The sequence below is a fragment of the Ramlibacter pallidus genome, assembly GCF_015070875.1.
GTDB classification, from domain to species: domain Bacteria; phylum Pseudomonadota; class Gammaproteobacteria; order Burkholderiales; family Burkholderiaceae_C; genus Ramlibacter; species Ramlibacter pallidus.
Genome location: NZ_JADDIV010000006.1, coordinates 226,389 through 281,629, shown reverse-complemented (window position 1 = coordinate 281,629; position 55,241 = coordinate 226,389). Strand labels below are relative to the sequence as shown.

The 55,241-nt window shown below is 70.0% G+C and carries 55 protein-coding genes, 1 pseudogene and 1 riboswitch (2 of these 57 cut by a window edge); of the genes and pseudogenes, 37 read left to right on the top strand and 19 right to left on the bottom strand.

Going from position 1 to position 55,241, the window contains the following annotated elements:
* Window positions 1-631, bottom strand: the 5' portion of a protein-coding gene (locus tag IM787_RS20850; protein WP_354004457.1) for a hypothetical protein. It extends 38 nt beyond the left edge of the window; the window shows 631 of its 669 coding nt (coding positions 1-631); its start codon is at window positions 629-631; the stop codon falls past the left edge of the window.
* A 57-nt stretch (window positions 632-688) separates the two neighbouring features.
* Between IM787_RS20850 and IM787_RS20845 the strand changes: the two genes are divergently transcribed.
* Genes IM787_RS20845 through IM787_RS20835 form a run of 3 tightly spaced genes read left to right on the top strand, consistent with a single transcriptional unit; the run spans window position 689 to window position 3,922 of the window.
* On the top strand, window positions 689-3,064 hold the full coding sequence (locus IM787_RS20845) for a UvrD-helicase domain-containing protein (RefSeq protein WP_193678647.1): 2,376 nt from the start codon (window positions 689-691) through the stop codon (window positions 3,062-3,064).
* Window positions 3,065-3,078: 14 nt separating this feature from the next.
* Window positions 3,079-3,501 carry a helix-turn-helix domain-containing protein gene (locus IM787_RS20840; protein WP_193678646.1) on the top strand — a complete coding sequence of 141 codons (423 nt, stop codon included), beginning with the start codon at window positions 3,079-3,081 and terminating at the stop codon, window positions 3,499-3,501.
* Between the two features lie 37 nt (window positions 3,502-3,538).
* Window positions 3,539-3,922 (top strand): VOC family protein, encoded by a 384-nt coding sequence (locus IM787_RS20835; RefSeq protein WP_193678758.1) that lies wholly within the window; start codon window positions 3,539-3,541, stop codon window positions 3,920-3,922.
* A 15-nt stretch (window positions 3,923-3,937) separates the two neighbouring features.
* Here the strand turns inward: IM787_RS20835 and IM787_RS20830 are convergent, their stop codons facing one another.
* The 5 genes from IM787_RS20830 to IM787_RS20810 all read right to left on the bottom strand — a co-directional run bounded on the left by IM787_RS20830 (window position 3,938) and on the right by IM787_RS20810 (window position 7,378).
* Window positions 3,938-4,390 carry a hypothetical protein gene (locus IM787_RS20830; RefSeq protein WP_193678645.1) on the bottom strand — a complete coding sequence of 151 codons (453 nt, stop codon included), beginning with the start codon at window positions 4,388-4,390 and terminating at the stop codon, window positions 3,938-3,940.
* Between the two features lie 65 nt (window positions 4,391-4,455).
* Window positions 4,456-5,196 carry a FecR domain-containing protein gene (locus IM787_RS20825; RefSeq protein ID WP_193678644.1) on the bottom strand — a complete coding sequence of 247 codons (741 nt, stop codon included), beginning with the start codon at window positions 5,194-5,196 and terminating at the stop codon, window positions 4,456-4,458.
* Window positions 5,193-5,990, bottom strand: coding sequence for a BPSS1780 family membrane protein (locus IM787_RS20820; RefSeq protein WP_193678643.1), 798 nt, complete (start codon window positions 5,988-5,990; stop codon window positions 5,193-5,195). The genes IM787_RS20825 and IM787_RS20820 overlap by 4 nt, the downstream gene beginning before the upstream one ends.
* Window positions 5,991-6,093: 103 nt before the next feature.
* On the bottom strand, window positions 6,094-7,065 hold the full coding sequence (locus tag IM787_RS20815) for a homoserine kinase (protein ID WP_193678642.1): 972 nt from the start codon (window positions 7,063-7,065) through the stop codon (window positions 6,094-6,096).
* 1 nt (window position 7,066) lies between these two features.
* Window positions 7,067-7,378 (bottom strand): hypothetical protein, encoded by a 312-nt coding sequence (locus IM787_RS20810; protein WP_193678641.1) that lies wholly within the window; start codon window positions 7,376-7,378, stop codon window positions 7,067-7,069.
* A 34-nt stretch (window positions 7,379-7,412) separates the two neighbouring features.
* Here IM787_RS20810 and polA point away from each other — a divergent pair, with 34 nt between their 5' ends.
* Window positions 7,413-10,232, top strand: coding sequence for a DNA polymerase I (gene polA, locus IM787_RS20805; protein ID WP_193678640.1), 2,820 nt, complete (start codon window positions 7,413-7,415; stop codon window positions 10,230-10,232).
* A gap of 450 nt (window positions 10,233-10,682) precedes the next feature.
* On the opposite strand, the gene IM787_RS20800 is transcribed toward polA, so the two are convergent.
* Window positions 10,683-10,880, bottom strand: a complete 198-nt coding sequence (locus IM787_RS20800) for a 4-oxalocrotonate tautomerase (RefSeq protein WP_193678639.1) — start codon at window positions 10,878-10,880, stop codon at window positions 10,683-10,685.
* An 89-nt stretch (window positions 10,881-10,969) separates the two neighbouring features.
* Between IM787_RS20800 and IM787_RS20795 the strand changes: the two genes are divergently transcribed.
* Together IM787_RS20795 and IM787_RS20790 are read left to right on the top strand one after the other, a co-directional pair.
* Window positions 10,970-11,866 carry a dienelactone hydrolase family protein gene (locus IM787_RS20795; RefSeq protein WP_193678638.1) on the top strand — a complete coding sequence of 299 codons (897 nt, stop codon included), beginning with the start codon at window positions 10,970-10,972 and terminating at the stop codon, window positions 11,864-11,866.
* 51 nt (window positions 11,867-11,917) lie between these two features.
* A complete protein-coding gene (locus IM787_RS20790; protein ID WP_193678637.1) occupies window positions 11,918-12,772 on the top strand; it encodes a ZIP family metal transporter in 855 nt (284 codons plus the stop codon).
* A gap of 10 nt (window positions 12,773-12,782) precedes the next feature.
* Here IM787_RS20790 and IM787_RS20785 read toward each other — a convergent pair whose 3' ends face one another.
* Window positions 12,783-13,130 (bottom strand): hypothetical protein, encoded by a 348-nt coding sequence (locus IM787_RS20785; protein WP_193678636.1) that lies wholly within the window; start codon window positions 13,128-13,130, stop codon window positions 12,783-12,785.
* A gap of 262 nt (window positions 13,131-13,392) precedes the next feature.
* On the opposite strand from IM787_RS20785, the gene IM787_RS20780 reads away from it, so the two are divergent.
* From IM787_RS20780 to IM787_RS20770, 3 genes are all read left to right on the top strand, one after another.
* On the top strand, window positions 13,393-15,000 hold the full coding sequence (locus tag IM787_RS20780) for a hypothetical protein (protein ID WP_193678635.1): 1,608 nt from the start codon (window positions 13,393-13,395) through the stop codon (window positions 14,998-15,000).
* Between the two features lie 63 nt (window positions 15,001-15,063).
* On the top strand, window positions 15,064-15,699 hold the full coding sequence (locus IM787_RS20775) for a DUF4142 domain-containing protein (protein ID WP_193678634.1): 636 nt from the start codon (window positions 15,064-15,066) through the stop codon (window positions 15,697-15,699).
* A complete protein-coding gene (locus IM787_RS20770) occupies window positions 15,699-16,307 on the top strand; it encodes a DUF4142 domain-containing protein (RefSeq protein ID WP_193678633.1) in 609 nt (202 codons plus the stop codon). Before IM787_RS20775 ends, IM787_RS20770 begins: the two co-directional genes overlap by 1 nt.
* Here IM787_RS20770 and IM787_RS20765 read toward each other — a convergent pair.
* Window positions 16,292-16,795 (bottom strand): DUF4019 domain-containing protein, encoded by a 504-nt coding sequence (locus tag IM787_RS20765; RefSeq protein WP_193678632.1) that lies wholly within the window; start codon window positions 16,793-16,795, stop codon window positions 16,292-16,294. The two genes, IM787_RS20770 and IM787_RS20765, sit on opposite strands and share 16 nt — an antisense overlap.
* Before the next feature lie 82 nt (window positions 16,796-16,877).
* A complete protein-coding gene (locus IM787_RS20760; protein ID WP_193678631.1) occupies window positions 16,878-17,774 on the bottom strand; it encodes a DUF72 domain-containing protein in 897 nt (298 codons plus the stop codon).
* Window positions 17,775-17,804: 30 nt separating this feature from the next.
* Between IM787_RS20760 and IM787_RS20755 the strand changes: the two genes are divergently transcribed.
* Window positions 17,805-19,877 (top strand): ATP-dependent helicase, encoded by a 2,073-nt coding sequence (locus IM787_RS20755; protein ID WP_193678630.1) that lies wholly within the window; start codon window positions 17,805-17,807, stop codon window positions 19,875-19,877.
* 371 nt (window positions 19,878-20,248) lie between these two features.
* On the opposite strand, the gene IM787_RS20750 is transcribed toward IM787_RS20755, so the two are convergent.
* Window positions 20,249-22,243, bottom strand: a complete 1,995-nt coding sequence (locus IM787_RS20750; protein WP_193678629.1) for a C1 family peptidase — start codon at window positions 22,241-22,243, stop codon at window positions 20,249-20,251.
* Window positions 22,244-22,424: 181 nt separating this feature from the next.
* Between IM787_RS20750 and IM787_RS20745 the strand changes: the two genes are divergently transcribed.
* The 9 genes and pseudogenes from IM787_RS20745 to IM787_RS20705 all read left to right on the top strand — a co-directional run bounded on the left by IM787_RS20745 (window position 22,425) and on the right by IM787_RS20705 (window position 27,181).
* Complete coding sequence (locus tag IM787_RS20745; RefSeq protein WP_193678628.1) at window positions 22,425-23,129, top strand: tyrosine-protein phosphatase; 705 nt, start codon at window positions 22,425-22,427, stop codon at window positions 23,127-23,129.
* 138 nt (window positions 23,130-23,267) lie between these two features.
* Window positions 23,268-23,669 (top strand): hypothetical protein, encoded by a 402-nt coding sequence (locus IM787_RS20740; RefSeq protein WP_193678627.1) that lies wholly within the window; start codon window positions 23,268-23,270, stop codon window positions 23,667-23,669.
* A gap of 22 nt (window positions 23,670-23,691) precedes the next feature.
* Window positions 23,692-24,510 carry an alpha/beta hydrolase gene (locus IM787_RS20735; protein ID WP_193678626.1) on the top strand — a complete coding sequence of 273 codons (819 nt, stop codon included), beginning with the start codon at window positions 23,692-23,694 and terminating at the stop codon, window positions 24,508-24,510.
* 18 nt (window positions 24,511-24,528) lie between these two features.
* A pseudogene (locus IM787_RS21810) lies at window positions 24,529-24,957 on the top strand (alpha/beta hydrolase); the annotation flags it as partial.
* A gap of 16 nt (window positions 24,958-24,973) precedes the next feature.
* Window positions 24,974-25,354 carry an alpha/beta fold hydrolase gene (locus IM787_RS20725; protein ID WP_193678625.1) on the top strand — a complete coding sequence of 127 codons (381 nt, stop codon included), beginning with the start codon at window positions 24,974-24,976 and terminating at the stop codon, window positions 25,352-25,354.
* A gap of 99 nt (window positions 25,355-25,453) precedes the next feature.
* Window positions 25,454-25,627 (top strand): hypothetical protein, encoded by a 174-nt coding sequence (locus IM787_RS20720; RefSeq protein ID WP_193678624.1) that lies wholly within the window; start codon window positions 25,454-25,456, stop codon window positions 25,625-25,627.
* A gap of 26 nt (window positions 25,628-25,653) precedes the next feature.
* On the top strand, window positions 25,654-26,154 hold the full coding sequence (locus IM787_RS20715; protein ID WP_193678623.1) for a hemerythrin domain-containing protein: 501 nt from the start codon (window positions 25,654-25,656) through the stop codon (window positions 26,152-26,154).
* A gap of 155 nt (window positions 26,155-26,309) precedes the next feature.
* Window positions 26,310-26,735, top strand: coding sequence for a hypothetical protein (locus IM787_RS20710; protein WP_193678622.1), 426 nt, complete (start codon window positions 26,310-26,312; stop codon window positions 26,733-26,735).
* A gap of 11 nt (window positions 26,736-26,746) precedes the next feature.
* Window positions 26,747-27,181 (top strand): hypothetical protein, encoded by a 435-nt coding sequence (locus IM787_RS20705; RefSeq protein ID WP_193678621.1) that lies wholly within the window; start codon window positions 26,747-26,749, stop codon window positions 27,179-27,181.
* A gap of 61 nt (window positions 27,182-27,242) precedes the next feature.
* On the opposite strand, the gene IM787_RS20700 is transcribed toward IM787_RS20705, so the two are convergent.
* Genes IM787_RS20700 through IM787_RS20685 form a run of 4 tightly spaced genes read right to left on the bottom strand, consistent with a single transcriptional unit; the run spans window position 27,243 to window position 30,882 of the window.
* Window positions 27,243-28,136 (bottom strand): sulfurtransferase, encoded by an 894-nt coding sequence (locus IM787_RS20700; protein ID WP_193678620.1) that lies wholly within the window; start codon window positions 28,134-28,136, stop codon window positions 27,243-27,245.
* A 38-nt stretch (window positions 28,137-28,174) separates the two neighbouring features.
* Entirely contained in the window at window positions 28,175-29,074 is a 900-nt protein-coding gene (locus IM787_RS20695; protein WP_193678619.1) for a DMT family transporter, read from the bottom strand.
* 2 nt (window positions 29,075-29,076) lie between these two features.
* Window positions 29,077-29,727, bottom strand: coding sequence for a 3-isopropylmalate dehydratase small subunit (gene leuD / locus IM787_RS20690; RefSeq protein ID WP_193678618.1), 651 nt, complete (start codon window positions 29,725-29,727; stop codon window positions 29,077-29,079).
* A 9-nt stretch (window positions 29,728-29,736) separates the two neighbouring features.
* Complete coding sequence (locus IM787_RS20685; RefSeq protein WP_193678617.1) at window positions 29,737-30,882, bottom strand: aromatic ring-hydroxylating oxygenase subunit alpha; 1,146 nt, start codon at window positions 30,880-30,882, stop codon at window positions 29,737-29,739.
* Window positions 30,883-31,021: 139 nt separating this feature from the next.
* On the opposite strand from IM787_RS20685, the gene IM787_RS20680 reads away from it, so the two are divergent.
* The 16 genes from IM787_RS20680 (at window position 31,022) to IM787_RS20605 (ending at window position 49,697) form a co-directional block, all read left to right on the top strand.
* Window positions 31,022-31,249: an exodeoxyribonuclease VII small subunit gene (locus tag IM787_RS20680; RefSeq protein WP_193678616.1), complete on the top strand. Its 228-nt coding sequence runs from the start codon at window positions 31,022-31,024 to the stop codon at window positions 31,247-31,249.
* Entirely contained in the window at window positions 31,246-32,133 is an 888-nt protein-coding gene (locus IM787_RS20675) for a polyprenyl synthetase family protein (RefSeq protein WP_193678615.1), read from the top strand. Before IM787_RS20680 ends, IM787_RS20675 begins: the two co-directional genes overlap by 4 nt.
* Window positions 32,134-32,142: 9 nt before the next feature.
* A complete protein-coding gene (gene dxs, locus IM787_RS20670) occupies window positions 32,143-34,029 on the top strand; it encodes a 1-deoxy-D-xylulose-5-phosphate synthase (protein WP_193678614.1) in 1,887 nt (628 codons plus the stop codon).
* Window positions 34,030-34,219: 190 nt separating this feature from the next.
* Window positions 34,220-35,302, top strand: coding sequence for a TRAP transporter substrate-binding protein (locus tag IM787_RS20665; RefSeq protein ID WP_193678613.1), 1,083 nt, complete (start codon window positions 34,220-34,222; stop codon window positions 35,300-35,302).
* A gap of 69 nt (window positions 35,303-35,371) precedes the next feature.
* Entirely contained in the window at window positions 35,372-36,451 is a 1,080-nt protein-coding gene (locus IM787_RS20660; protein ID WP_193678612.1) for a TRAP transporter substrate-binding protein, read from the top strand.
* A gap of 594 nt (window positions 36,452-37,045) precedes the next feature.
* Window positions 37,046-38,128 carry a TRAP transporter substrate-binding protein gene (locus IM787_RS20655; protein ID WP_193678611.1) on the top strand — a complete coding sequence of 361 codons (1,083 nt, stop codon included), beginning with the start codon at window positions 37,046-37,048 and terminating at the stop codon, window positions 38,126-38,128.
* Between the two features lie 109 nt (window positions 38,129-38,237).
* Window positions 38,238-38,343, top strand: a riboswitch (TPP riboswitch).
* Window positions 38,344-38,404: 61 nt separating this feature from the next.
* Window positions 38,405-39,736 carry a purine-cytosine permease family protein gene (locus IM787_RS20650; protein ID WP_193678610.1) on the top strand — a complete coding sequence of 444 codons (1,332 nt, stop codon included), beginning with the start codon at window positions 38,405-38,407 and terminating at the stop codon, window positions 39,734-39,736.
* A gap of 9 nt (window positions 39,737-39,745) precedes the next feature.
* Window positions 39,746-40,366 (top strand): DedA family protein, encoded by a 621-nt coding sequence (locus IM787_RS20645; RefSeq protein WP_193678609.1) that lies wholly within the window; start codon window positions 39,746-39,748, stop codon window positions 40,364-40,366.
* A 48-nt stretch (window positions 40,367-40,414) separates the two neighbouring features.
* Window positions 40,415-42,097: a cation:proton antiporter domain-containing protein gene (locus tag IM787_RS20640; RefSeq protein WP_193678608.1), complete on the top strand. Its 1,683-nt coding sequence runs from the start codon at window positions 40,415-40,417 to the stop codon at window positions 42,095-42,097.
* A gap of 70 nt (window positions 42,098-42,167) precedes the next feature.
* Window positions 42,168-43,202 (top strand): NAD-dependent epimerase/dehydratase family protein, encoded by a 1,035-nt coding sequence (locus tag IM787_RS20635; protein ID WP_193678607.1) that lies wholly within the window; start codon window positions 42,168-42,170, stop codon window positions 43,200-43,202.
* 1 nt (window position 43,203) lies between these two features.
* Entirely contained in the window at window positions 43,204-44,271 is a 1,068-nt protein-coding gene (locus IM787_RS20630) for a dihydrodipicolinate synthase family protein (RefSeq protein WP_193678606.1), read from the top strand.
* 79 nt (window positions 44,272-44,350) lie between these two features.
* Window positions 44,351-45,358, top strand: a complete 1,008-nt coding sequence (locus IM787_RS20625; protein WP_193678605.1) for a Bug family tripartite tricarboxylate transporter substrate binding protein — start codon at window positions 44,351-44,353, stop codon at window positions 45,356-45,358.
* Between the two features lie 28 nt (window positions 45,359-45,386).
* Complete coding sequence (locus IM787_RS20620) at window positions 45,387-45,914, top strand: tripartite tricarboxylate transporter TctB family protein (protein WP_193678604.1); 528 nt, start codon at window positions 45,387-45,389, stop codon at window positions 45,912-45,914.
* 6 nt (window positions 45,915-45,920) lie between these two features.
* Window positions 45,921-47,426, top strand: coding sequence for a tripartite tricarboxylate transporter permease (locus IM787_RS20615; RefSeq protein ID WP_193678603.1), 1,506 nt, complete (start codon window positions 45,921-45,923; stop codon window positions 47,424-47,426).
* Window positions 47,423-48,274 carry a sugar phosphate isomerase/epimerase family protein gene (locus IM787_RS20610; protein WP_193678602.1) on the top strand — a complete coding sequence of 284 codons (852 nt, stop codon included), beginning with the start codon at window positions 47,423-47,425 and terminating at the stop codon, window positions 48,272-48,274. Before IM787_RS20615 ends, IM787_RS20610 begins: the two co-directional genes overlap by 4 nt.
* Window positions 48,267-49,697: an enolase C-terminal domain-like protein gene (locus IM787_RS20605; protein ID WP_193678601.1), complete on the top strand. Its 1,431-nt coding sequence runs from the start codon at window positions 48,267-48,269 to the stop codon at window positions 49,695-49,697. The genes IM787_RS20610 and IM787_RS20605 overlap by 8 nt, the downstream gene beginning before the upstream one ends.
* Here the strand turns inward: IM787_RS20605 and IM787_RS20600 are convergent.
* A complete protein-coding gene (locus IM787_RS20600; protein WP_193678600.1) occupies window positions 49,682-49,951 on the bottom strand; it encodes a PepSY domain-containing protein in 270 nt (89 codons plus the stop codon). The two genes, IM787_RS20605 and IM787_RS20600, sit on opposite strands and share 16 nt — an antisense overlap.
* A 103-nt stretch (window positions 49,952-50,054) precedes the next feature.
* Window positions 50,055-51,323, bottom strand: a complete 1,269-nt coding sequence (locus IM787_RS20595) for a putative Na+/H+ antiporter (RefSeq protein WP_193678599.1) — start codon at window positions 51,321-51,323, stop codon at window positions 50,055-50,057.
* Between the two features lie 138 nt (window positions 51,324-51,461).
* On the opposite strand from IM787_RS20595, the gene IM787_RS20590 reads away from it, so the two are divergent.
* Window positions 51,462-52,076 (top strand): M15 family metallopeptidase, encoded by a 615-nt coding sequence (locus tag IM787_RS20590; protein WP_193678598.1) that lies wholly within the window; start codon window positions 51,462-51,464, stop codon window positions 52,074-52,076.
* Between the two features lie 42 nt (window positions 52,077-52,118).
* Here the strand turns inward: IM787_RS20590 and IM787_RS20585 are convergent, their stop codons facing one another.
* Together IM787_RS20585 and IM787_RS20580 are read right to left on the bottom strand one after the other, a co-directional pair.
* On the bottom strand, window positions 52,119-53,930 hold the full coding sequence (locus tag IM787_RS20585; protein ID WP_193678757.1) for a TRAP transporter large permease: 1,812 nt from the start codon (window positions 53,928-53,930) through the stop codon (window positions 52,119-52,121).
* Between the two features lie 28 nt (window positions 53,931-53,958).
* Entirely contained in the window at window positions 53,959-54,564 is a 606-nt protein-coding gene (locus IM787_RS20580; protein WP_193678597.1) for a TRAP transporter small permease subunit, read from the bottom strand.
* A gap of 163 nt (window positions 54,565-54,727) precedes the next feature.
* On the opposite strand from IM787_RS20580, the gene IM787_RS20575 reads away from it, so the two are divergent.
* A protein-coding gene (locus tag IM787_RS20575) for an SUMF1/EgtB/PvdO family nonheme iron enzyme (RefSeq protein WP_193678596.1) crosses the window boundary here: on the top strand, window positions 54,728-55,241 show its 5' portion. It continues 734 nt past the right edge of the window; only the first 514 of its 1,248 coding nucleotides appear in the window; the start codon lies at window positions 54,728-54,730; the stop codon falls past the right edge of the window.

The following is a 55,241-nucleotide window of genomic DNA, read 5'->3' as shown; positions in this document are numbered from 1 at the left end:
CGCGTGCATCCTGCAGCACCGCGACCAGCCTCAGCCGTTCGGCCCTGGCGCCGTCGTGGATCTGCATCGCGCGCGTCTCCGCCAGGCGTTTCGGAGCGCGCCCGGCCGGCTTGTCCCAGTCGGGCCGGAACACGTTGCGCACCAGGTTGCGGGCGACCGGGCTGCCTTCGGTGCCGGCCGGCAGGTGCTCCACCAGCAGCAGCCAGGCCTGCCAGGGGGTCGTCCCCGGTGCCTTGAGTTCGATGGAAGCACCGACGTAGTCGTTGAAGGCGGCGCCTTGTGCCAGGCGCAGCGGCAGGCCGAAGCCTTCCCGCCGGCCGCTCACGGCGGCGCTGCCGTCCGGCACGGCGCGGCCCAGCGTCGACAGGCGCTCCACCGCTTCGACGGCGGCGACGGCGGACAACGGTGCGTCCTGGCCCTTGCGTCCCGGCACGACCCAGTCGATCGCCAGCGTGCCGGTGGCTGCCTGCGGCGTGAGCGGGTCGCGCCAGCAGTCCGCGCAGTCCGCGTTGATGAAGCGCTCCAGCAGCACCCCCGGCTGGGCTGCGCCGTCGCTGGTGCACAGCGCACGGCCCGCGGCGGGCAGGAAGGAGAGCAGGGCGGCGAGGAGGAAGGGCAAGCGGGACGGCACGACGCCTGGCATTCTGGCCCCGCCGGCACGCGGGCGGTGGCCTTTTTACAATGGCCCATGTTTCCTCCAGAAGTCGCCGCCGACTCGCCGCTGCTGCAGCACCTCAACCCGGAGCAGCGTGCCGCCGTCACCCTGCCCAACGAACACGCCCTCATCCTGGCCGGAGCCGGATCGGGCAAGACCCGCGTGCTCACGACGCGCATCGCCTGGCTGCTGGCCACGGGGCAGATCGGCCCCGGCAACGTGCTGGCCGTCACCTTCACCAACAAGGCCGCCAAGGAGATGATGACGCGGCTGCAGGCGATGCTGCCGGTGAACGTACGCGGGATGTGGATCGGCACCTTCCATGGCCTGTGCAACCGCTTCCTGCGCGCGCACTACAAGCTGGCGGCGCTGCCCCAGTCCTTCCAGATCCTGGACACGCAGGACCAGCTCTCGGCCATCAAGCGGCTGATGAAGCAGCACAACGTGGACGAGGAGCGCTTCCCCGCCAAGGAAACGCAGTGGTACATCGCGGGCGCCAAGGAGGAAGGACTGCGCCCGAACATGATGGAGACGCGCACTGAGGAAGACCGCCGCAAGGCGGAGATCTACCAGCTGTACGAGGAGCAGTGCCAGCGCGAAGGCGTGGTCGACTTCGCCGAGCTGATGCTGCGCAGCTACGAGGTGCTGCGCGACATCGACCCGATCCGCGAGCACTACCGCCGGCGCTTCCACCACATCCTGATCGACGAGTTCCAGGACACCAACAAGCTGCAGTACGCCTGGATCAAGATGTTCGCCGGCTCCGGCAACTCGGTGTTCGCCGTGGGCGACGACGACCAGAGCATCTACGCCTTTCGCGGCGCGCGCGTGGGCAACATGGCCGACTTCGTGCGCGAGTTCGACGTGCGCCACCAGATCAAGCTGGAGCAGAACTACCGCAGCTTCAGCAACATCCTGGATTCCGCCAACGCGCTGATCGCGCACAACAAGACCCGCCTGGGCAAGAACCTGCGCACCGACCAGGGCCCCGGCGAGCCGGTGCGGGTGTACGAGGCCCCCACCGACATGGCCGAGGCGCAGTGGATGGTGGAGGAGATCCGCCAGCTGGTGCGCGACGGCACGCCGCGCCACGAGGTGGCCGTGCTCTATCGCAGCAACGCGCAGAGCCGGGTGATCGAGACCTCGCTGTTCAACGCCGCGGTGCCTTACCGCGTGTACGGCGGCCTGCGCTTCTTCGAGCGGGCCGAGATCAAGCACGCGTTGTCGTACCTGCGCCTGCTGGAGAACCCGCACGACGACACCAGCTTCCTGCGCGTGGTGAACTTCCCGGCGCGCGGCATCGGCGCCCGCAGCGTGGAGCAACTGCAGGACGCCGCCCGGGCCGCCAGCTGCTCGCTGCACGACGCGGTGCACGCCACCACCGGCAAGGCGGGCGCCAACCTCGCCGCCTTCGTGCAGAAGATCGACGCGATGCGCGCCGAGACCGAGGGCCTCACGCTGCGCGAGATCATCGAGGTGATGCTCCAGCGCAGCGGCCTCGTCGACCACTACAAGGCGGAACGCGACGGCGGCGACCGCATCGAGAACCTGGAGGAACTGGTCAACGCGGCGGAAAGCTTCGTCACGCAGGAAGGCTTCGGCCGCGATGCCGTGGCGCTGCCGGTCGACGAGCTCGGCACGACGCTGCGGCAGTCCCCCGCCAGCCAGGGCCTGGACCCGAGCCTGCCCGAGATCAACGAGCCTTCCCCCGACTACGTCCCGCCCGATGCGGAGACCGGCGAGACCCTGTCGCCGCTGGCCGCCTTCCTCACGCACGCCGCACTGGAATCCGGCGACAACCAGGCGCAGGCCGGGCAGGACGCGGTACAGCTGATGACCGTGCACGCGGCCAAGGGCCTGGAGTTCGACTGCGTCTTCGTCACGGGGCTGGAAGAAGGCCTGTTCCCCAGCGAACGTTCGCTCGCCGACTACGACGGCCTGGAGGAGGAGCGCCGCCTGATGTACGTGGCAATCACGCGCGCGCGCCAGCGCCTGTACCTCAGCTACTCGCAGACGCGGCTGCTGCACGGCCAGACCCGCTACAACGTCAAGAGCCGCTTCTTCGACGAATTGCCGGAGGCCGCGCTCAAGTGGCTGACCCCGAAGAACCAGAACTTCGGGGGCTCGGCGTTCGGCTTCGGCATGGGCTACCCGAGCTCCCGCCCCTCCGGCTACTCCGGCGGCTACGGGAAGGGCGACACTTTCGCGAGTCCGCCGGTGCCGCAGCAGAAGGCCACGCCGGACCACGGCCTGCGTCCCGGCATGCAGGTCTTCCACGCCAAGTTCGGCGAAGGCACGGTGCTCACGCTGGAAGGCTCGGGGATGGACGCGCGCGCGCAGATCAACTTCCCGCGGCACGGCCAGAAGTGGCTGGCGCTGTCCGTGGCGAAGCTGACGCCGGTGCCCTGAGGCGGTCGCCGGACATGATTTCGGCGGACCTCCTGCAGCGGCTGTGCCGGGCGCGCGAGCGGCTGCAGTCCGAACTGGAGCCGCCGGCGCGCATCTCCTCGGTGGCCCGCGATGCAGGGCTGGCGACGCCCCACTTCATCACCCAGTTCAGCGCGGTGTTCGGCGAAACGCCGGTGCAATGCCGCACGCGCGCGCGGCTGGAGCGCGCCTGCGACCTGCTGCGGCGCAGCGACGAACCGGTCAGCCAGGTCGCGCTGGCGCTGGGCTTCGCCAACCTGGGGAGCTTCTCGCGCCTGTTCACGCGGCGATTCGGCGTGCCGCCGCGCACGTGGCGCCGGCAGGCCGCGCCGCCCGGGGTGCCCGCCGGCTGCATCGCGGTCCTGAACGCCGCTTGCCTGGCGCAGCGAAATTCCGGCGAAGTCCCGGCGCGCGAATGAGCGCAGGATGGCGGTTCCACCACCCACCTCCGCCACCATGCGCATCAACCTCACCAGCATCTTCGTCGACGACCAGGACAAGGCCCTCGCCTTCTACACCGGCGTGCTCGGCTTCGTGAAAAGCCGGGAGATCCCGGCCGGGGCGTTCCGCTGGCTCACCGTCCGCTCGCCTGAAGGCGGCGACACGGAGCTGTCGCTGGAACCGAACGAGAACCCGGCGGCGCGGACCTACCAGCAGGCGCTGCTGGCCCAGGGCATCCCGGCCACTGCATTCCAGAGCGACGACCTGGACGCGGACTACCGCCGGTTGCGCACGCATGGCGTGCGGTTCACCACCGATCCGACGGACATGGGGCCGGTGCGCATCGCGGTGTTCGCGGACACCTGCGGCAACCTGATCCAGCTGTACCAGCCGGCGTGAGCCGGCGCCGGCGCGTCAGGCGTACTGCCACTCCGACGGGGCGAGCGACTGCAGGACGCCGAAGGCCGGACCCAGGCAGCCGTTGCGCGCTGCCCATTCGACCTGCTCGCTGAAGCAAGCGCGCTTGGCCGACAAGGAGGCCGACGCCCCGGAGGAACCCACGAGGGGTGGCGCCGGCAGCGGTTCGGTGCCACCGGAGTGCTCCAGCACGCGATAGAACTCCAGCCACCGGGTCGGCTGGGGGCAGACGCGGTGCTCCTTGCGGATCTCCACCATCGCGTCGTACAGGGTGATCTCCAGCGGCGCGAGCTCCAGGCTGTCCAGGTCGAGCTGCCGGCGCGGCGCGGCCGCCACTTCCATGAGCGGCTGCGGCTCGGTCTCGGCGAACAGGTGCTCTTCTCCCGGCGCGATCGGCAGCGAGGCCGGCTCGGTGTCGGGAAAGTCCTTGCGGTCCCTCGGCATGTTCATCGGCCCCTCCCAGGCGTGCTGGGCGCCAGTGTAACGATGCCGTGCACCCGCCGCCAGCCGGGCCGTCAGCGCGCCAGCGGGTGCGGGCGCTGCTCCATGTATCCGGCGCCGTCCTTCGGCCCCTTCTGGCCCATGGCCTGCCATGCGGTCTGCTGCCCCACCAGTGCGGCGAGCATCTCGACTTCCTCGTCGGTGTGGTTGATGGCGCCGGCGGGCGTCAGCAGCCGGCCGTCGCGCGGCCGCGCCTCGGCCCAGAACGACTGGTGGTACACCGCGCGCGAGGTCGTGCGGTCGCTGCCCGCCGTGAGCTCGATGGTGCCGTAGCAGTTGCAGAAGTAGCTGCGGAAGGACTCCTCGGGCCGCACCTCGGTGTAGAGGCCGGTGCCGCGGATGCCCGCCGTCAGCGTCGGCGTGACCACCTGCCGGCTGTTGCCGCGGCCCCAGACGCTGACCACCGCGCCGGTCAGCATCCGCAGGACGCTCACCGCGTTCAGCGTGTCGCCGCGTTCCACCGTGATGCGCGAGTTCTGCCGCACGTGGAAGGCGGAATTGCCGATCGAGAAGACGAGGTAGGAGCCGGGGCCGGTCTCGATGCGGTCGCCGGTCTGCACCACCTGCTGCGCCCGCAGGGGCGTCCCATTGAGCAGCGCGTCGCCGCGCAGCTCCACGATGTTGCTGCGCTGCTGCGCGTGCGCGGCGCTCCAGCCGCCCAGCGCGGACCACGCGGCGGCGGCCTGCAGGAAGCTGCGGCGCCGGGTCCAGAGGACTTCGTCCTCCTTGCGTCCCTGCAGGGTGTGTCGGTTCATGTCGTTTCTCCTCCTCCGGGTGGGCCAGCCGCGTCCGGCCCCGGCACGTCGTCGGCCTGGAAGCTGTCGCGGAACGTGAAATAGAGCGAGGTGGAGAACATCGCCACCAGCAGCAGCACGGTCGGCATCATGATGCTGCGGGCGACGGCCACGCCGCCCAGCATCATCCCCACCGTGCTCACGACGAAGCCGACCACCAGGAACACCGCCATCCAGGTGATGCCGTACATGAAGAGGGCGCCGAAGTTGCGCAGGCACGCGACGGCGCTGAAGAAGAGGCTCTTCACCGGCGAGATGCCGTGCCAGTGCACGAGCGCGGGCGCATGCCAGAACAGGACGACCAGCGGGGTGTGCAGCAGCAGGACGAGCATGGTGCGCGCATCCACCTGCGGGGCGTCGAGGTCGCCGGGGGTGGCGACGGGGGCCGTGGGGGTGCCCACCAGCAGCCCGCCCAGCAGGGTGGCGAGCAGCGACCCGACGGTATAGAGCACGCCGAGCACCAGCATCGCGCGCGCGCGCTGCTTGCCGGCGCGGAAGGCGCTCACCAGCACCGTCGGCATGGGGAAGCGGCCGGCCGAAGCCTCGGCCGTCGCCGCCATCAGGCCCAGCGTCGCCGCGGGCACCAGCATGGCGCCGACCACGATGCCGACCACGGGCAACTGCGAAATCACCAGGACCACCGCCATGTACATGAAGAACAATCCAGTCAGCGCGAGGGGCTGCTTCAGGAAGGTACGTACGCCCAGCTTGACCCACTGGATGCCGGTTCGGGCCGGGACGATGTTGAGTTTCACGAAATAGTTGGCAGGAAGCGGGGGCGGTCGGGGGCGCAGACGGCAAGGTGCCGGCTTGGCGGTGAATTTAACGCAAGCGCCCCGCCGCGCGCTTGCGGGGCCTTCACAGCGTGGCGTATGTCACGGGATGCGCCGAGCGCTCCCGCAGCACGCGCTCGAAGTGCGTGGGATCGTGCGGCTTCAGCAGCGAGGCCTCGCGCGGGAGGTGGAAGTCCCACAGGCGCGAGATCCAGAAGCGCAGGGCGCCGGCCCGCAGCATCGCCGGCAGCAGCTGCCGTTCGGCGGCGCCGAACGGTCGGACGCCGGCATAGGCCGCGACGAAGGCCCGGGCGCGCGCGGGGTCGTGGCGTCCGGTGGGCAGGTCGATGGCCCAGTCGTTCAGGCAGACGGCCACGTCGAACAGCCAGGTGTCGACGCCGGCGAAGTAGAAGTCGAAGAAGCCGGTGAGCTTGCCCTCCTCGAACATCACGTTGTCCCGGAACAGGTCGGCGTGGACCGGCCCGCGCGGCAGGGCGGCGTACGCCGACGAAGCCGCGACGTGGTTCTGGAAAGCCAGTTCGGACCGGAGCAGCGCGGCCTGTGCCGGCTCCAGGAAGGGCAGGACCACGGGCGCGGTCTCGTTCCACCAGGGCAGGCCGCGCAGGTTCGGCTGGCGCCGGTTGTAGTCGCGCCCCGCCAGGTGCATGCGAGCCAGCATGTCGCCGACGGCGGCGCAATGCGCTTCGCCCGGCTGCAGTTCGCTGTGGCCGAACAGCTTGTTGACCAGCGCCGCCGGCTTGCCGCACACCGTGTGCAGGATGTCGCCGCTGGCGTCCGCCTGGGGGTCGGGGCAGGGGATGCCGTGCTGCGCCAGGTGCTTCATCAGGTGCAGGTAGAACGGCAGCTGCGCGTGCGTCAGGCGCTCGAACAGCGTCAGCACGAACTCGCGCGTGCCGAGGATGTCCTCGGCGGTGACGAAGTAGTTGGTGTTCTCGATGCCGCCCTGGATGCCGCGCAGCTCGCGCAGCTCGCCGAGGTTCAGCGCGCGCAGCAACGCACCGGCCTCGGCTTCCGAGACTTCGGTGAAGACGGCCATGCTAGAAGTTGAAGACGTTCCAGACGCGCTGCTTGCGCTCGGAGAAGCCTTCGCGGCTGTCCGACGGACGGCTGCGCGCCATGTCGTCCGGGGCGATCTCGTAGGCCGGGACGTTGGCCTTGGGTTGCACCGTGATGCTCTGGGTCTGGCCGCCCACGCGGACCTCGTCGACGCGGTTGCCGGCGTCCTCCACCCGGATGAACTCGATCTTCTGGTTCTTTCGCGGATCGAGCGTTCCCTCGCGTTCGATCTTGGCCTGGGCCAGGACGGCGAGGGGGAGGAAGGCGAGCAGGAGCGTCGTGAGGGAGCGCATAGAGACCATTGTAGGCCCGTGCACAATGCCTGCCATGAGCGAGACGGACCAAGTCCCCCAACCCGAACCCAAGGTGCTGCTGCTGGTCGACGGCTCCAGCTATCTGTATCGCGCTTACCACGCCATGCCCGACCTGCGGGCGGTGCCGGGCGACCCAACCAGCCCGGCGACCGGCGCGATCCGGGGAATGATCAACATGATGCAGAAGCTGCGGCGCGACGTGCGCGCCGACTACGCCGCCTGCGTGTTCGACGCGCCCGGCAAGACCTTCCGCGACGACGTCTACCCCGAGTACAAGGCCACCCGCTCGCCGATGCCGGACGACCTGCGCGCGCAGATCCCGGCGATCCACGAGGTCGTGGAGCTCCTGGGCTGGAAAGTGCTGAACGTCCCCGGCGTCGAGGCCGACGACGTGATCGGCACGCTGGCCTGCATGGGCACCGAACGCGGCTTCGTCACCATCATCTCCAGCGGCGACAAGGACCTGTCGCAGCTGGTGAACGAGCACGTGACCGTGATCGACACGATGAACGACCGCCGCCGCGACATGACGGGCGTCGAGGTGGAGTTCGGCGTGCCCCCGCGGCTGATGGTGGACTACCAGACCCTCGTCGGCGACTCCGTCGACAACGTCCCGGGCGTCGACAAGGTGGGACCCAAGACCGCGGTCAAGCTGCTCAAGGAATACGGCTCGCTCGACGCGCTCGTCGCCCGGGCCCACGAAGTGAAGGGCGCCGTCGGCGAGAACCTGCGCAAGGCGCTGGACTGGCTGCCCAAGGGACGCGAGCTGCTCACCATCCGCACCAACTGCGACCTGAAGGACCACATCCCCGGCTTTCCCGAGCTGGAGGACATCGTCATCGGCGGCCAGGACGTCGAGAAGCTCAAGGCCTTCTACGACCGCTACGGCTTCAAGGGCCTGGTCAAGCAGCTGGAAGAGCACGAAGTGCCGCCGGAGCTGATCGAGGAGAACCGGAAGAAGGCGCGCGCGGAACGCCCCGCGCCGGGCCTGTTCGAGGAGCCGGACCTCTCCGGGCTGTCGCAGGCCACGACGCTGCACTATGAGACCGTGTTCACCTGGGACCAGTTCGAAACCTGGGTGCAGCGCATCGAGGCCGCGCCCCTGGTGGCGCTGGACACCGAGACCGATTCGCTCGACGAGATGCTGGCCAACATCGTCGGCCTGTCCTTCAGCACCGAACCGGGCCTGGCCTGCTACATCCCGCTGGCGCACGACTACCAGGGTGCGCCGGACCAGCTGCCGCGCGACGACGTGCTGCAGCGGCTGCAGCCCTGGCTGGAAGACCCCGAGAGGAAGAAGCTGGGCCAGCACGTCAAGTACGACCGCCACGTGTTCGCCAACCACGGCATCGACGTGCGCGGCTACGCGCACGACACCATGCTGGAGAGCTACGTGCTCGAGGTGCACAAGCCGCACGGCCTGGCCTCGCTGGCGGAACGCCACCTCGGCCGCACCGGCATCGACTACGAGACCGTCGCCGGCAAGGGGGCGCACCAGATCACCTTCAACCAGGTGCCGGTGGACAAGGCCGCGGAGTATTCCTGCGAGGACTCCGACCAGACGCTGGACGTGCACCTCGCGCTGTACCCCAAGCTGGAACGCGACACGAAGCTGCGCTTCATCTACGACCTGGAGATGCAGTGCAGCGAGGTGCTGTACCGCATCGAGCGCAACGGCGTGCTGGTCGATGCGCAGGCGCTGGCGCGCCAGAGCCACGAGCTCGGCCAGCGCATCATGCAGCTGGAGCGCGAGGCGCACGAACTCGCCGGCCAGCCCTTCAACCTGGGCAGCCCCAAGCAGATCGGCGAGGTGTTCTTCACCAAGATGCAACTGCCGGTGGTGAAGAAGACCGCGAGCGGCGCGCCGAGCACCGACGAGGAAGTGCTGGAGAAGCTGGCGGAGGACTACCCGCTGCCGGCCAAGGTGCTGGAGCATCGCAGCCTGTCCAAGCTGAAGGGCACCTACACCGACAAGCTGCCGCAGCAGGTGCACCCCCGCACCGGGCGCGTGCACACGCACTACGCGCAGGCGGTGGCCGTGACGGGCCGGCTGTCCAGCAACGAGCCCAACCTGCAGAACATCCCGATCCGCACGGCGGAAGGCCGGCGCATCCGCGAAGCCTTCGTCGCGCCGGCGGGCTGCCGCATCGCCAGCGCGGATTACAGCCAGATCGAGCTGCGCATCATGGCCCACATCAGCGAGGACGAAGCGCTGCTGCGCGCCTTCCGCGAAGAGGCCGACGTGCACCGCGCGACGGCGTCCGAGGTGTTCGGCGTGGCGCTCGACCAGGTCTCCAGCGAGCAGCGCCGCTACGCCAAGGTGATCAACTTCGGCCTGATCTACGGCATGAGCGCCTTCGGCCTCGCGCGTAACCTCGGCATCGAGACGGCCGCGGCCAAGAGCTACATCGACCGCTACTTCCAGCGCTATCCGGGCGTGAAGTCGTACATGGACGAGACGCGCCTGGCCGCGAAGAGCCGCGGCTACGTCGAGACGGTGTTCGGCCGGCGCCTGTACCTGCCGGAGATCAATTCACCCAACGGCCCGCGCCGCGGCAGCGCCGAGCGCCAGGCCATCAACGCGCCCATGCAGGGCACGGCGGCCGACCTGATCAAGCTGTCCATGGTCAAGGTGCAGGAGGTGCTGGACCGCGAGCAGCGCGAAACGAAGATGATCATGCAGGTGCACGACGAACTGGTGTTCGAGATCCCGGAAGCGGAGGTCGAGTGGGCTCGCGTGGAGATCCCCCGCATCATGGCCTCGGTCGCCGAACTGCGCGTGCCGCTGCTGGCGGAGTTCGGCGTGGGGAGCAACTGGGAAGAGGCGCACTGAGCCTCCCCTCGTCATCCCCGCGAAGGCGGGAATCCAGGGCTCCCGGACCGTGGGCCGCAGGCCCACTCCCGCCCTCGAACGTCGCGGCGGGCGGCGGGCGGTGCCGGCCCGCAGTCAGGGGCCTCGGCTGGAAGGCTGTTCCCGGCGGCGAAGCAGTGCTACGAGAGCGCGTAGCGCATATCGAGCGCTGCGACTGTGCACTGATTTCCGGGCTTCTGTTTGAACGGAGAGTTTGCCGCGCGCGGCAAACTCGGAAGTGAGTTAGGCCGGATCGCCGCCGGGGACAGCCTTCCAGCGCACCCGGAACGAAGCGCAGCGAAGTGGAGGGCGAGGCACCGCGGGACGGTACCGTCCGCCGCCTGCCGCGACGCACCCCGAATGCGGAAGCCCTGGATTCCCGCCTGCGCGGGAATGACGGGGTATGTGAGCCAGGTGTCCCGGAGCGCGGGTTCACCCCGCCTTCTTCTTCTCCGACCAAAGCTCCCCACCCGTCGCCCAGTCCTGCGGCTTGATGTCGTAGAGGATCACGTCGACCTGTTCGGGCTTGCTGCCCAGGGCGTCCACGCAGGCCTGGGTGAGGGCCTTGACGAAGTTGCGCTTCTGCTCGGCGGTGCGGCCTTCGAAGAGGTCGACACGGATGGTGGGCATGGTTTCTCCTTGGCGTGAAAAGCCCGTAGTCTGCTCCAGCTTTGCGCCGCCCCTAGACTCCGCCTCTTCCCACCACCGGAGATACCTGCATGCTTCGCGACGACCTCCAGAACGACTTCGACTCCCTGCTGCCCGGCACGTCCACGGAACAAGGCGCCACGCGCCGCACCGCGCTGAAGGCGGCGCTGGGTGTCGGCTATGCCGCCGCCGCCGCGCCGCTGATGGCGCAGACGGCCATCCGCACGCCGGCCGACGGCCTGACCGTGGGCGAGATCTCCTACGAGGTCGGCGGCTTCAAGGTGCCGGCGTACCGCGCGGCGCCCGCCGGCCGCACCGGCCTGCCCGTGGTGCTGGTGATCCAGGAGATCTTCGGCGTGCACGAGTACATCGCCGACACCGCGCGCCGGTTCGCCAAGGCGGGTTACCTCGCCATCGCGCCGGAGCTCTACGCGCGCCAGGGCGATCCCAGCCAGTACGGCGAGATCGCGCGGTTGCAGGCGGAGATCGTCTCAAAGGTGCCCGATGCGCAGGTGATGGCCGACCTCGACGGCGCGCTGAAGTGGGCGGCCGCCAACGGCGGCGACGTGGCCAAGGCCGGCATCACCGGCTTCTGCTGGGGCGGCCGGATCACTTGGCTCTATGCCGCGCACGGGCCGGTCAAGGCCGGGGTCGCGTGGTACGGGCGCCTGGTGGGCGCGTCCTCGCCGACCACGCCGACGCATCCCGTGGACATCGCGGCCAACCTGAAGGCGCCGGTGCTGGGGCTCTATGGCAGCGCGGACACGGGCATCCCCCTTGACACGGTTGATAAGATGAAAACCGCACTGGCCGCCGGTTCGCCGGCCGCCAAGGCTTCGCAGTTCGTCGTGTACCCCGACGCGCCGCACGCCTTCCACGCCGACTATCGCCCGACCTTCCGCCAGGGCCCGGCCGAGGACGGGTGGAAGCGGGCGCTGGAGTGGTTCCGCAAGCACGGCGTCGCGTGAGCCGACGACAACCATAACGAGCGAGCCGCCCCACGGGGCGGTTTTTCATCTGTGACCCTGATCGCCGTCCTTTTCGCCACCCTCGCCGCCGGCATCGGCAGTGTCTGGCTCGCCGCCGCGCTCATGCGCCTCGGCTGGGGACCGGCGCAGGGTCCCGGCAAGCGCGGGCTGAAGGAGCAGCACCTCCTGAGCCTCGCCGCGGGCGCATTGCTCGCCACGGCCTTCATGCACCTGATGCCCGAGGCGCTGGAAAGCGAAGCCGGCGCGAAGGCGCTGTTCACGACGCTGCTGGTGGGCCTGGTGTTCTTCTTCCTGCTGGACAAGGCGGAGCTCTGGCACCACGGCCACGAGCATCACCACGACCATGCCCATGCGCATGCCCACGGACCAGCCGAAGCGCATGGCGATGTGCACGGGCACGGGCACGAAGGTCACCACCATGGCCGCCCCCTGCGTTCCGGCGGCTGGGCCGTGCTCACGGGGGACAGCGTGCACTGCTTCGGTGACGGCATCCTCATCGCGTCGGCCTTCCACGCCGATGCGCGCCTGGGCGTGGTCGCCGCGCTGGCGGTGCTGGCGCACGAAGTGCCGCACCACATCGGTGACCTGGCCGTGCTGCGCCAGACCAGCGGCAGCCGGCGCGCGGCCCTGGTGAAGGTCTCGCTCGCCGGCGCGGTGACGCCGCTGGGGGGACTGGTGGGGTGGTGGCTGGTGGACCGGCTGGTCGACTACCTGCCGTACTTCCTGGTGGTGGCGAGCAGCAGCTTCATCTACGTGGCGCTCGCCGACCTGATCCCCCAGTTGCAGAAACGCCTGGGCGCGCGGGAAACGCTCGCCCAGGTCGCCTGGCTGCTGGTGGGGATCGGGATGGTGACGGCCGTGAGCGTGCTCGCGCACACCCACTGACCTTCACGCCTCAGCGGCGGTACGGATTGTTCGGCCGGCGGTCGTAGTAATTCGGAACGCCGTCGTTGTCGCGGTCGCGGTCCCAGCGGTTCGGGATGCCGTCGCGGTCGCGGTCGCCGCGGCCCCGGTGGTAGTGCGGCTGGCCGTAGTACACGTGGCCCGGCTGCGTGTAGACATAGGCGGGCTGCGTGTAGACGTAGCTCGGCTGCGCGTACACGTACGGCTGCGGCTGGTAGTAGTAGCCCGGCGCGCCGATGTTCAGGTGGATGGACGCGCCGCCGGCCTGCGCCGGTGCCGCGAACAGGGCCAGGGCGGCGGTGGCCGCGGCGCCCAGGCCAAGGATCCAGGTTTTCTTCATCTCGTCTCTCCTGTCAGGCACATGGCCCCATCGTGCCCGCGCTTTGTCAACCGCATGTCAAGCCGACAGCACACGGATGCAAACGAGGTGTGAAGGTCGCTGCGTTTCGTTTCCGGGCGGCCGGGCAGTCCTACATGCAGGCGGATGTTGTCCGACATGGTCGTCAGCGGGGCAGTCCTAAGGTGAACCCGTTGATGGAGGCTCCACCCCACGGCGCCCTTCGTCACGCATCCGGCACTTCACCCAAAGCAGGAGAACGAACATGGCATCTCGTGATGACGAAGACCGCGACCGGCAGAGCCGCTGGGGCAGCGGTAGCGGCAGCGACCCGCAGCAGGAACGCGGCCAGGGCTACGGCGGCGGCGAGTCCCGCGGCGGCTGGGGCAGCCAGGGCTCGCAGGGCTCGCAAGGCTTCCAGGGTTCGCAAGGATCCCAGGGCTCGCAAGGATCCCAGGGCTCGCAGGGCGGCTACGGCCAGCGTGCCGGTTCCGAGTTCGGCTCGCAGCAGTCGTCCGGCTACGGCGGCTACGGCGGCGAAGGGCACGGCTACGGCCGCGGTTCGTCGGGTTCCGAGTACGGGCAGGGCGGCCAGGGCAGCTGGGGCCGCGGCGAATCGGGCAGCGAGTTCGGTGGCCGCGGCGGCAGCTACGGCCAAGGCGGTTACGGCCAAGGTGGCAGCTATGGCCAAGGTGGCGGCACCTATGGCCAGGGCGGGCAGGGCAGCTACGGCGGCCAGTCCACGCAAGCCGACTGGGGACGCTACGGCGGCCAGCAAGGCAGCTGGAACGGCGGCCAGGGTGGCGGCCTGCACGGCAGCTATGGCCAGGGCGGCGGCATGGGCGGCAGCAGCTACGGGCAGATGAGCAGCGGCGGCCAGGGCAGCAACAGCAGCTACGGCCAGATGGGTGGCGGCACCTATGGCCAGGGTGGCGGCGGCTATGGCGGCAGCAGCGGCTACGGCCAGAGGGGCGGTGGCTATGGCAGCACGCAAGGCTGGCAAGGCGGCCAGGGCCACAACCAGGGCTACGGCGGCTATGGCGGCGGCATGGGCAGCTCGGTCGGCCAGGGCAGCCATGACGGCGGCCAGAGCTACGGCGGCAGCCAGGGCTACGGCAGCCAGGGCTACGGGTCCGGCGGCCAGGGCTACCAGGCCGGCATGGGCGGCGGCAGCAGCCAGGGCAGCTACGGCCAGGCCGGTTACGGCAGCCAGGGCATGGGCGGCAGCTACGGCCAGGGCGGCGCCGGCTACGGCCAGTCCGACTGGCAGCAGGGCGGCGGCTCGGGCTCAGGTTCGTCGGGCAGCTGGAGCCAGGGCGGCGGGATGGGCAGCCATTCGCACACGGGCTCGCACGGCCAGCAGCACCACGACCCTGAATACCACCAGTGGCGCGAAGAGCAGATCCGCAACCTCGACAACGACTACCAGTCCTGGCGGCAGGAGCGGTACAAGAAGTTCAGCGACGAGTTCAGCAGCTGGCGCAGCAGCCGCAGCGGCGGCCAGGGCCAGAACGAGGGCGTCGGCCGCAGCGGCGGCCAGGGCGGCGCCGGCGGCGTGAGCGGGTCGAGCGGCGACACCAGCTATGGCGGCTCGTCAGGCATCAGCGGTGCGCAGGGCTCTTCGGGCTCGAGCGGCAGCGGCAGCTCCGGCAGCGGGTTGGGCAGCAGTGGCAGCTACGGCTCCACCGGGCAGAGCGGGTCGAGCAGCCTGCAGGGGTCCAGCGGCATGGGCAGCGCCGGGACGTCCATGAGCGGCGGCACGGCCAACCCGGGCAACGTCGGCAGCGGCAGCAGCACCAGCACGGGCGGCGGCAGCACGTCCACCAGCAGCACCGGCTCGGGCGGCAGCAGCTCCGGCAGCAAGAGCAAGTAAACGCAGGCAGTCAACGCGGCGCCGCAGTGCGGCGCCGCCTTTTTTCGCACCACGGGAGAACCCATGAAAACGAAGCACACCCAACCCCTCCGTCACCTCGCCATCCCCGCGCTGCTGGCGCTGGCCTTCGCCGGCGGCGTCCAGGCGCAGACGACCGGGGCCGGCACCTCCGCCACCGGCGGCCAGTCGGCGCCCGCCGCGCAGCCCGGCACGGGCACGCGCAACAGCCCGGCCGGCAAGGACGACCAGGTCGCGCGCGGCGACCGCAAGTTCATCGAGGAGGCCGCCAACAGCGGCATGTTCGAGGTGCAGGTTTCGCAGCTCGCGGCGGCCAAGGCGACCGACGCGCAGGTCAAGAGCTTCGCGAGCATGCTGGTGGACCACCACACGGCGGCCAACAACGAGCTGGTGAAGATCGCCAACGCCCGCAAGGTCGAACTGCCGGCCGCGCCCAAGCGCGGGCTGCGCCAGGACATCGAGAAGCTGGGCAAGAAGAGCGGCGCCGAGTTCGACCGCGACTTCGTGCGCGACGTCGGCATCAAGGCGCACGAGAAGGACATCAAGCTGTTCGAGAAGGCGAGCAAGGACGTGAAGGATCCCGAGCTCAAGGCCTTCGTCGACAAGACGCTGCCGCAGCTGCGGGAACACCTGGCAGCCGCGCAGAAACTGCCGCAGGCGGGCAAGGACAAGAAGGGTTGATGCGCGCGGTCGCGCGCGCGCGCCACGCGGCGGGTCCCATGCGAACGGCGCTGCTGGCGGTCTGCGCGGCGTTCGCGCTCGCTGCGCCCGCCTGGGCGCAGCGGCCGATCTACGCGCCGGCCGCCGCCGGCGAAGCCCGACCGCTGCCGCCGGTGCAGCGGCTGGAGCGCCGCTTCCTGCAGATCAGCGCCGCGAACCTGCGGTTCCAGGCCGAGGCTTCGCGCCTGGCGCAGTCGCGCTCGAACAATCCGGCGGTGAAGGACCTGGCCAATACCTTGCTGTCACGGCAGGAGAAGGCACAGCCGGAGCTGCTGCGGATGCTGCATGCGCGCGGCATGGCGATGCCGCTGGCAACGAACGAGCACCACAAGGTGCTCAAGCAGCTGGCGCGCCTGAATGCCGCGAAGTTCGACCGCCTCTACGTCGACGAGGTGGTGCTGCGGCCGTACCAGGTCGACATCGCGAACTACGAGAAGCTCGCGGCGCAGGCGCAGGACCCGGTGCTCAAGGCGTGGGTGGACCGGCAACTGCCGACGCTGCGCTACCACGTCGCCAAGGCGGGCAAGGCGCTGCCGGCGGCGGCGCTGCGCGGTCAGCGCGCGGTGTAGCCGGTCACGCGCCAGCGGCCGTCGGCCTCGCGCACGGTGGTCACCGTCTCGACCACTTCGGCCTTCTTGTCGAACTTGGTGACGAAGATCGCCGTGACGTAGTCGCCGTCCGGGCGGCCGGCGAGCTGCTTGCGGTACCCGACTTCGGCGGGTTGCCGTTCGACGAAGGCGCCGAAGGGCTCGCGCAGCTTGGGCACGTTGTCCATCCATGTGCCCAGGGGGACGCTCTGGCGGAACACGGCGCTCGATGCATCCCAGGCGGTGCCCCAGTCCTTGCGGTCCAGGAGCAGCAGCCAGGCATGCGCGGCGTTCTGGCCGGCCTTTTCGAACTCGGGGTTGCCCGGCGCCGGTGCGGCAGCAGGCGCTGCCGCGGCGGCCGGCCGCTGCGTGCCCGTGGCACCGGGGGCCGACGGCTTGAGCTGCGCCTGCGCGGTGAGCGCGGCACAGGCCAGCGTAGCCAGCAGGGTGAGGCGGGAACTCGGCTTCATTCGGACTCCAGGGGAACAGATGCCGCGCAGTCTAGCGGCTGCGGCGGCCGGTCCCCGCGAGGTACAAGGTTTTACGCCCGCTTTACCGCAGCAGTTGCTGGAGGATCCGCGCCCCCACCTGGCCCTGGTCCTCGTGGTTCGTGTTGAAGATCACGTGCACGTGGTCGGCCAGCGTGCCGAGGTGCCGGATCTCGGGAACCATCGCCGCCAGCTCGTCGGGGCTGTACTGGTAGTCGAAGCGCGCGGACGATGCGGCCAGCCCCTTCTTGTTCCACGTCTCCTTGTTGCGGCCATGCAGCCGCACGATGGCGAGCCGCGGGTTCGTCGCGTCCCACACGCAGCGCACGCAGTTGGTGAAGCCCTGCGGCGAATCCACCACCGTGTGCACGAGGCCGAGCGCGCGCTCCCAGGCGATCGTGCGTTCGAGGTGCTCGCCATGGAACCAGGTCGCGTGCCGGAACTCGGCGGCGAGCAGGAAGCCCTGCATGCGTTCGACGCAGTGTTCCACGTGCGCGATGCCGGCGCGGTCGCGCAGCACCCAGGGGGCGAACTGGAAGTGCACGGCCCCCAGCTTGCCCGCTGCCACGAGCGGCGCCAGCGCTTCGCGGAAGGCGCGCCACAGCTCGTCGCGCAGTTCGGCCGGCAGGTCATCGTGGTAAAGCGTGCGCCTGACTTCGGGCCCGAGTGCCTTCTGCACGTCGCGCGGCAGCACCGTCGGCAGCGTCGGGTGCCCGGTGAAGAGCCGGAAGGCCTTGGCGTTGAAGGTGAAGTCGCGCGGCGTGCGTTCGGCCCACAAGCGCGCGACCTGCGCGGTCGGCAGCGCGTAGTAGCTGGAGTCGACCTCCACCAGCGGGAACTGCTGCGCGTAGAAACGCAGGCGCTGTTCGGCCGTGCTGCAGGCGGGCGGATAGAAGCGGCCGCAGGCGATCAGCGTCTTGTCGGTCCAGGACGCGCTGCCGACGAGGATGTTCGAGGTCACTGGATTAATATACAGCCCGGAGGACCCGCCATGCAGTACCCGGACCCGCTCGAGACCCTCAACCCGCAGCAACGCGAAGCGGCGACGCACGGCACCGGCGACAGCGCGGACGACACGCGGCCGCTGCTGGTGATCGCGGGCGCCGGTTCCGGCAAGACGAACACGCTGGCGCACCGCGTCGCCAACCTGATCCGCCACGGCGCCGACCCGCAGCGCATGATGCTGCTGACCTTCAGCCGCCGCGCGGCGCAGGAGATGGAGCGCCGGGTCGGCGGCGTGCTGCAGAAGGCGCTGGGGCTCCCCGGCACGCAGGCGCTGCCGAACCTGCCGTGGAGCGGCACCTTCCATGCGCTCGGCGCGCGGCTGCTGCGCGAGTACGCGCCGCGCATCGGCCTCGACGAGACCTTCACCATCCACGACCGTGGCGATGCCGAGGACCTGATGGGCATGGTGCGCCACGAGATCGGCTTCTCGGACGCGAAGAAGCGCTTTCCGCTCAAGGGCACCTGCCTGGGCATCTATTCGCGCGTGCTGAACACGCGCGAGCCGCTGGGCCTGGTCCTGCAGTCGGTGTACCCGTGGTGCACGCAGTGGGAAGAGGAACTCAAGAAGCTGTTCGGCGCCTACGTGGAGGCCAAGCAGCAGCAGAACGTGCTGGACTACGACGACCTGCTGGCGTTCTGGGCCGACATGATGGCCGAGCCCGCGCTGGCGCAGGAGGTCGGCGCGCGCTTCGACCACCTGCTGGTCGACGAGTACCAGGACACGAACAAGCTGCAGGCGGAGATCATCCTGGGGCTCAAGCCGACGGGGCAGGGCGTCACGGTGGTCGGTGACGACGCGCAGAGCATCTACTCCTTCCGCGGCGCGACGGTGCGCAACATCCTCGACTTCCCGCACCAGTTCACGCAGCCGGCGCGCATCGTCACGCTGGAGCGCAACTACCGCAGCACGCAACCGATCCTGGCGGCGAGCAACGCCGTGATCGCCGCGGCGCGCGAACGCCACGCCAAGAACCTGTTCAGCGACAAGGCGGCGAGCCAGCGCGCGCAGCTGGTGCTGGTGCCGGACGAAGCGCAGCAGGCGCGCTGGGTGGCCGACCACGTGCTGCGCCAGCGGGAGGGCGGCACCGTGCTGAAGTCGCAGGCGGTGCTGTTCCGCACCAGCCACCACAGCGCCGCACTGGAACTCGAGCTGGCGCGCCGCAACATCCCGTTCGTGAAGTTCGGCGGCCTGAAGTTCCTCGAAGCCTCGCACGTGAAGGACCTGATGGCGGTGCTGCGCTTCGCGCAGAACCCGCGCGGGCGCATGGCGGGTTTCCGTGTCGCGCAGCTCGTGCCAGGTGTGGGCGCGGCCACGGCGACGAGGCTGCTCGATGCGATGGGCGAAGCAAGCGATCCGCTGCAGGCGCTGCAGGCCTTCGAGCCGCCTTCGCAGGCGAAGGAGGAATGGGCGCAACTCGCCTCGCTGTACGCCAAGCTGCAGGACCCGGAACTCGCCTGGCCGGCGGATATGGAACTGGCGAAGGCCTGGTACCTTCCGCACCTGGAGCGCCTGCACGACGACGCGCAGGTGCGCAAGCTGGACGTCGAGCAGCTGGTGCGGCTGGCGGCGGGTTACGGCAGCCGCGAGCGCTTCCTGACCGAACTGACGCTGGACCCGCCCGAGGTGACCAGCGACCAGAGCGGGCCGCCGTTGCGCGACGAGGACTACCTGGTTCTCTCGACCATCCACAGCGCCAAGGGCCAGGAGTGGAAGGCCGTGCACGTGCTGAACGTTGTGGACGGCTGCATCCCGAGCGACATGTCCACGGGCACCACCGAGGAGCTCGAGGAAGTGCGCCGCCTGCTCTACGTGGCGATGACCCGCGCGAAGGAGCAGTTGCACCTGCTCGTGCCGCAGCGCTTCTACGTCACCCAGCAATCCGGCGGCGGCGACCGCCACATGTACGCGGGGCGCACGCGTTTCATCACCGAGGCCATGGCATCCCACTTCGAGCACGTGACCTGGCCGGAAGCGATCCAGGTGCGGCCCGGCCCCGGCGCGCATCCGCAGGCGCCGCTGATGCAGGTGCGGGCGCGTTCGCGGGCGATGTGGAAGTGACCCTGCCGGTCGTCGGCGGCACGAACGTCGCGGCAGGCGGCGGGCGGTGCCGGCCCGCGATCAGGGGCCTCGGCTGGAAGGCTGCTCCCGGCGGCGAAGCAGTGCTACGAGAGCGCGTAGCGCGGATCGAGCGCTGCGACCGTGCACTGATTTCCGGGCTTCTGTTTGAACGGAGAGTTTGCCGCGCGCGGCAAACTCGGAAGTGAGTTAGGCCGGATCGCCGCCGGGAGCAGCCTTCCAGCGCACCCGGAACGAGCGACAGCGGAGTGCAGGGCGAGGCACCGCGGGACGGTACCGCCCGCCGCCTGCCGCGACGCCCGGCACACGTACGCCCCGGATCCCCGCCTGCGAGGGCGTGACGACGGCGCGGACTAGGCCCGCCCCTGCATCTGCCGGTCGAGCGCTTCCCTGCGGCTGCGCAACGAGGAACCCGAGCGGTGGAAGTCGAAGCGCAGGTCCTGCGTGGAGGCGGTCCTGGCGGAGGGCGTGGCGGCCAGGATACGCGCGAGCGTCGCCTGCACCGTCGCGGTGTCGTCGTCGAAAGCCCCGTGCTCCGCCGAACGCGAAGCGTGGATCGACCCCGTCGGTGCATCGTTCGGGGAGAACACGAGGTCGGCCCGGCCTTCGGTGAACAGGCGCCGGACCGCGTCGTCCTTCGCGATCCATTTCTCCATCCCGAGCAGCGGCGTGCCCTCGCCGAAGGGCGCGGCCTCGAAGGCCCGCGACACCAGGTACAGCAGCGACTTGTTGTAGATGCGGGCGACGTGGTCGTCCTGCTCCGCCTTGTCGCTGAGCGCGAACAGGGCGAAGCGGCCGATGGAACCGTCGCGCACCGCCGGCAGGTAGGCCTGCTTGAACAGGTCCATGGTGATGGCCGGCGCCCACAGGGTGCAGGTGTGCACGGGCAGTGCCAGTCCGACCTCGGCGGTGAGCTGGCGCACCGCCGGCGCCAGGAAGATGGAGCCGGCGCTGTGCCCCACCACGTGCACCTGCAGCGGCGTGCGGCGGTGCAGTGCCGCGAGATGCCGCAGCGCCAGGTGCGTGCCTCCGTCCGGCGTGCCGGCGGCCAGCGCGTTCTCCTTCATCTCGTCCCAGCTGGCCTTGCCCGTCAGGCCGCGTGCCAGCAGTTCCAGGGTGTCGTCCAGCCGGTCCAGCAGGAAGTCCTTGGCGGCGGTCAGCCCGCCTTCGGGGCGCCGCCGCCGCATCGCGTCTTCCAGCATGCTGGTGAGCGTGGACCAGTAGTCGCTGTGCCACACGAAGCTGAGCGGATAGACCTGCGCCGCCAGCAGGGTGCTGCGGTAGTCCGCCAGGCGCTGGATCGCGCTGCGCTCGTCCACCAGCCCCCCGTGCGCGTACAGCATCACGCGCTTGACCGGCCAGTCCTTCATCGCGCGCGGCATGTCGACCTCGAAGATCTCGCGCACGTCGTCCGCGGACGTGCCGTAGTCGCCGCCGGTGCGCAGCCGGCCGTCGTTGCCGAGGCTCACGATGTGCGGCCGCAGGTCGGCGTAAGAGTAGGCGTTGGAGCGCCCCGCCGTCGGCGCATGCGCGATCGCGGACGACTCCGTACGGCGCAGCGTCACCGGTGCGCCGAGCCGCGCCACCCACACGTCGGTGCCGTTCGCCAGCCAGTCGTCGTAGGAGATGCGCGCGAAGCCGCCGGCGCCCCAGCGCGGCCCCCAGGAGTTCTGGATCCAGAAGCCGTCGGCGTCGTAGGCGACGATGGCGAAGGCATGCGCGCCCGCGGCGGGAGCCGGGTAGGGAATGTCGCCGCGCGGCGTCACGCGCTCCCAGCCTTCGTGCACGACCGCCGTGGCATAGAGGATGCCGACTTCGGCCAGCGCGCTGTGCATGGCCACCAGGTCGCGGTGGTTCACGCGCAGGTAGGCGCCGAGCGGCCGCCGCAGCGCGTCCGCGGTGCGCGCGTCGTTCAGCACGGCGGAAGCCTTGCGGGCACGGCCGCCGGAACGCCATTCGGCTTCCGCGCAGACCCCGTGCTTGTGCCAGCCCTTCATGGCGCCGCGCGCGCTGGAGCCGCTGTAGCCCTCGCCCGGCCATTCGTCGTAGCGCCGCGCCATCGCGTAGAGCATGCGCGCGCTGACCGGCGCCGGGTCGGGCAGCACCTTGCGCCGCGTGAGCAGGTAGTTGGCGACCGTCGCCAGTCCGTAGCCGGTGCAAGCGCCTTCGGTGCCCTGGTCGAGCACCGGTACCTTCCAGGCGCGGTAATCCTCCAGCGGGATGTGCGTCGGCACCTCGATCAGCGTGGGCTCGAACATGCGGTCGCGGAAGTCGAGCGTGTCACGGCGCGCGTTGAGCACGCGCCGCACGACGGCGCGGCCCGAACGGCTGGCGAGGGTGGTGGCCATGGTTGCTCCTCCTGTCTCGTGCGAGAGCCCTGTGCCGGACCTTGCGCGGCATCGTGCATGCGGCCGGGGCCAGCGTCAATGGATCCGGTGGGAGAAAGATTCCTACGCGCGGCCGCTGGCCGAACGACAGCTGGATGGCGACAGCACCCGCTCCAGCCAGCCGGTCGCGGACAATGGAGGCATGCGCTTCGCCAGTTCCTCCAATTTCCGCAGGGTCGGCGTGCAGGAAGGCGCCCTGCGCCACCTGTACCGCTCCGACCACCTCGGCGCCCTCGACGACCACGACGCCGGGCAGATCCGCGCGCTGGGCATCACCCGCGTGCTGGATTTCCGCGGCGTCGACGAGCGCTCCGGCGCCGAATGCCGGTTGGCGGAGGTGACCGTCCACTCCCTGCCGATCGAACCGACCATCGTGCAGAAGCTGTCCGACCTGGTCGCCTCCGGCCACCACCTCAGCGCCGCCGAGATGGTCGCGCACATGCAGGACACCTACCGCGGCTTCGTGCGCCACAACACGCCCCGCTTCGCGGAGTTCTTCGAACACCTGCTCGCCTCCGGCGAGCCTACCGTCTTCCATTGCACCGCCGGCAAGGACCGCACGGGTTTCGCCGCGGCGCTGCTGCTCAAGGCCGTGGGCGCATCGGACGCGGAAGTGATGGCGGACTACCTCCTGACCAACGACAGGCTGGCGCTGCCCGAGAACTCCCGCCTCGGACTGCCGCGCGAGGCGATGGCGGTGCTGTGGCGCGTGCAGCCGGAGTTCCTGCAGGCCGCGATGGAAGAAGTGCACGCCGGGTACGGCTCGCTCGAAGGCTATTTCCGCGACGGCCTGCGCCTGCGCGAGCCCGAACGCGCGCGGCTGCGCCGCCTCTATCGCGCGGATTGAGCCTGCCGGCTACCGCGACAGCCTCCTACGCAAGTCCCCGGGCCGAGCCGACAGGTCTGCCGTGGCGGCGGGCGAACACTGCGTGCCATGGACAGGCAAAAGCCTGCACGAGACAACAGCAGCACAAAGGAGTCCGCCATGCCGAATCAGGAACAGTCCCGAGACGGGATCCCGCGCAAGGACGAGGACCGGCCCTCGCCGGACCTGAAGAAAGGCGGCACCGGCTCGCCTTCCAGCCAGGACTACCGCGGCGACGGCCCGGCCAAGATCGGCCTCAACAGCGATGACCAGCCCGACCTCGTGTCGCCCTCCGGCGTGAACGAGCGGGACCACGGCGCCGCGGAAGACAAGCCCATGGGCGGCGGTGCCCTCAACTTCGACGACGGCACCGACATGGTCCATCCGCGCGGCAAGGTGACGGGCGCGGGCCGCACCTGGGACGAGAAGAACCCGAGCGACGCGGGCGACCTGGGCGCCCCCGGCGCGGGTCTCTCCGACCGCAACGGGCCCAGCGATCCGGATGCCAAACGCGGTCGCTAAGGCGATGCGTGGAGGAGGCAACATGGTCTACGCAATCTTCTCCGCCTCCGTCCTGCTGGCCATAGGCGCCGTCTACGCCGGCGCCGTGGGATGGCTCTGGTTCCGGCAGGAACGGCTGCTGTTCGAGCCCGACCCGCTGACCGCCGACGACCCGATCTGCAAGGATGCCGACACCCGCGAGTTCTTCGTCGAGGTGCCGGGTGCGCAGCTCTCCGTCGCGCACATGGCGCTGCCGGATCCGCGCGGGGTGTTCTTCTTCCTGCACGGCAACTCGGGCAACCTGAAGAAGTGGTTCGTCGAACTCGACGCGTTCCGGCAGGCCAACTTCGACGTGGTGATGTTCGACTATCGCGGCTTCGGCAAGAGCTCGGGCCAGATCGAGAGCGAGGAGCAGCTGCATGCCGACGTCCAGGCGGTGTGGAAGCACTTCGAGCCGATGTACGAAGGCAAGCGCGTGGTGATCTCAGGGCAGTCGCTCGGCACCGGTCTCGCCGCGGGCCTGGCGGCGCAGCTGTGCTCGGACGGCCATGCGCCGGACCTGACGCTGCTGGTCTCGCCCTACAGCAGCATGCGGGCCCTCGCGGCGGAGCTGTACCCGTGGGTACCGATCCAGGTGCTGCGCTATCCGCTGCACACGCTGGAGCACGCCGCCAAGCTGCTCGGCCCCGTGATGCTGATTCACGGCGAGAAGGACGAGCTGATCCCCATCCATCACAGCGAGACGCTGTGCAAGTCGATGAAGCGCGCGGAGCTGGTGCGCGTCACCGGCGCCGGGCACGGCGACGTGCACCAGTTCCCCACGGTGCGCAAGGCGCTGGCTTCGGCCCTCGGCCGGCTGTAGCGCGGTAGGCTCGGGCGCATGCCCAAGCTGCCCTGGATGATGGCGCTGGCCTGGATCGCGGCCGGCGCCGTCGTCGTCTTCGGCGCCGTGCTGCTGCTCCTGTGGCACCAGCAGGAGCGCCTGCTTTTCTACCCCGTGCCGCTGCCCTCCACTGATCGGCTGGCGACGGAGACCGACGTGCGCGAGGGAACCGTGCAGGTCGACGGCGCCAGCCTCTCCGTCCTGCACCTGAAGCTGCCGGCGCCCCGCGGCGTCGTGCTCTTCCTGCATGGCAACGCCGGCAACCTGGCCGGCTGGTTCACGGGGGCGGACTTCTACCGCGCGGCGAACTTCGACCTGGTGATGCCCGACTACCGCGGCTTCGGCAAGAGCACGGGGCGCATCGCGGGTGCGAAGCAGCTGCGCGAGGACGTGCGCGCCGTGTGGAACAGCGTGGAGGCGCAGTACCGCGGCAAGCCGGGTCGTGTACGGACGCTCGCTGGGCACCGCGCTTGCCGCGGAGCTCGCGGCGGACCTCAGTGCCGCGGGGCGGCCCCCGGCCTTGACGGTGCTCGTCTCGCCCTACACCAGCATGCGGGACCTCACGGCGGAGTTCTATCCCTGGGTGCCCGGCGCGCTCCTGCGCTACCCTCTGGACACGGCGCGACACCTGCCGGCGGTGGCGGGTCCGGTGCTCCTGTTGCACGGAGAAGAGGACACGCTGATCGGCGTGGACCATGCGCGCCGCCTGCAGCAGTTGCGTCCTTCAGCGCGGCTGGTGGTGGTCCCCGGTGCCGGGCACGACGACATCCACGCCCATCCACGCTACCGCAGCGTGCTCGCCGAAGCGTTGGGGGGACTGTAGAGCCATCGCGACGGAGTCCTCTCCTACAAGACCGGTTTCACGCTGCTGACAGCGCAGCCGCGCCGCATCTCTAGAGTGGGCCGGTACACGAGGTCACAGATGAACACACCCCAGCGCAGCGCGCCCGCGAAGAAGGCACCCGCCGACAAGGCGCGCGCCAGGTCCGGCGGCAAGGACATCACGCCGCCGCCCACCGGCGGCAACCGCGGCTCGCCCGCGGCTCCCGTGATGAAGCAGTTCGCCAAGACCAAGGCCGAAACCTCCGGCTCCTGATGCAGCGAAAGACGACAGGCCACACCATGAAGAAGCAATCCCCTGACGCCATCGACCTGCTGGACGCCGACCACCTCGCGGTGCACGGGCTGTTCCAGTCCTACCGCGAACTCGTGCGCACCGGCGCGCCGGCCCTGCAGCGCCGCACCCTGGCGGAGGAGATCTGCATGGAGCTCACCATCCATGCGAAGCTGGAGGAGGAGCTGTTCTATCCCGCCGTGCGCGCGGCGCTGGACGACGACGAAGTGGTCGACGAGGCGGAGGACCAGCACGGCAGCCTGCGCGAGCTGGTGGGCCAGATCCTCGCGACGGCACCGGAGGACGAGCTCTACGACGCCAAGGTGAAGGTGCTCGCCGAGTACGTGGAGCGCCATGTGCGGCAGGAACGCGAAGCCGTGTTCAACCGCGTGCTCGCTTCGCGCATGGACCTGCAGGCGCTCGGCCGCAGCATCTCCGTCCGTAAGGAGGAATTGCGGTCTGTATCCGATGCGTTGCGCGAGGATGCGCTGGCTTCCGCGCTCGCGTAACAAGCCTCGTTGCCGCCGTGCCTTGTCCTACAGCCTTCGACAGTGACAGACGACATGTCCCGAAAGTCGCGCCACTAAAGTGAGCCGCAGGCAGCGGGAACGAGCACACGAGCACGCTGTCACTCTCTCGAAACGAAACCCTCAAGGAGTTCCTGATGACCAAGTCCCCGATCGCGCTGAGCGCCCTGGCCCTGATGGCCGCCCTGTCGCTGTCCGCCTGCGGCAACCGCGACGCCGCCACCGACACTTCCACGTCGACCTCCTCGTCGACGACCACCCCGTCGACGACCACGACGTCGCCGGCCGACACGAGCACGACCACCGGCAGCATGTCTTCCGGCTCCACCACCACCCCGACGACCCCGTCGACCGATACCAGCGCGGGCGCGACGACCGGCACGGGCTCCAGCATGGGCAGCACGACCGGCAGCGGCACCTCCATGGGCGCCTCCGGCACGGGCACCAGCACCGACACGAGCGCTGCCGGCACCGCCGGTTCGACCGGCGCGGCTGGCACGACCGGCGCCACGGGTTCCACCGGCACGACCGGCACGGGCACGGGCACCGGCACCACGCGCTAAGCAGGAGCGACATGCGCCGCAGTGCATGGTTCATCGCCGCGGGCGCTTGCGCCCTGGCGCTCGGTGGCTGCAGCGAGCGTGCGGACGACAATCCGAACGCTCCGGGCAGTCCCGGCACCGGCAACACCGCCGAGGTCGTCCGTCCGGCGGCGCCGGACGGCCCGCCCGGCGGGCCCTCGGGCATCGCCGGCTCCCAGCCGCACACGGGTGCGTCGGGTGCCGACATGGTGCCCGGCACCACCGGCAGCAGCGGCACCGCGGAAGCGGGCGCCCGCAGCCAGCCGGCGCAGCCGGGGGTCGGCCTGCAGGGCGGACTGGGCAGCGGCGCGACGATGGGCGCGGCACCTGCCGACGGAAGCGCAGTGAGCAGCGCACCTTCGGGCGGCACGCCTGGCGGCGGCGGCAGTTCCAACGCGACCACCGGATCGGCGGTCGGCCAGCGCTAGCAACGAGGTGAAATGAAGAAGCAGGAGATGCCGGGGCAACCCGGCATTTTCCTTTCCTGCGCTAGCCTTTTTCGACCGGCAGTGCCGGGTTGCGGCACCACTCGCTCCACGAGCCGGCGTAGAGGGCCGTGGGCGCATAGCCCGCGATCTCCATCGCGAGCAGGTTGGGCACGGCGCTGACGCCGCTGCCGCACTGGTGGACCACGGTCGCCGGGTCGCGGCCCGCCAGCAGCTGTTCGAATTCCGCGCGCAACTGCTCGCCGGGCTTGAAACGGCCGTCGGTCCCGATGTTCTGCGCGAACGGCCGGTTGAGGGCGCCGGGGATGTGGCCCGCCACGGGGTCGAGCGGTTCCACCTCGCCGCGGTAGCGTTGCGGAGCGCGCGCATCGAGCATCGTCTGCGCCGCAGGCTGGTCCAGGCGGCGCGCCACTTCGTCCGTCTTCACCAGGCGGCGCAAGGGCACGCCGAGCTCGAAGTTCGACTGGAAGTGCGACGGTTCGGTGCCCGCATTCACGCGGCCACCCGCCGCTTGCCAGGCCTGCAGCCCGCCGTCGAGGACGGCCACCGCGTCGTGGCCGGCCCACTTGAGCATCCACCACAGCCGGCCGCAGTAGTTGGCGCCGTTGCGGTCGTACACGACGGCCTGCATGTCGTTGGCGAACCCCACGCCCGACAGCCACATGGCGAACTTCTCGCGGCTGGGCAGCGGATGGCGGCCGCCGGACTCCGCGTCGGGGTGCGGCTGCGGCTCTCCCGTGGCGGCGTCGGGCGTGCCCTTGTCGCTCAGGGCGTGGTCGAGGTGCGCATACACCGCACCGGGGACGTGGGCCTGCTGGTACAGCTTCTCGCCGCTGGCGGGATCCATCAGGTCGAAGGTGCAGTCGAACACCATCAGGCGCGCTTTCGCGTCCATCAGCGACTGCAGTTGCTCGGCGGTGATCAGCGTGGTGTACATGGCGGTCCGATGATATGCCGCCGCGGGCGCGCGTGTCTTCAGTGCTCCTCGCCCGGCGCGTCGGGCGCGGCCCGCGCGCGCAGCACGGTCGCCGCGATGCCGCTGGCGCAGATCAGCGCCATGCCGGCCCAGCCCAGCAGCGGGATCGCGTCGCCGAACAGCAGCAGGCTGTAGAGCGCGCCGAACACGATGCCGGAGTACTGCAGGTTGGCGACGACCAGGGTCGCGCCCTGGCTGTACGCGCGCGTCATGCACCACTGGCCGAGCGACGCGAACAGGCCGATCGGCAGCAGCCACGGCGCATGCCGCCAGTCCCAGGGCGAAATGACCGTGGCGGCCATTCCGACGCCGCCCGCGACGGCCGAGCCCAGGGCGAAATAGAAGACCGTCCGCGCTTCCGGCTCGCCCACCTTGCCGAGCGCCATGACCTGCAGGTACGCAAACGCGGACAGCAGCCCCGACAGCAGGCCGACGAGGCCCGCGAACACCTGGTGCTGCGCCATGGTGGGCCGCAGCATCAGCACGACGCCCAGGAAGCCGGCCAGCACCGTGAGGGCCAGCGGGCCCTGCTGCAGGGCGGGCGCCATGCCGGCGCGCGGGTTCCAGGCGACCAGCGCGCCGCCGACGAGGAAGGCGGCGATCCACACGCTGCTCATGTAGTTGAGCGTCATCGCGGTGGCCAGCGGCAGGCCCGCGATGGCATGGAACCAGGTGCCCAGCGACAGCACGCCGACCAGGCTGCGCCACGCGTGCATGCCCGGGTAGGCCGTCGCGAGCGTGGTGCCCTGCGAGCGGCACCACAGCCACATCAGCAGCATGCCGATCAGCCCGCGGTAGAACACCAGTTCCGACGCGTTGAACCAGTCAGAGGCGATCTTCACGCAGACCGCCATGGTCGCGAAGAACAGCGACGCCGCGAGCATCCAGAGGGCCTGCATGCTCAGTGCGGGAACATGCGGTCGAGCCAGGGCTGGCCGGCCAGGCGCCGCGCCTCGAAGGCGGCGATGCGTTCGCGGTGCGCCAGCGTGGCGGCGATCCAGTCGACGTCCTGCGTCAGCAGCAGCCGTTGGCGCGGCGTGAGCTGGAAGGCAAAGGCGTGCGGTCCGGCGCGCAGTTCACCGGCGTGCACGTCGATGGTGACCGTGAGCACCTGCGCCTTCGCCAGCCCGAACAGCGTGCGCACCTCGGAGGGCGCCAGCACGATCGGCGCCACGCCGTTGAGCGCGCAGTTCTGCCGGAAGATGTCGCCGAAACTGGGCGCGACGACCGCGCGGAATCCGTGGTCGCGCAGCGCCCACACGGCATGCTCGCGGCTGGAGCCGCAGCCGAAGTTCGCTCCGGCCAGCAGCACGGTGGCGCCGCGCAAGGCGGGCTCGTTCAGGACGAAGTCGGGATTCACGCGCCGCCGCGCATGGTCGCTGTCCAGGTCACCCGGGTCCAGGTAGCGCCAGTGGTCGAACAGCACCGCGCCGTAGCCGCTCCTCGCGGTCGAGCGGCCGTACTGCTTGGGGAAGATCGCGTCCGTGTCGACGTTCGCGCGGTCCAGCGGCACCACCGTGCCGCCGTGCACGCCCTGCGGGAACGCCGGCATCGCCGCGGCTCAGGGCCGGGGCGCGTGGCTGCCCATGGCCTCGCGGTACCACTCGTGGAAGTGCTGCATGCCGTCTTCCATCGGGCTCTGGTACGGCCCCACCTCGTTGTCGCCGCGTTCCATGAGCGCCTTGCGGCCGGCATCCATGCGCAGGGCGATCTCGTCGTCCTCGACGCAGGTTTCCATATAGGCGGCCTGCTGCGCCTCGACGAACTCGCGCTCGAAAGCCTGGATCTCCTCGGGGTAGAAGAACTCCACCACGTTGAGCGTCTTGCGCGGGCCCTTGGGGTACAGCGTGGAGACCACCAGCACGTTCGGGTACCACTCCACCATCACCGTCGGGTACAGCGTGAGCCAGACCGCGCCGTGCTTGGGCGGCCTGCCGTCCTGGTAGCGCAGCACTTCCTCGTGCCACTTGCGGTAGACGTCGGAGCCGGGCTTGCCCAGCTTGCCGGCCACGCCCACCGTCTGCACGGAGTACTCGTGCCCGAACTCCCAGCGCAGGTCTTCGCAGGTGACGAAGTTGCCCAGGCCCGGGTGGAACGGGCCCACGTGGTAGTCCTCGAGGTACACCTCGATGAAGGTCTTCCAGTTGTAGTCGACCTCGTGCAGCTGCGTGCGGTCGTAGACGTAGCCCGAGAAGTCGAGGTCCGCCTTCGGCCCCAGCTTCGCCAGCGCCCGGCGCACGTCGAAGCCGTTGCCTTCGAACAGCAGGCCGTTCCACTCCTGCACCTTGTAGTTGTTGAGGTTCAGGCAGGGATCGGTGGCGAAGTGCGGGGCGCCCAGCAGCGTGCCGGCCTTCGCGCCCTGGCCGGCGCTGTAGGTCCAGCGGTGCAGCGGGCAGACGATGTTGCCGCCGGAGGAGGGCGCCTCGTTCACGGAACCGCGCCCGCGCAACATCACCGCTTGCCGGTGGCGGCAGACGTTGGAGATGAGTTCCACGCCCTGCGGCGTGCGCAGCAGCGCGCGCCCCTCGCCTTCGTGCGGCAGTGCGTGGTAGTCGCCGAGCTCCGGGACGGCCAGTGCGTGCCCCAGGTACCGGGGCCCGCGCTGGAAGATGTGCTCCATCTCGCGCCGGAAGAGCGCCTCGTCGAAATAGCTGGAAACGGGAAGTTGGCTTGCGGCCTGCTGTAACTGAAGACTTAAATCAGACATTTCACCTGACCTAGAGACTCCCCCTATGAAGGGGCAGGGCCGCGCTGGGGAGCGCGACAAGAAAGGAGGCGGGATTCTACCCCCCGGGAACACATGGGGGGCGGGGGCCTAAAATCCACCGCTGATTCCAGAGATTTGCATGGCCACGTCCCCCACGAACACACCCGCGAGCTATGAAGCCGCCATGGAAGAGCTTGAACAGCTCACCGGCCGCATCGAGTCAGGCCAGCTGCCGCTGGAGCAATTGCTCGCCGGCTACGAGCGCGGGGCGGAACTGCTGAAGTTCTGCCGCGACAAGCTGCAGGCCGTGGAGGAGCAGATCAAGGTGCTCGACGCCGGCGTGCTCAAGCCGTGGGCGGGCGAGTGAGCTTCGACCTGAAGGACTGGTCGGCCGAACGACTCGCAGCGGTGGAACACGCATTGACCGCGTGGCTGCCTTCCGGACCGCCCGCGGACCTCAGCGAGTCGATGCGCTATGCGGTGCTCGATGGCGGCAAGCGGCTGCGTCCGTTGCTCGTGCTGGCCGCGGCCGAAGCGGTGGAGGGACACCCGCAGGCCGCGATCCGCGCGGCCTGTGCCGTGGAACTGATCCACGCCTATTCGCTGGTGCACGACGACATGCCCTGCATGGACAACGACGTCCTGCGCCGCGGCAAGCCCACCGTGCACGTGCGGTTCGGCGAGGCCACGGCCCTCCTGGCCGGGGACGCGCTGCAGGCGCTTGCCTTCGAGCTGCTGGCGCCGCAGGGCGAGGACATCCCCGCCGCCACGCAGGCGCGGCTGTGCGGCCTGCTGGCGCGGGCGGCCGGCCATGCGGGCATGGCGGGCGGGCAGGCGATCGACCTCGCCGCGGTCGGCCGCACCCTCACCGAGGACGAGCTGCGCCACATGCACCGGCTCAAGACGGGCGCGCTGCTGCAGGCCAGCGTCCGGATGGGTGCTGCCTGCGGCGGCACCTCCGCCACCGCCGAAGCGGGGCTGGACGCCTACGGCCGTGCCATGGGCCTGGCCTTCCAGGTGGTGGACGACATCCTGGACGTGACCGCGGATTCGGCTACCCTCGGCAAGACGGCGGGCAAGGACGCCGCCCAGGACAAGCCGACCTATGTATCGTTGCTGGGACTGGAGCGCGCCCGCGCCCATGCCCGCGAGCTGCTGGCGCAGGCCCTGGGCGCCCTGGACACCACCGGCCTGCGCGAGACCACGGCGCTGCGGGCGCTGGCGCACATGGTCGTGGACCGCGACAACTGAACGGAATCGATGGCTACGCTGCTGGAAACGATCAACGACCCCGCCGACCTGCGCCGGCTCCCGCGCACGCAGCTGCCCGCGCTGGCCGACGAACTGCGCGCGTACGTGCTGGAGTCGGTCGCCCGCACCGGCGGCCACCTGAGCTCGAACCTCGGCACGGTGGAACTGACGATCGCGCTGCACTACGTGTTCAACACGCCGTGGGACCGCATCGTGTGGGACGTGGGCCACCAGACCTATCCGCACAAGATCCTGACCGGACGGCGTGACAGGATGGCGACATTGCGGCAGTTCGGCGGCCTGGCCGGGTTCCCGCAGCGCGCCGAAAGCGAGTACGACACCTTCGGCACCGCGCACTCGTCCACCAGCATCTCCGCGGCCCTGGGCATGGCGATGGCCGCGCGGCAGAAGGGCGAGGAGCGCCACGCGGTGGCGGTGATCGGCGACGGCGCCATGAGCGCCGGCATGGCCTTCGAGGCGCTGAACAACGCCGGCGTCGCCGACTGCGACCTGCTGGTGATCCTGAACGACAACGACATGTCGATCAGCCCGCCGGTGGGCGCGCTGAACCGCTACCTCGCGCAGCTCATGAGCGGCCGCTTCTACGCCGCCACCAAGGAACTGGGCAAGAAGGTGCTGCACGTGGCGCCGCCGCTGTTCGAGCTGGCCAAGCGCTTCGAGGAGAACGCCAAGGGCATGGTGGTGCCGGCCACGCTGTTCGAGAAGTTCGGCTTCAACTACGTGGGGCCCATCGACGGCCACGACCTGGATTCGCTGGTGCCCACGCTGCAGAACATCCGCCAGCTCAAGGGCCCGCAGTTCCTGCACGTGGTGACGAAGAAGGGCCAGGGCTACAAGCTCGCCGAGAGCGACCCCGTGGCCTACCACGGGCCCGGCAAGTTCGATCCCGCGGTGGGCCTGGTCAAGCCGGCCACGCCGCCCAAGCCCACGTTCACCCAGGTGTTCGGGCAGTGGCTGTGCGACATGGCCGCGCACGACCCGCGCCTGGTGGCGATCACGCCCGCCATGCGCGAAGGTTCGGGCATGGTGGAGTTCCACCAGCGCTTCCCGGACCGCTACCACGACGTCGGCATCGCCGAACAGCATGCCGTCACCTTCGCGGCCGGCCTCGCCTGCGAGGGCCTCAAGCCGGTGGTGGCGATCTATTCGACCTTCCTGCAGCGGGGCTACGACCAGTTCATCCACGACGTGGCGCTGCAGAACCTGCCCGTCGTGTTCGCGCTCGACCGCGCGGGCCTGGTGGGCGCGGACGGGCCGACGCATGCCGGCGCCTACGACATCGCGTACCTGCGCTGCATCCCGAACGTCAGCATCGCCTGCCCGTCCGACGAGAACGAAACGCGCCAGCTCCTCACCACGGCCTACGGCCAGGACCACCCGGTGGCGGTGCGCTATCCGCGCGGCGCCGGCGTCGGTGCCGCGGTCGAGCCCGGCCTGGAGCCGCTGCCCTTCGGCAAGGGCGCGTTGCGCCGGCAGGGCCGGTCCGTCGCCGTGCTCGCGTTCGGCACGCTGCTGCACCCCGCGCTGCAGGCGGCCGAACGCCTGGACCTCACGGTGGTGGACATGCGCTGGGCCAAGCCGCTGGACACCGAACTGCTGCTGCAGGTCGCCAACGCGCACGACGCGCTGGTGACGGTGGAGGAGGGCGCTGTCATGGGCGGTGCCGGCAGCGCCGTCACCGAGGCGCTGAACGCCGCCGGCGTCACGCGTCCCGTGCTGCAGCTGGGGCTGCGCGACGAATACGCGCCGCATGGGGACCCCGCGCGCCTGCTGGCGCTGCAGGGGCTGGATGCCGCCGGCATCGAGGCCTCGGTGCGCGCGCGCTTCGGCGCGCTGCTGGAACGTTCCAGCCCCAGCCTGAAGGTCGTCGGCTGATCCGCCGGGCGCCCGCCGCGCCCGCGACGAACACCTTGGTGTGAAGCACCAACGTGTTCACATCCGCAAGGGAAAACCCCGGCGCGACCTCATCCATGCGTTCCTAGAATGGGCGGCACCCTGCAAACCAACACCAAAGTTGGAACGCCAGGCGTCGAACTAACCTGTTTTTCTCATTCGAGGAGTCTCCATGGATCGTCGTTCCCTGATCAAGAGCGCGGGCATCGCCGGCGTGCTGGCCGCGGGCGTTGCCCCCGCGGTGCATGCCCAGGCCGCCCTGCGCTGGCGCATCGCCTCCAGCTTCCCGAAGTCGCTGGACACCATCTACGGTGCCGCGGAGGTGTTCGCGCAGCAGGTGAAGGCGATGTCGGGCGGCAAGTTCGAGATCACCGTCCATGCCGCGGGCGAACTGATGCCCGCCTTCGGCGTGGTCGACGGCGTGCAGCAGGGCACGGTGGAAGTGGCGCACACGGCGCCCTACTACTTCTTCGGCAAGAACGAGTGCTTCGCGCTCGGCTGCGCGATCCCCTTCGGCCTCAACAGCCGGCAGATGACGGCGTGGATGTACGAGGGCAACGGCCTGAAGCTGATGCGCGAGTTCTACGCCAAGTACAACATGATCAGCTTCCCCGGCGGCAACACCGGCGCCCAGATGGGCGGCTGGTACCGCAAGGAGATCAAGACCCTGGCGGACATCAAGGGCCTGAAGATGCGCATCGGCGGCTTCGCCGGCAAGGTGCTGGAGCGCATGGGCGGCGTGCCGCAGAACATCCCGGCCGGCGAGATCTACCAGGCGCTGGAGAAGGGCACTATCGACGCCGCCGAATGGGTGGGACCGTACGACGACCAGAAGCTCGGCTTCAACAAGGTGGCGCCGTTCTACTACTATCCCGGCTGGTGGGAAGGCGGCCCGCAGCTGGACTTCTTCATCAACCAGAAGGCCTACGACGCGCTGTCGGCGGAGAACAAGGCGATCGTCGAGAACGCCGCCGCGCACGCGCACACCACCATGCAGGCGCGCTACGACGCCCGCAACCCCACGGCGCTGCGCCAGCTGGTCGGCGCCGGCACCAAGCTGCGCCCGTTCTCCGATGCCATCCTGGGCGCGGCGTTCAAGGAGTCGATGGCGCTCTACGCCGACATCGGCGCCAAGAACCCGGACTGGGCCAAGATCTACGCGGACTACTCGAAGTTCCGCACCGAGCAGAACCTCTGGTTCCAGTTCACCGAGGCCCGCTTCGACCGCTTCATGCAGGCGCAGAAGTTCGCCTGACGCGCGCGCCGGCGCCGCGCGGAGAAGGGCCCTGCGGGGCCCTTTTTCATGCCCGGCGACAATCCACCCATGGATCGCCGTTCCGTTCTCCGCGGCGCCGGGCTGGCGGGCGTGCTGGCCGCGGCCGCCGCACCCGCCGTGCATGCGCAGCCCGCCGTGCGCTGGCGGCTCGCCTCCAGCTTCCCGCGCTCGCTGGACACCATCCACGGCGCCGCCGTCGTCTTCGCGCAGAAGGTGCGGCAGCTCTCCGGCGGGCGCTTCGAAGTGAGCGTGCACGCGGCGGGCGAACTCATGCCCGCGTTCGGCGTGGTCGACGGCGTGCAGAAAGGCGTGGTCGAGGCGGCCCACACCGCGCCCTACTACTTCCACGAGAAGGACGAGACCTTCGCCATCGGCGGCGCCATCCCCTTCGGCCTGAACAGCCGGCAGATGAGCGCGTGGACCTTCGAGGGCAACGGCCGCAAGCTGATGCGCGAGTTCTACGCGCTGTTCGACATGACCAGCTTCCCGTGCGGCAACACCGGCGCGCAGATGGGCGGCTGGATGCGGCAGGAGATCCGCAGCACGCTCGACCTGCAGGGCCTCAAGATGCGCATCGGCGGTTTCGCGGGCAAGGTGCTGGAACGCCTGGGCGGCGTGCCGCGCAACCTGCCGGCCGGCGAGATCTACCACGCGCTGGAGAAGGGCACCATCGACGCCGCCGAATGGATCGGCCCTTACGACGACCAGAAGCTCGGATTCCACAAGGTGGCGCCCTACTACTACTACCCGGGCTGGTGGGAAGGCGGGCTGCAGCTCGACCTGTACGTGAACCTGCGCGCGTACGAGGCCCTCTCGCCGGAATACAAGGCGCTGGTCGAACTGGCCGCGACCTACGCGCATGTGGAGACGCAGGCCAAGTACGACGCGCGCAACCCGGCGGCACTGAAGCAGCTGGTGGCCGCCGGCGCCAAGCTGCGTCCCTTCCCGCCCGACGTGATGACGCAGGCCTTCCGCGAATCGCGCGCGCTCTACGACGAGATCTCCCGCCGCAACGAGAACTGGCGGCGCGTGTACAGCGACTACGCGAAGTTCCGGTCGGAGCAGAACATGTGGTTCCGGTTCACCGAAGCCACGTACGACCGGTTCATGCAAAGCCAGCGGATGTAGGCGCTCCCCGTCATTCCCGCGGAGGCGGGGATCCAGGGCGGCATCCGTGGGCGCAGGCCCACTCCCGCCCTCGAACGTCGCGTCAGGCGGCGGGCGGTGCCGGCCCGCAGTCAGGGGCCTCGGCTGGAAGGCTGTTCCCGGCGGCGAAGCAGTGCTACGAGAGCGCGTAGCGCGTATCGAGCGCTGCGACTGTTTCATTTTTCCGGGCATTTGCTTGAACGGAGAGTTTGCCGCGCGCGGCAAACTCGCAGTGAGTTTGGCCGGATCGCCGCCGGGGACAGCCTTCCAGCGCACCCGGAACGAGCGACAGCGGAGTGCAGGGCGAGGCACCGCGGGACGGCACCGCCCGTCGCCTGGCGCGACGCACCCGGAAGGAACTCGGGGGCCCTGGATTCCCGCCTCCGCGGGAATGACGGAGCGGGGCCGATGACGGAGCGGGACCCACCAACTCATGCGCACCACGCACGGGAACGAAGCTTTTCGGCTGCTAGCGGAAGGTTTTAGGTACAAGCGCCCCCTTCCGGTGCAAGCCTTCTGCAAGCATCGTCCACTGCCCGGCTGCATCATGCCCCGCACCAAATAGGAGTCTCGTCCATGGATCGCCGTTCCCTCATCCAGCGCGCCGGCATCGCCGGCGTGCTCGCGTCGGGCATCGCCCCCGCCGTGCATGCCCAGGCCGCCGTGCGCTGGCGCCTGTCCTCCAGCTTCCCGAAGTCGCTGGACACCATCTTCGGCAGCGCCGAAACCCTGTCGCGCACCGTCAAGGCGCTCTCCGGCGGCAAGTTCGAGATCTCGGTGCACGCCGCCGGCGAACTGATGCCCGCGTTCGGCAACGTCGACGCCCTGAACAATGGCACCATCGAGATGGGCCAGACCGCGCCCTACTACTTCACGGGCAAGGACCCGATCTTCGCGTTCGGCTGCGCCGTGCCCTTCGGCCTGACGGCGCGCCAGATGGACGCGTGGATGGAACACGGCAACGGCCGCAAGCTGATGGACGCGTTCTACGCCAAGTACAACATCAAGAGCTTCAGCGCCGGCAACACCGGCACGCAGATGGGCGGCTGGTACCGCAAGGAGATCAAGTCGGTCGCCGACCTGAAGGGCCTGAAGATGCGCCTGGGCGGCGGCCTGTTCGGCGAGGCGATGGCCAAGCTGGGCGTGGTGGCGCAGAACATGCCCGCCGGCGAGGTGTACCAGGCGCTCGAGAAGGGCACGCTGGACGCCACCGAATTCGTCGGCCCGTACGACGACGAGAAGCTGGGCTTCAACAAAGTGGCCCCGTTCTACTACTACCCCGGCTGGTGGGAAGGCGGCGCGGAGCTGGAGTTCTTCGTGAACACCAAGGCCTACGAGGCGCTCTCCGCCGAGAACAAGGCGATCCTGGAAGCGGCGACGGCCGTGGCCGCGCGCGACATGACCGCCAAGTACGACGCGCTGAACCCGATCGCGCTCAAGCGCCTGGTCGCCAACAAGACGCAGCTCAAGCCGTTCTCGAAGGACGTCATGGACGCCGGCTTCAAGGCTTCCATGGAAGTCTTCGCGGCGCACGAGGCGAAGTCGCCCGAGTTCAAGAAGATCCACCAGGACATGCGCGCCTTCCAGCGCGACCAGCTGCTGTGGATCCGCTTCTCGGAGTACCGCTACGACAGCTACATGGCGTCCGTGAAGGTCTGAGCGCCCTCCGCGCCCGCGAAGAAGCCGCCTCCGGGCGGCTTTTTCGTGCCCGGGCCGCGGGGCGCGCCGGCCGTGGAAGGCAGGGCTAGAATCCGCCCGTGCCGTCCGGCACATCCGCTAGGGGTGTTGCCCCCCGGTCCTCGGGGTGCGACTGAGAGAGTCCCTTTGAACCTGATTGAGGTAATCCTCGCGCAGGGAAGCCGTCGACCGCAGGGCCTGGGCCGTCGTGCCGCAGTTCCCGGCCGCGCCTCCCTGACGCGCCGCTGGAGAAAGAGCATGGCCCGCACGTCTTCCCCCGAGCTTCCGGCGGCATCGCCCGCCAACGACGCCCTCACGCCGGTCCCCCGGGCCGAGCGCTCGTTCGACGCGAGGCACCACGCCTCGCTGTGGTTCAGCCTCGGCGTGGGCCTGCTGGTGATGCAGGTGGGTGCCTACCTGGTGCCGGCACTCGGCCCGAAGGAGGCCTTGCTGGCGATCGTCGCCGGCTCGGTGCTCGGCGCCGGACTGCTCGCGTGGGTCGCGAAGATCGGGTGCGACAGCGGGCTGGCCAGCGCCGGACTGATGCAGGCGGTGTACGGCACGGGCTTCGCGCGCCTGCCCATCGTCCTGAACATCGTCCAGCTGCTCGGGTGGGGCACCTTCGAGCTGGTCGTGATGCGCGACGCCAGCGTCGCGATCGGCCGCCAGGCCGGCGTGATGGAGGCGCCGGGCTGGACCTTCGCAGCGACGCTCCTCTGGGGCGGGCTGCTGGCACTTCTGGTGAGCGGCTCCATGGTGCAGCTGGTGCGGCGCCTGGTGTCCCGCTTCGCGCTGCCCCTGGTGGTCCTCTCGCTGGCCTGGCTCACCTGGACCTTCGCCGGCATGGCGTGGGCGCAAGACGGGCCGGCATTCTGGAACCGGCCCGGCGCCGGCGGCATGGCCGTGCTGCCCGCGCTGGACCTGGTGATCGCGATGCCGATCTCGTGGCTGCCCCTGGTGGCGGACTATGCGCGGCATGGCCGAGACGGCAACGCCGCGCTGCGCGGCACCTGGGTCGGCTACGCATTGGCGAACACCTGGTGCTACGCGCTGGGCGTGCTGGTGGCGTTGACGCTGCCGGGCCGGGAATTCGTGACGGCGCTGCTGCTGGCGCAAGGCGGCCTCATCGCGTTGTCGCTGATCCTGGTCGACGAGGTCGACAACGCCTACGGCGACGCGTACTCGGGCGCCGTCTCCAGCCACAGCCTGCTGCCGGCCTGGTCCGTCCGGCGCTGGGGCCTGGCGATGGTGGCGGCCTGCACGCTGTTCGCGCTGGTCCTGCCGATGCACGGCCTCGAGCCTTTCCTGCTGATGCTCAGCTCCGTGTTCGTCCCGCTGTTCGGCGTGATCATCGGCCGGCTCGCCGGCGCCGACACCGTGGCCTTGCTGGCGCGCGCGGGCCGGGTCGAGGCCGTGCCGGTCGCCATCTGGATCGCCGGCATCGCGACGTACCACCTGTGCCGCGTTCACGCACCTTCGTTCGGCGCGGCCCTCCCGGCCCTCGCGCTGACGCTGGCGCTCGCCTGGATCACGCGGCCGGACGCGAACAACCGGATACCTCGGCCACCTGCGGATACGCCGAACGCCTAGACTCGGCCGATGGCAGAGTGGGTCATCGACGTCATCGGCAGGCTGGGTTACGCGGGCGTCGCCCTGCTGATGCTCGCCGAGAACCTGTTCCCGCCGCTGCCTTCCGAACTGATCATGCCGTTCGCGGGCTTCCTGGCGGCGCGCGGCGACCTCCACCCGGTCGGCGTCGTGGCCGCCGGCGCGCTGGGGTCGCTGGTCGGCGCCTTGCCCTGGTACTGGGCTGGACGCAAGGTCGGCGCCGACCGGCTGAAGGACCTGGCCGAACGCCACGGCCGCTGGATCGCGCTGACGCCGGCCGAGATCGAACGCGGGCGCGTCCTGTTCGAGAAGAAGGGGCCCCTCGTGCTCGTGTTCGGGCGGCTGGTGCCGGCGCTGCGCACCGTGGTCGCGCTGCCGGCGGGACTGGCGCGCATGGGCATCGTGCCGTTCATGCTGTGGACGGTGCTGGGTTCGCTGATCTGGACCTCGCTGCTCACGCTGGCCGGCTACCTGCTGGAAAGCCAGTACGAGCGCATCGAGAAGTGGCTCAATCCGGTCTCCACGGGCATCTTCGTCCTCATCGCGATCTGGTACGTCGTGCGCGTGGTCCGGCATCCCTCCGGCCACGCGGAACGCAAGCCCGCCAAGTAGGGAAACCGGCGGCGGGCGTGCCGCATGTTCGGGTAGAGTGATCCGCACATGCACCACGACCTCCCCCTCATCACGACGATCGCCGCCGCGCTGGGGCTGGCCCTGGTGCTCGGCTTCGTGGCCGCGCGCCTGCGGCTGCCGGCGCTGGTCGGCTACCTGGTGGCCGGCATCGCGATCGGTCCTTTCACGCCCGGCTTCGTCGCCGACCTCCAGCTCGCGTCGCAGCTCGCCGAGATCGGCGTGATGCTGCTGATGTTCGGCGTCGGGCTGCATTTCTCGCTCGGCGACCTACTGGCGGTGCGCCGCATCGCCGTCCCCGGCGCGGTGGTGCAGATGGTGGCCGCCACCGCGATGGGCATCGGCGTGGCCCTCCTGTGGGGCTGGAGCCTGGCCGCCGCGGTGGTCTTCGGCATCTCGCTCTCGGTGGCCAGCACGGTGGTGCTGCTGCGCGCGCTGGAAGCGCGCAACCAGCTCGAGACCTTCACCGGCCGCGTCGCCGTCGGCTGGCTCGTGGTGGAAGACCTGGCCATGGTGCTGGTCCTCGTGCTGCTGCCGCCGCTGGCCGGCGCGCTCGCCGGCGGCGGCAAGCTCGACCTGGCCGCGCTGGGCCGAGAGCTGGGCACCACGCTGCTGCAGGTGGGCGTGTTCGTCGCGCTGATGCTGGTCGTCGGGCGGCGCCTGTTCCCGTGGATGCTCTGGCAGGTCCAGCGGGTCGGTTCGCGCGAGCTGTTCACGCTGTGCGTCGTGGCGGCGGCGGTGAGCATCGCCTACGGCGCCACCCGGATCTTCGGCGTCTCGTTCGCGCTGGGCGCGTTCTTCGCCGGCATGGTGCTGCGCGAGTCGCAGTTCAGCCACCGCGCGGCCGAAGAGACGCTGCCGCTGCGCGACGCCTTCGCCGTGCTGTTCTTCGTCTCGGTGGGCATGCTGTTCGACCCGCGCATCCTCGTGGACCAGCCGCTGCGCGTGCTCGCGGTGGTCGGCATCATCGTGCTCGGCAAGTCCTTCGCCGCGGCCATCCTGGTGCTGCTGCTGCGCTATCCGCTGCACACGGCGCTGACGGTCTCGGCCAGCCTGGCGCAGATCGGCGAGTTCTCCTTCATCCTGGTCAACCTCGGGGCGGCGCTGCGCATCGTGCCGGGCGAGGCCCAGAGCCTGGTGGTGGCCGGCGCGCTGATCTCCATCGCCCTGAACCCGCTGGTGTTCCGCGCGATCGAGCCGTTCCAGCGCTGGCTGCTCGCGCGTTCGCAACTGGCGCGCGACTTCGCCGCCCGCGACGACCCGCTGGCCGAACTGCCGATGAGCACCGATCCCCGCTACCTGTCCCGGCAAGTGGTCCTGGTGGGCTATGGCCGCGTCGGCCGCCGGCTGGCCGAGTCGCTGGCCGCGCACGGCGTGCCGTACGTGGTGGCGGAACAGAACCGGGTGGTGGTCGAGGAACTGCGCGCCCGCGGCATCCCGGCCGTCTTCGGCGACGCTTCGCAGCCGGAGGTGCTGGTGCAGGCCCACGTGGCGCGGGCCAGGATGCTGGTCATCGCGACACCGGACACGATGGGCGTGCGGCAGATGGCGGAGCATGCGCGGCTGCTGAATCCCTCGATCGAGATCGCCGTGCGCTCGCACAACGAGGACGAGGCCCGCCGCCTGCAGGAGGAACTGGTCGGCCAGGTCTTCGTCGGCGAGCAGGAACTCGCTTCGGCGATGGCCCGCCACGTCATCGAGCGCTGCGCCTGAGGCGCAGGCATTCGTTCCAAGGGGTTTCACGGGCTTGCCCTAATTCACCAGCCGGTGAATAGTCGGGGGGATGAACCAGACCGCCCCGCTGCCGGCGACCATCGCCGACCTCGCCGCGCTCGACGAGCTCATGAGCCGGCCGTCCCCGGCGCTCATCGAATCCCTGCGCCGGGCGCCCGGTGACATCCTGGTGCTGGGGGTCGGCGGGAAGATGGGCCCGACGCTGGCCCGCATGGCCAAGCGCGCCGATCCCGCGCGCCGCGTGATCGGCGTCGCGCGCTTCTCGGAGCCCGGACTGCGCGAACAGCTGGAAGGCGCCGGCATCGAGTGCATCGCGGCCGACCTGCTGTCGCGCGAGGCCCTGGCGGTGCTGCCGGATGCGCCCAACGTCGTCTTCATGGCCGGGCGCAAGTTCGGCTCGACCGGGAGCGAGTGGCTGACCTGGGCGATGAACGCGCACGTGCCGGCGCTGGTCGCCGAAAGGTACGTGGGCTCGCGCATCGTGGCGTTCTCCACCGCGTGCGTCTACCCGTTCGCGGACGTGCAGGGGCAGGGCGCCAGCGAGGCGCAGCCGCCCACCGCGCCTTCCGGCGAGTACGCCAACTCCTGCGTGGCGCGCGAGCGCATGTTCCAGTACTTCTCGCACGAGAACGGCACGCCAGGCCGGCTGCTGCGCCTGTCGTATGCGATCGACATGCGCTACGGCGTGCTGCACGACGTGGCGCAGAAGTTGGTGCAGGGCGAACCGATCGACCTGGCGATGGGCCACGCCAACGTCATCTGGCAGGGCGAGGCCAACGACTGGTCGCTGCGCACGCTGGCACACTGCACGACGCCGACCACGGCACTGAACCTGAGCGGGCCGAAGGTGAGCATTCGCAGCGTGGCGCATGCCCTCGGCGAGCGGCTCGGCGTCCAGCCCGTGCTGCGCGGGCAGGAAGCGCCCACGGCGTGGCTGGTCGATTGCACCGAGGCCTTCCGGCTGTTCGGCCCGCCGCAGGTGGGGCTGGACACCATGCTGGACTGGACGGCCGACTGGGTGCGCCGCGGTGGTGAAAGCCTGCACAAGCCCACGCACTACGAAGCGCGCGACGGAAAGTACTGAGATGCATTGGTCTGAACTGCCTGCCGAAAGCCTCGCCGTCCTCCGGCGCGGCGCCGTCATTCCCGCCCACCTGCTGGCACTCGACGCCGACCGCCAGCTCGATCGCCGCCGCCAGCGCGCGATGACGCGCTACTACCTCGACGCCGGCGCCGGCGGCGTGGCGGTCGGCGTGCATTCGACGCAGTTCGCGATCCGCGACGTCGGCCTGTACGAGCCGGTGCTGGAGCTCGCGATGCACACGGCCAGCCACTGGGAGCCGCTGGGCGGCCGGCGGCCGCTGTGCATGGTGGCGGGTCTGGCGGGCCGCACGGAGCAGGCCGTGCGCGAAGCCCGCATCGCCAGCGGGCTGGGCTACCACGCGGGACTCCTCAGCCTGGCGGCCCTGAAGGGCGCCAGCGAGGACGAACTGGTGGCGCATTGCCAGGCGATCGCGGACGTCATGCCGCTGGTGGGTTTCTACCTGCAGCCCGCCGTCGGCGGGATCCACCTGCCGATGTCCTTCTGGCAGCGCTTCGCGGCCATCGACAACGTCGTCGCCATCAAGATGGCGCCCTTCCACCGCTACCGCACGCTCGACGTGATCCGCGGCGTGGTCGCGGCGCGCGCGGAACAACGCGTCACCCTCTACACCGGCAACGACGACCACATCGTGCTGGACCTGCTGGCGCCCTTCACCTTCGTGCGCGACGGCGAGCCGGTCACCGTGCGCATCCGAGGCGGGCTGCTGGGGCACTGGAGCGTGTGGACGCATTCCGCCGTCCAACTGCTGGAAAGGATCCATGCAGCCGTCGCCGCGGGCCAGGCGCCCCTGGACCTGCTGGCCCTGGACAGCCAGGTGACCGACTGCAATGCGGCGCTGTTCGACGTGGCGCACGACTTCCACGGCTGCATCGCCGGCTGCCACGAGGTGCTGCGGCGCCAGGGCCTGCTGCAGGGCACGTGGTGCCTGGATCCGCAGGAAGGCCTGAGCGAGGGGCAGGCCGCGGAGCTCACGCGCGTGCGGCGCGACTACCCGCACCTGGCCGACGACGCCTTCGTCGCGCAGCACCGCGACCGCTGGCTGGCCTAGGGTGAGCCGCGTTGACAGCCTCGCACCGCCAACCCTACAGTCGCAATTAACCGTTTAGGGAATTAAACCGGAGACTCCCATGCAGAAGCGCTTCCTCCTGAAGGCCGCCGCCGCGGCCACCCTCGCCCTCGGCTTCGCGCTGCCCGCCGCCGCGCAATGGAAGCCGGCCAAGCCGATCAACCTGATCGTGCCCTGGGCGGCCGGCGGCTCCACCGACCAGATCACGCGCGTGACCGCGGCCGAACTCGAGAAGGTGCTGGGGCAGAAGATCATCGTCGTGAACCAGCCGGGGGCCTCGGGCTCGATCGGCAGCAAGAACGCCTGGGAAGCGCCCAGGGACGGCTACACCTGGACGGCCGGCGCCGCCCAGGACCTCGGCACCTACCAGGCGCTGGGCATGCTGGACGTGCCGGCCAAGGACTGGCACATGTTCCTGAGCGTCGCCAACATCGCGGTGGTCGGCGTCGGCGCGAACACGCCCTACAAGAACATGGGCGAGCTGCTCGCGGCCATGAAGGCCAAGCCGGGTGAAGTCAAGGTGGCCACGGCGGGCGTGACCTCCGGCGGCCACAACGCCATGGAAGCGATCTCGCGCGCGACCGGCGTGAAGTACCGGCATGTCACCTACGACGGCGGCAATCCCGCCGTGGTCGCCACCGTGTCCGGCGAAACCGACCTGACGACGCAGCTCGCCGTCGAACAGGCCGAGATGATCCGCGGCAAGCGCATCCGCCCGCTGGCCACCGTCAGCGACCAGGCGCTGGAGATCGAGGGCTACGGCACCATCGAGCCGGTCAGCAAGACGATTCCCGGCTTCAAGGCGCCGGCCAACTACTTCGGCATCTTCATTCCCAAGGGCGTGCCGCCGGAGGTGGTGGCGACGATGCAGAAGGTCTGGGCCGAGAACATCGCGAAGAACGCCGCCATCCGCGCCTATGCCGTGAACAAGGGCGCGCTGTTCGCGCCGGTGGCGGGAGACGCCGCGCTGAGTGCGGCCATGCCGGCGATCCAGGCCAATGCCTGGCTGCTGCACTCCACCGGCAAGACCAAGGTGTCGCCCGACACCGTCGGCATCGCGAAGCCCTGACGCGTACGGCGGGAGAGGGCCTCGATCCATGAGCATGGAGTCCGCTCCCGACCGGGAGTCTTCAGCGCGCGCCGACCTGCTGTCCTCGCTGGCGTGGATAGCGTTCGGGGCCGGCGTGTTCGTGCTGTCCTGGCGCATGGACCGGCTGGAGAACCTGCACATCAACAAGTACGAGATCCCCGGCCTGGTGCCGGGCATGCTCGGGGCCGCGATCCTGCTGCTCGGCATCGTGCTGGCGCTGCGCTCCCTGCAGCGCGGGGCCCTGCGGCCCGAAGGCGCGTCGCAGCCGCGGCCGCCGGGCGAGCGCCGCTATCTCGCCATCGTGCTCGGGGCGATGGTCGCCTATCCGATCGTCCTGGTCGGCCACGGCGTCCCGTTCTGGCTGGCGACGCTGCTGTTCGTGGCGGCCTTCATCTTCTGCTTCGACCGCGGGCGGCAGCAGGGCCTGGGCCGCGGCAACGCGAAGCAGGCGGTGCTGGCGCTGGCGTACGGCGCGGCCACGAGTGCCGTGGTCACGCTCGTGTTCCAGGAAATCTTCTACGTGCGCCTGCCTTAAGGGCCTATGTTCCAGGGTCTCGTCGCCTTCGGCCATTCGCTGGCCGGCTTCCTCACACCGGTGTCCATCGCACTGGTGCTCGCGTCCACGCTGGTCGGCGTGATCATCGGCGCGCTGCCGGGCCTGACGGCCACGATGGGCGTGGCGCTGATGACGACGCTCACGCTCAAGTTGCCCTCGTCGCAGGCGCTGCTGGTGCTGATCTGCACCTACGTGGGCGCCATCTACGGCGGCAGCCGCAGCGCCATCCTGCTGAACATCCCGGGCACGCCGGCGTCCGCCGCGTCGTGCCTGGACGGCTATGCGCTCGCGCGCCAGGGCATGGCGGGCCGCGCGATGGGCATCGCCACCAGCGGCTCGGTGATGGGCACGCTGATCGGCATCTTCTTCCTCGCGCTGTTCACGCCGCTGCTGGGCGAGGTCGCGCTGAAGTTCGGTGCCTACGAGTTCTTCTGGCTGGCGGTGTTCGGCGTGATCATCTCCGCCACCCTCACCGGCGGCGACCCGCTCAAGGGATGGATCGCAGGCATGGCGGGCCTCTTCATCGCGACCATCGGGCAGGACGGCATCCATGCCTACGAGCGCTTCCACTTCGGCAGCCGCGACCTGGCCGGCGGTATCTCGCTGGTGCCGGCGCTCGTCGGGGCTTTCGGTTTCGCCGAGATCCTGGTGGCCATGCAGGAGAAGCGGCCGCCGGTGCAGGTGAGCGCTCTCGATTCCGTCATCCCCAAGATCCGCGACGTGTTGCGCTACTGGCGCACGATCATCCGCAGCGGCGTGATCGGCACCTTCGTCGGCATCGTCCCGGGGGTCGGCGAGGACGTCGCGGCCTGGTCCTCGTACGCGGCGGCCAAGCGCGCCAGCAAGGAGAAGGAACAGTTCGGCAAGGGCTCGGTGGAGGGCCTGATGGCGGCCGAGACCGGCGACAACGCCTGCGTGCCGGGCGCCATCATCCCGGTGCTCACGCTGCAGGTGCCCGGCTCCGCGCCGGCCGCCGTGCTGATGGCCGCCATGCTGATCCACGGCGTGAAGCCGGGCCCGATGATCATGATCGAGTCGCCCCAGTTCGTGTACGACATCGTCGCGATGATGATGCTGGCCACCATCGGCATCCTGATCTACGGGCTGACGCTGACGAAGTTCCTGGTGCAGGTGCTGCGCGTGCCCACCACCATCATCGTGCCGATGCTGCTGGTGCTGTGCACGATCGGCAGCTTCGCGCTGGCCTCCCGCCTGTTCGACATCTGGATCATGGTGGCGTTCGGCGTGATCGGCTTCCTGCTGCGCCGCTTCGGCTACCCGGTCGCGCCGCTGGTGCTGGGCATCGTGCTGGGCGACCTGCTGGAAAAGAACTTCCGCCGCGGCCTCGTGCTGTCCGACGGCGACCTCGCGCCCTTCTTCACGCGCCCGATCTGCGCCGTGCTGTTCGGCGCGATGGTGCTGATCGTCCTCTGGCGGCTGCCGTTGGTGCGGCGCCTGTTCACCCGCCGGCCGGCGCTGGGCTCCGCATGAAATTCGCCCTCTGCAACGAGGTCCTGCAGCCGCTGCCTTTCGCGCAGCAGTGCAGGCTGGCGGCGGACCTCGGCTATGACGGCCTCGAGGTCGCGCCGTTCACGCTGGCGGCCGAGCCGATGGCGATCACCGACACCGAAGCCGCAGGCTTCCGCCGGATCGCCGAAGACCACGGCCTGTCGGTCTTCGGCCTGCACTGGCTGCTGGTCGCGCCGGCGGGCCTGTCGATCGTGTCCGAGGACGCCGCGCTGCGCCGCCGCACCACCGGCGTCATGGTGCGGCTGGCGGAACTGTGCGCGGTGATGGGTGGCAACTATCTCGTGCACGGTTCGCCGAAGCAGCGCAGCGTCCCCGCCGGCAGCACGCCCACGCAGGCCTGGGACCGCGCGCGCGAATGCCTCGCGACCGCCGCCGCGGCGGCGGCGGAATGCGGCGTCACCTATTGCCTGGAGCCGCTGTCGCCGCGCGAGACCGACCTGTTCAACACCGTCGCCGATGCCGCCCGGATGGTCGACGAGGTGGACAACCCCGCCTTGCGCACCATGATCGACTGCAGCGCCGCCGGCCAGGCGGAGGGCGAGCCCGTGCACGCCCTGCTGGAGCGCTGGCTGCCGACGGGCATGGTCGGGCACGTGCAGGTGAATGACCCGAACCGCCGCGGGCCGGGGCAGGGGACGATGGACTTCGCGCCGATCCTTTCCGTCCTGGCGCGCATGGAGGCCGCCGGCCATTTCCCGGGCATCGTCGCGGTGGAACCCTTCGACTACGTGCCGGACGGCCCGGGCTGCGCCGCGCGGGCCATCGGCTACCTGCGCGGCATCGTGCAAGGACTGGAGCACCATGGCTGAAGCACCGCGCATCGCGCTGCGCGCGATCGAACTGTTCGAGCGGCCGGTGCGCCTGCGGATGCCGTTCCGCTTCGGCGTGGTCACGCTGACCGAGTGCCCGCAGGCCTTCGCGCGCGTGCAGGTCGCGCTGCCGGATGGCCGCGCTGCATGGGGCGCCGCGGCGGAGCTGATGGCCCCGAAGTGGTTCGACAAGGACCTGGCGCTCAGCAACGAGGACAACTTCGACCAGCTGCGGGACGTCCTGCGCATGGCGCGCGACGCCTACCGGTCCGATGCGCTGCCGGCCACCGCCTTCGGCCACTTCGCGCGCCACCACGATGCGCATGCGCGCGCGGCGGCCCAGCAGGGCTTCAATCCCCTGCTCGCCAGCTACGGCCCGGCGCTCCTCGATCGCGCCGTGCTTGACGCCCTGTGCCGCGCGCTCGGCATTTCCTTCTACGATGCGATGCGCGCCAACGTGCCGGGCCTCGGCGAAGCGCATCCGCAGTTCGCGGGCATCCCGTTCGACACCTTCCTCGCGGGGCTCGCACCGGCACTGCGCATCCACGCCCGGCATACGGTGGGACTCGTGGACGCGATCACGCGCGCCGACCAGCCCGAGCGCGTGGGCGACGGCCTGCCGGAGACGCTGGAGGAGGTGGTGCAGGCCTACGGCCACCGTTACTTCAAGCTGAAGGTCAGCGGCAAGGTGCCGGCCGACCTGGCGCGGCTGGAGGCGATCGCCTCCGTGCTCGATCGCGCCGATGCGCCGTACTTCGCCTCGCTGGACGGGAACGAGCAGTACGAGGACGCGGACGGCGTGCGCGAACTCGTGCAGGGCATCCGTTCACGCCCGGCGCTGCGCCGCTTGTGGGAGTCCATCCTCTTCATCGAGCAGCCGATCGCGCGCAAGCTCGCGCTGGACGTGGACCTGCGCGCCGCCGCGCTCGGCAAGCCGGTGATCGTCGACGAATCCGACGGCGAACTGGACAGCTTCGTGCAGGCACGGGCGCGCGGCTACGACGGCATCTCGTCGAAGACCTGCAAGGGCTTCTACAAGTCCGTCCTCAACGCGGCCCGCTGCCAGGCGTGGAACCGGGAGGAGGGCGCGGCACGTTACTTCATGTCCGCCGAGGACCTGACGACGCAGGCCGGGCTGTCGGTGCAGCAGGACCTGGCGCTGGTCAACCTGCTGGGCATTGCGCACGTCGAACGCAACGGCCACCACTACGTGGACGGGATGGCCGCGCTGCCCGCGGCGGAGCAGCAGGCCTTCCTCGACGCGCACCCCGACCTGTACGAGCGCAGCCACGGCGCCGTGCGACTGAGCATCCGCGGCGGCGAGATCGCGCTGGCGTCGCTGGGCGTGCCGGGGTTCGCGAGCGGTGCATTGCCCGACTTCGGGGCGATGCGGCCGCTCCAACGGCTTCAGCGCACGACCTGACTGGTCTGTGCGTCGACCTTCACTTCCTGCTTCTTGCCATCGGCCGCGTAGATCTCGACTTCGACCAGCATCCGGTCCTTCTGCTTCTTTACCTCGACTTCCTTGACGTTGCCGGGGTGGGCCGCGACGGCGGCCTGGATCGCGGCGACCAGCTGGGTCACCGGCAGGGTCTCGTCCTTGTCGGCGGCCCAGGCCGGCGAGCCCGCGGACAGGGCGAAGGCGATGCAGGATGCGGTGAACAGGGTCTTGCGCATGGGGTTCCTCCTGTGAAACCCCGATGCTCGCCGCGCGCGCCGTGCGCGGGCGCAGGATGCATCCGCTTCCGTCGTGCGACGGCTCCGACACGCGCGCGGGGCGTCACAGGAAGTAGAAGGCCGCCAGCGCGACCGCGGTCGGCACCAGCGCCCCGGCCAGCAGCCCGGCGGCCCCGATCGATTCGTCGGTGAAGCCGCGCTTCAGCAGCGCCACGCCCGCGGGGTTGGGCGCGTTGGCGATCACGGTGAGGCCGCCGCCCGCCACGGCGCCGGCGACCAGGCTGTACTTGGCCTCCTCCGAGATGCCCTGGATCAGCGATCCCAGGTAGGTCAGCGCCGCGTTGTCGGTGATGGCCGTCAGGGCCGCCGCGCCGGCGAAGAGCGCCCCCGGGGACATCGCCGCCACCAGCGGTTGCAGCCACCACTGCTGCATGCCGCCCAGCACCACGAGGCCGGCCAGGAAGAAGGCGACCAGCAGCGCCTCGCGCAGGATGGGCGGGCTCTGGTACTTCTCGTACGCCTGGGTGAACCCGAGGTACATCAGGAAGATCGCGAGGAAGGCGACGGCGTGGTGTGCCAGGAGCACGACGGCGGCCAGGAAGGCGAAGTGCACCAGGGCGACGGGCAGCGGCACGGCCTCCTGCCGCGGCTGCACGGGCGCGCCGTGCGGTGCCTGCAGGTACCTGCGCAGCAGGGCGACGGCGAGCGTCGCGTTGATGACCACGGCGATCGCCGCCTTCCAGCCGAAGGTCGCCAGCATGAAGGCGGAGTCCCAGCCCCACGTCGCCGCCACCATCAGGATCGGAGGGGCCGCGAACGAAGTCAGCGTGCCGCCGATCGAGACGTTCACGAACAGCACGCCCAGCGCGAAGTACTTGAGCCGCTCGGGAATGCCTGCGCGGAAGATCTGCGGCGCCAGCATGAGCGCGGCGATTGTCATGGCCGCCGGCTCGGTGATGAGGGACCCCACCAGGGGGATCGCCGCGAGACCCAGCCAGGCCGCCGCGAGCGGCGTCGCGACCGGAAGCATGCGGGCGAGCGCCTGCGTGATGCCGAAGACGCTCTGCAGGATGGGACGCGAGGCCGCCACCACCATCACCACGAACACGAACAGCGGTTCGGTGTACTGGCGCGACTCGGCGTACGCGAGCGCCTGCGGCCCGCCGCCGACCAGCGCCATCAGCAGCACCAGCACGATGGCCCAGAAGCCGAAGACGACCTCCACCTCGCCGAGCAGGTGGAAGAGTCCCGCGTGCCGCGGGAAGCGGTGCGAGAGCCGCTCGAACTGTTTCGAGGCGAAGGTGTGGACCAGGGCGATCGCGAAAAGGACCGCAGCGATGGATGGGATGAGAGGGGCGGGTGTGTCGGTCATGGCCGTGCGCAAGCCGCGCGGCGGCCCGACCAGCGCTGGAACCTGCCCGCCGCACCCGCGGCCGGACACCCAGCGCGGAGTCTAGCAGCGCTTGCGTGCGGCGCCGGCCGCGCGAGCCGCTATCCTGTCGGTGCCACCATGCCGAACCGACTGATCCGCTGCGAGGACATCGCCTCGCACCCCGACTTCCGCCACCTTCCCGCCTTGCCCGGCATCGCCGTCGACCTGCGCTACGCGGGCACCGACAACTTCGTCGGCCGCAACCTGTACGGTGCTCTGGACTGCGCGTGGCTGCATCGCCTGGCCGCCGAAGGGCTGGAGCGCGCGGCCGCGCTGCTGCAGCGGCGGGCGCCGGGCCATCGCCTGCTGGTGCTGGACGCGCTGCGGCCCCACCGCGTGCAGCTCCAGCTGTGGGACCACCTCGAGGGCACGGACCTGCGGCAGTACGTCGCCGACCCGGCGCGCGGATCCATCCACTCCTTCGGCATGGCGCTCGACGCGACGCTGCTCGGCCCGGACGGCCGCGAGGCCGACATGGGCACCGGCTACGACGAGATGACCGAGCTGTCCCACCCGCAGCACGAGCAGCGCTTCCTCGCCACCGGCGAGCTCTCGCCGGCGCAGCACCGCAACCGCCTGCTGCTGCGGGAGGTCCTGTTCGACAGCGGCTTCCAGGGCATCGCCAACGAGTGGTGGCACTTCGACATGCTGGACCGGCAGCTGGTGCGCGACACCTTCACGCGGGTGGAATGAGAAAGGGCCCCGCGGGGCCCTTGGTCATGGCGCGCGCGGGCGCTATTTCTTCGCCGGCCCGAACAGTTCGTCCATCTTCTTCTGCTCCTCTTCCTCGGAGCTGAGGCCCGGGGTGCCCGGAGGATTCGGGATGGCGGGCGTGGCGCCCGGGTCGGCCGTCCCCGGCTGCGCCGGCGTCGCCCCCGTGCCGAACGGATCGGCCTGCGGCGTGAAGGGGATGTCCGCCGGCATCTCGATCTTGACCTTGTCGAGGTCGATCACTTCCTTCTTGTCCTGCGAGACGATGCCGGGGAAGGCGATGATCAGGCCCACCATGAAGATCTGGATCAGCACGAAGGGCACGGCGCCCCAGTAGATCTGCCCGGTCGTGACGGGCGCGATCTGCTGGCGCGTGACCTTGTCGGTGTACGGCTTGTCCGGCGCGACGCTGCGCAGGTAGAACAGGGCGAAGCCGAAGGGCGGGTGCATGAACGAGGTCTGCATGTTCACCGCCAGCAGCACGCCGAACCACACCAGGTCGATGCCCAGCTTCTCCGCCACGGGCGCCAGCAGCGGCACCACGATGAAGGACAGCTCGAAGAAGTCCAGGAAGAAGGCCAGCACGAAGATCAGGATGTTCACCACGATCAGGAAGCCGAGCTGGCCGCCGGGCAGGCCCGACAGCAGGTGCTCCACCCAGCGCGGGCCGTCCACGCCCTGGAAGGTGAGGCCGAACACCGTGGCGCCGATCAGGATGAACACCACGAAGGACGACAGCTTGGTGGTGGTGGCCAGCGCCTGCTTCAGCAGCGCCAGCGACAGCCGCCGGCGCACCATGGCCATCGCGAAGGCGCCCAGCGCTCCCATCGCGCCGCCCTCCGTGGGCGTGGCGATGCCGAGGAAGATGGTGCCCAGCACCAGGAAGATCAGCAGCAGCGGCGGGATCAGCACGAAGGTCACGCGTTCGGCCATCCGCGACAGCAGGCCCAGGCGCGTCACCTTGTTGATGACGGCGATCACGAAGGCCAGCAGCACGCCGGCGCACAGCGACACCACGATGGTTTCGTCGGTCGCGACCGTGGTGACCGGAGTGCCCGTGACCCAGGTCAGGACGGCGGCATAGTTTTGCGCGAGGTATACCGCGGCGATCGTGCACAGGATCGAGAGCACCAGCAGGGAAGGCGTGCCGCTGCTGCCGCTCGGCTCGCGGTACACGCGGGCTTCCAGCGGCAGCGCCGGCGCGGCAGCGGGCCGGAAGATGGCCAGGCCGACGACGTAGAGCACGTACAGCCCGGTGAGGATGAACCCCGGCACGAAGGCGCCCTTGTACATGTCGCCCACGCTGCGACCGAGCTGGTCGGCCAGCACGATCAGCACCAGCGAAGGCGGGATGATCTGCGCCAGCGTGCCCGAAGCGGCGATCACGCCGGAGGCGAGCCGCCGGTCATAGCCGTAGCGCAGCATGATCGGCAGCGAGATCAGGCCCATGGAGATGACCGAGGCCGCGACCACGCCGGTCGTGGCCGCGAGCAGGGCGCCGACCAGGATCACGGCGATGGCCAGGCCGCCCCGCAGCGGGCCGAACAGCTGGCCGATCGTGTCCAGCAGGTCCTCGGCCATGCCGCTGCGTTCGAGGATCAGTCCCATCAGCGTGAAGAAGGGGATGGCCAGCAGCGTGTCGTTCTGCATGATGCCGAACAGCCGCAGCGGCAGCGCCTGCATCAGCGACTCGGGCAGCACGCCCATTTCGATGCCGACGACGGCGAAGAACAGGCCGCAAGCCCCCAGGCTGAAGGCGACGGGGAAGCCGAACAGCAGGAACACGATGAGCCCGACGAACATGATCGGGGCGAGGTTCTGCGCGATGAATTGCATCATGGGGGTGTCTCCTCCGGGCGCCCGTTCAGGCCTTGGCCGCGCGTTCGGCGGCTTCGGCCTGGCGGCGGATCTCCTCGGCGAGCTCCTCCTCCGGCGTCTTCGCCACGAGCTTCTGGGTCGGGTCCGGGATCAGGCCGCGCAGGAAGGCGATGCGCTTGATGAACTCCGACAGGCCCTGCAGCAGCAGCAGCGCGAAGCCGACCGGCATCATCAGGTACACCGGCCAGCGCACCAGGCCGCCCGCGTTGGACGACATCTCGCCCGAGCGCCAGCCTTGCAGGAAGAAGGGCACCGCGTAGTACAGGATCACGATGCACATCGGCGTGAGGAACAGCGCGAAGCCGATCACGTCGATCCAGATCTGCTTGCGCTTGGACAGCTTGCTGGAGATCACGTCGATCTTGACGTGCTCGCCGTTCAGGAGCGTGTAGCCCGCGGCCAGCAGGAAGGCGGCCGCGAACAGGTACCACTGCACCTCCAGGTAGGCGTTGGAGCTCATGTTGAACGCCTTGCGCACCACGGCATTGACGCCGCTGATGACCGTGGAGGCGAGAATGAGCCAGATCACCCAACGGCCGACGAAAGCGTTCAGCGCGTCGATGGCCCTCGAGAACTTCAGCAAGGTGCCCATGTTGTTTTCTCCGGAATTCGGCGGCAAGGGAACGGCCGATTGTCGGGTAGAGTAAGAAAGAAATTCTAGGAAGCCGCCTGCGGCCAACCTGACAGCATCGTGACGGTCGAGCTGCACCGCCATGCGTGTTTGTACCGGCTGGACGCCAGGCATCCTTCAGGTCATGTCCGCACTTCCCGTCGTCAACGACTCCTCCGACCTGCGCCGCGCCGGCCGCGATCGCCTGTCGCTGGCCCTGATGGATGCGCGCAACCACACGCTGCAGCTGCTCGCGCGCTTCGAGCAGGCCCTGGGGGCGCAGCTGCGCATGGCGCCGCTCCCGGGCGCGGTGCCGCCCCTCTGGCTGGCCGGCCACATCGCCTGGGTGGCCGAATACTGGATCGGCCGCAACCCGCAACGCGCGCTGGGCCCGCGCTGCCCGCCCGACGGCGTGCGGCTGGCGTCGGTCGACCCGCACGCGGACGGGTGGTTCGATCCCTTCCTGGTCGGGCCGGAGGAGCGCTGGTCGCTGCCGCTGCCGGAGGTGTCCGCCGTCCGCGCCTACCTGCTGGACACGCTGGAGACGACGCTGGAGCTGCTGGAGCACGCCAGCGACGACGACGACGGCCTGTACTTCTTCCGCATGGCGCTGTTCCACGAGGACCTGCGTGGCGAGGAACTCGTGACGCTCGCGCAGG

Bases quoted from the DNA above. Each gene is read 5' to 3' on its own strand.
- IM787_RS20845 (WP_193678647.1), top strand. From the start codon at position 689: ATGTTTCCTCCAGAAGTCGCCGCCGACTCGCCGCTGCTGCAGCACCTC.
- IM787_RS20840 (WP_193678646.1), top strand. From the start codon at position 3,079: ATGATTTCGGCGGACCTCCTGCAGCGGCTGTGCCGGGCGCGCGAGCGG.
- IM787_RS20835 (WP_193678758.1), top strand. From the start codon at position 3,539: ATGCGCATCAACCTCACCAGCATCTTCGTCGACGACCAGGACAAGGCC.
- IM787_RS20830 (WP_193678645.1), bottom strand. From the start codon at position 4,390: ATGAACATGCCGAGGGACCGCAAGGACTTTCCCGACACCGAGCCGGCC.
- IM787_RS20825 (WP_193678644.1), bottom strand. From the start codon at position 5,196: ATGAACCGACACACCCTGCAGGGACGCAAGGAGGACGAAGTCCTCTGG.
- IM787_RS20815 (WP_193678642.1), bottom strand. From the start codon at position 7,065: ATGGCCGTCTTCACCGAAGTCTCGGAAGCCGAGGCCGGTGCGTTGCTG.
- IM787_RS20810 (WP_193678641.1), bottom strand. From the start codon at position 7,378: ATGCGCTCCCTCACGACGCTCCTGCTCGCCTTCCTCCCCCTCGCCGTC.
- polA (WP_193678640.1), top strand. From the start codon at position 7,413: ATGAGCGAGACGGACCAAGTCCCCCAACCCGAACCCAAGGTGCTGCTG.
- IM787_RS20800 (WP_193678639.1), bottom strand. From the start codon at position 10,880: ATGCCCACCATCCGTGTCGACCTCTTCGAAGGCCGCACCGCCGAGCAG.
- IM787_RS20795 (WP_193678638.1), top strand. From the start codon at position 10,970: ATGCTTCGCGACGACCTCCAGAACGACTTCGACTCCCTGCTGCCCGGC.
- IM787_RS20785 (WP_193678636.1), bottom strand. From the start codon at position 13,130: ATGAAGAAAACCTGGATCCTTGGCCTGGGCGCCGCGGCCACCGCCGCC.
- IM787_RS20780 (WP_193678635.1), top strand. From the start codon at position 13,393: ATGGCATCTCGTGATGACGAAGACCGCGACCGGCAGAGCCGCTGGGGC.
- IM787_RS20775 (WP_193678634.1), top strand. From the start codon at position 15,064: ATGAAAACGAAGCACACCCAACCCCTCCGTCACCTCGCCATCCCCGCG.
- IM787_RS20770 (WP_193678633.1), top strand. From the start codon at position 15,699: ATGCGCGCGGTCGCGCGCGCGCGCCACGCGGCGGGTCCCATGCGAACG.
- IM787_RS20765 (WP_193678632.1), bottom strand. From the start codon at position 16,795: ATGAAGCCGAGTTCCCGCCTCACCCTGCTGGCTACGCTGGCCTGTGCC.
- IM787_RS20755 (WP_193678630.1), top strand. From the start codon at position 17,805: ATGCAGTACCCGGACCCGCTCGAGACCCTCAACCCGCAGCAACGCGAA.
- IM787_RS20750 (WP_193678629.1), bottom strand. From the start codon at position 22,243: ATGGCCACCACCCTCGCCAGCCGTTCGGGCCGCGCCGTCGTGCGGCGC.
- IM787_RS20745 (WP_193678628.1), top strand. From the start codon at position 22,425: ATGCGCTTCGCCAGTTCCTCCAATTTCCGCAGGGTCGGCGTGCAGGAA.
- IM787_RS20740 (WP_193678627.1), top strand. From the start codon at position 23,268: ATGCCGAATCAGGAACAGTCCCGAGACGGGATCCCGCGCAAGGACGAG.
- IM787_RS20735 (WP_193678626.1), top strand. From the start codon at position 23,692: ATGGTCTACGCAATCTTCTCCGCCTCCGTCCTGCTGGCCATAGGCGCC.
- IM787_RS20720 (WP_193678624.1), top strand. From the start codon at position 25,454: ATGAACACACCCCAGCGCAGCGCGCCCGCGAAGAAGGCACCCGCCGAC.
- IM787_RS20715 (WP_193678623.1), top strand. From the start codon at position 25,654: ATGAAGAAGCAATCCCCTGACGCCATCGACCTGCTGGACGCCGACCAC.
- IM787_RS20710 (WP_193678622.1), top strand. From the start codon at position 26,310: ATGACCAAGTCCCCGATCGCGCTGAGCGCCCTGGCCCTGATGGCCGCC.
- IM787_RS20705 (WP_193678621.1), top strand. From the start codon at position 26,747: ATGCGCCGCAGTGCATGGTTCATCGCCGCGGGCGCTTGCGCCCTGGCG.
- IM787_RS20700 (WP_193678620.1), bottom strand. From the start codon at position 28,136: ATGTACACCACGCTGATCACCGCCGAGCAACTGCAGTCGCTGATGGAC.
- IM787_RS20695 (WP_193678619.1), bottom strand. From the start codon at position 29,074: ATGCAGGCCCTCTGGATGCTCGCGGCGTCGCTGTTCTTCGCGACCATG.
- leuD (WP_193678618.1), bottom strand. From the start codon at position 29,727: ATGCCGGCGTTCCCGCAGGGCGTGCACGGCGGCACGGTGGTGCCGCTG.
- IM787_RS20685 (WP_193678617.1), bottom strand. From the start codon at position 30,882: ATGTCTGATTTAAGTCTTCAGTTACAGCAGGCCGCAAGCCAACTTCCC.
- IM787_RS20680 (WP_193678616.1), top strand. From the start codon at position 31,022: ATGGCCACGTCCCCCACGAACACACCCGCGAGCTATGAAGCCGCCATG.
- dxs (WP_193678614.1), top strand. From the start codon at position 32,143: ATGGCTACGCTGCTGGAAACGATCAACGACCCCGCCGACCTGCGCCGG.
- IM787_RS20665 (WP_193678613.1), top strand. From the start codon at position 34,220: ATGGATCGTCGTTCCCTGATCAAGAGCGCGGGCATCGCCGGCGTGCTG.
- IM787_RS20660 (WP_193678612.1), top strand. From the start codon at position 35,372: ATGGATCGCCGTTCCGTTCTCCGCGGCGCCGGGCTGGCGGGCGTGCTG.
- IM787_RS20655 (WP_193678611.1), top strand. From the start codon at position 37,046: ATGGATCGCCGTTCCCTCATCCAGCGCGCCGGCATCGCCGGCGTGCTC.
- IM787_RS20650 (WP_193678610.1), top strand. From the start codon at position 38,405: ATGGCCCGCACGTCTTCCCCCGAGCTTCCGGCGGCATCGCCCGCCAAC.
- IM787_RS20645 (WP_193678609.1), top strand. From the start codon at position 39,746: ATGGCAGAGTGGGTCATCGACGTCATCGGCAGGCTGGGTTACGCGGGC.
- IM787_RS20640 (WP_193678608.1), top strand. From the start codon at position 40,415: ATGCACCACGACCTCCCCCTCATCACGACGATCGCCGCCGCGCTGGGG.
- IM787_RS20635 (WP_193678607.1), top strand. From the start codon at position 42,168: ATGAACCAGACCGCCCCGCTGCCGGCGACCATCGCCGACCTCGCCGCG.
- IM787_RS20630 (WP_193678606.1), top strand. From the start codon at position 43,204: ATGCATTGGTCTGAACTGCCTGCCGAAAGCCTCGCCGTCCTCCGGCGC.
- IM787_RS20625 (WP_193678605.1), top strand. From the start codon at position 44,351: ATGCAGAAGCGCTTCCTCCTGAAGGCCGCCGCCGCGGCCACCCTCGCC.
- IM787_RS20620 (WP_193678604.1), top strand. From the start codon at position 45,387: ATGAGCATGGAGTCCGCTCCCGACCGGGAGTCTTCAGCGCGCGCCGAC.
- IM787_RS20615 (WP_193678603.1), top strand. From the start codon at position 45,921: ATGTTCCAGGGTCTCGTCGCCTTCGGCCATTCGCTGGCCGGCTTCCTC.
- IM787_RS20610 (WP_193678602.1), top strand. From the start codon at position 47,423: ATGAAATTCGCCCTCTGCAACGAGGTCCTGCAGCCGCTGCCTTTCGCG.
- IM787_RS20605 (WP_193678601.1), top strand. From the start codon at position 48,267: ATGGCTGAAGCACCGCGCATCGCGCTGCGCGCGATCGAACTGTTCGAG.
- IM787_RS20600 (WP_193678600.1), bottom strand. From the start codon at position 49,951: ATGCGCAAGACCCTGTTCACCGCATCCTGCATCGCCTTCGCCCTGTCC.
- IM787_RS20595 (WP_193678599.1), bottom strand. From the start codon at position 51,323: ATGACCGACACACCCGCCCCTCTCATCCCATCCATCGCTGCGGTCCTT.
- IM787_RS20590 (WP_193678598.1), top strand. From the start codon at position 51,462: ATGCCGAACCGACTGATCCGCTGCGAGGACATCGCCTCGCACCCCGAC.
- IM787_RS20585 (WP_193678757.1), bottom strand. From the start codon at position 53,930: ATGCAATTCATCGCGCAGAACCTCGCCCCGATCATGTTCGTCGGGCTC.
- IM787_RS20580 (WP_193678597.1), bottom strand. From the start codon at position 54,564: ATGGGCACCTTGCTGAAGTTCTCGAGGGCCATCGACGCGCTGAACGCT.